Origin of the sequence: Streptomyces sp. NBC_00503, assembly GCF_036346895.1 — a bacterium.
In the GTDB taxonomy this organism is placed as follows: Bacteria; Actinomycetota; Actinomycetes; order Streptomycetales; family Streptomycetaceae; genus Streptomyces.
The window spans coordinates 1,761,879-1,817,654 of sequence record NZ_CP107855.1 but is presented as its reverse complement, the minus strand read 5'-3'; the positions used below and the strand labels follow the sequence as shown (position 1 = coordinate 1,817,654).

52 protein-coding genes (2 of these 52 running past the window's edge) are annotated in these 55,776 nt (G+C 72.4%); 28 read left to right on the top strand and 24 right to left on the bottom strand.

The window, feature by feature from the left end:
* The 7 genes from scpB to OG490_RS08470 all read left to right on the top strand — a co-directional run.
* A protein-coding gene (gene scpB, locus OG490_RS08500) for an SMC-Scp complex subunit ScpB (RefSeq protein ID WP_443065938.1) crosses the window boundary here: on the top strand, positions 1 to 416 show its 3' portion. 268 nt of this gene lie to the left of the window's left edge; the window shows 416 of its 684 coding nt (coding positions 269-684); its start codon lies off the left edge, out of view; it ends in the stop codon at positions 414 to 416.
* The gene (locus OG490_RS08495) at positions 416 to 1,993 is read left to right on the top strand and encodes a pseudouridine synthase (protein WP_330295665.1); all 1,578 of its coding nucleotides are present in this window, start codon (positions 416 to 418) and stop codon (positions 1,991 to 1,993) included. The genes scpB and OG490_RS08495 overlap by 1 nt, the downstream gene beginning before the upstream one ends.
* Before the next feature lie 164 nt (positions 1,994 to 2,157).
* Positions 2,158 to 2,772, top strand: a complete 615-nt coding sequence (gene pnuC, locus OG490_RS08490) for a nicotinamide riboside transporter PnuC (protein WP_330295664.1) — start codon at positions 2,158 to 2,160, stop codon at positions 2,770 to 2,772.
* Entirely contained in the window at positions 2,769 to 3,893 is a 1,125-nt protein-coding gene (locus tag OG490_RS08485) for an AAA family ATPase (RefSeq protein WP_330295663.1), read from the top strand. Before pnuC ends, OG490_RS08485 begins: the two co-directional genes overlap by 4 nt.
* Positions 3,890 to 4,681, top strand: a complete 792-nt coding sequence (locus OG490_RS08480; RefSeq protein ID WP_330295662.1) for an NUDIX hydrolase — start codon at positions 3,890 to 3,892, stop codon at positions 4,679 to 4,681. Before OG490_RS08485 ends, OG490_RS08480 begins: the two co-directional genes overlap by 4 nt.
* Positions 4,678 to 5,697 (top strand): ADP-ribosylglycohydrolase family protein, encoded by a 1,020-nt coding sequence (locus OG490_RS08475; RefSeq protein ID WP_330295661.1) that lies wholly within the window; start codon positions 4,678 to 4,680, stop codon positions 5,695 to 5,697. Before OG490_RS08480 ends, OG490_RS08475 begins: the two co-directional genes overlap by 4 nt.
* Before the next feature lie 3 nt (positions 5,698 to 5,700).
* Positions 5,701 to 6,477: a nucleotidyltransferase domain-containing protein gene (locus tag OG490_RS08470; protein ID WP_330295660.1), complete on the top strand. Its 777-nt coding sequence runs from the start codon at positions 5,701 to 5,703 to the stop codon at positions 6,475 to 6,477.
* Here OG490_RS08470 and OG490_RS08465 read toward each other — a convergent pair.
* From OG490_RS08465 to OG490_RS08455, 3 genes are all read right to left on the bottom strand, one after another.
* Entirely contained in the window at positions 6,474 to 7,187 is a 714-nt protein-coding gene (locus OG490_RS08465) for a nucleotidyltransferase domain-containing protein (RefSeq protein ID WP_330295659.1), read from the bottom strand. The genes OG490_RS08470 and OG490_RS08465 overlap by 4 nt on opposite strands.
* A gap of 28 nt (positions 7,188 to 7,215) precedes the next feature.
* Positions 7,216 to 7,692 carry a Rieske (2Fe-2S) protein gene (locus OG490_RS08460; protein WP_330295658.1) on the bottom strand — a complete coding sequence of 159 codons (477 nt, stop codon included), beginning with the start codon at positions 7,690 to 7,692 and terminating at the stop codon, positions 7,216 to 7,218.
* A gap of 86 nt (positions 7,693 to 7,778) precedes the next feature.
* Positions 7,779 to 8,120, bottom strand: coding sequence for a DUF952 domain-containing protein (locus tag OG490_RS08455; RefSeq protein WP_330295657.1), 342 nt, complete (start codon positions 8,118 to 8,120; stop codon positions 7,779 to 7,781).
* A 71-nt stretch (positions 8,121 to 8,191) separates the two neighbouring features.
* Here OG490_RS08455 and OG490_RS08450 point away from each other — a divergent pair, with 71 nt between their 5' ends.
* From OG490_RS08450 to der, 5 genes are all read left to right on the top strand, one after another.
* On the top strand, positions 8,192 to 8,698 hold the full coding sequence (locus OG490_RS08450) for a YidB family protein (RefSeq protein ID WP_443065937.1): 507 nt from the start codon (positions 8,192 to 8,194) through the stop codon (positions 8,696 to 8,698).
* Positions 8,699 to 8,836: 138 nt separating this feature from the next.
* Complete coding sequence (locus tag OG490_RS08445; protein ID WP_330300837.1) at positions 8,837 to 9,925, top strand: prephenate dehydrogenase; 1,089 nt, start codon at positions 8,837 to 8,839, stop codon at positions 9,923 to 9,925.
* 104 nt (positions 9,926 to 10,029) lie between these two features.
* Positions 10,030 to 10,737 carry a (d)CMP kinase gene (gene cmk / locus OG490_RS08440; protein WP_330295655.1) on the top strand — a complete coding sequence of 236 codons (708 nt, stop codon included), beginning with the start codon at positions 10,030 to 10,032 and terminating at the stop codon, positions 10,735 to 10,737.
* Positions 10,738 to 10,793: 56 nt separating this feature from the next.
* A complete protein-coding gene (locus OG490_RS08435) occupies positions 10,794 to 11,381 on the top strand; it encodes a lysophospholipid acyltransferase family protein (RefSeq protein WP_330300836.1) in 588 nt (195 codons plus the stop codon).
* Between the two features lie 75 nt (positions 11,382 to 11,456).
* Positions 11,457 to 12,917 (top strand): ribosome biogenesis GTPase Der, encoded by a 1,461-nt coding sequence (gene der / locus OG490_RS08430; protein WP_330295654.1) that lies wholly within the window; start codon positions 11,457 to 11,459, stop codon positions 12,915 to 12,917.
* Between the two features lie 37 nt (positions 12,918 to 12,954).
* On the opposite strand, the gene OG490_RS08425 is transcribed toward der, so the two are convergent.
* Both OG490_RS08425 and OG490_RS08420 read right to left on the bottom strand, forming a co-directional pair.
* On the bottom strand, positions 12,955 to 13,419 hold the full coding sequence (locus tag OG490_RS08425; RefSeq protein WP_330295653.1) for a hypothetical protein: 465 nt from the start codon (positions 13,417 to 13,419) through the stop codon (positions 12,955 to 12,957).
* A 206-nt stretch (positions 13,420 to 13,625) separates the two neighbouring features.
* Positions 13,626 to 14,414 (bottom strand): hypothetical protein, encoded by a 789-nt coding sequence (locus OG490_RS08420; protein ID WP_330295652.1) that lies wholly within the window; start codon positions 14,412 to 14,414, stop codon positions 13,626 to 13,628.
* 306 nt (positions 14,415 to 14,720) lie between these two features.
* On the opposite strand from OG490_RS08420, the gene OG490_RS08415 reads away from it, so the two are divergent.
* A complete protein-coding gene (locus OG490_RS08415) occupies positions 14,721 to 15,392 on the top strand; it encodes a LysM peptidoglycan-binding domain-containing protein (RefSeq protein ID WP_330295651.1) in 672 nt (223 codons plus the stop codon).
* A 52-nt stretch (positions 15,393 to 15,444) separates the two neighbouring features.
* Here OG490_RS08415 and OG490_RS08410 read toward each other — a convergent pair whose 3' ends face one another.
* Positions 15,445 to 17,157 (bottom strand): MFS transporter, encoded by a 1,713-nt coding sequence (locus OG490_RS08410; protein ID WP_330295650.1) that lies wholly within the window; start codon positions 17,155 to 17,157, stop codon positions 15,445 to 15,447.
* Positions 17,158 to 17,435: 278 nt separating this feature from the next.
* Between OG490_RS08410 and OG490_RS08405 the strand changes: the two genes are divergently transcribed.
* Together OG490_RS08405 and OG490_RS08400 are read left to right on the top strand one after the other, a co-directional pair.
* Complete coding sequence (locus OG490_RS08405) at positions 17,436 to 18,551, top strand: glycosyltransferase family 39 protein (RefSeq protein WP_330295649.1); 1,116 nt, start codon at positions 17,436 to 17,438, stop codon at positions 18,549 to 18,551.
* 261 nt (positions 18,552 to 18,812) lie between these two features.
* Positions 18,813 to 19,913, top strand: a complete 1,101-nt coding sequence (locus tag OG490_RS08400; RefSeq protein ID WP_330295648.1) for a phosphatase PAP2 family protein — start codon at positions 18,813 to 18,815, stop codon at positions 19,911 to 19,913.
* Between the two features lie 284 nt (positions 19,914 to 20,197).
* Here OG490_RS08400 and OG490_RS08395 read toward each other — a convergent pair whose 3' ends face one another.
* Positions 20,198 to 21,190 (bottom strand): helix-turn-helix transcriptional regulator, encoded by a 993-nt coding sequence (locus OG490_RS08395; protein WP_330295647.1) that lies wholly within the window; start codon positions 21,188 to 21,190, stop codon positions 20,198 to 20,200.
* 176 nt (positions 21,191 to 21,366) lie between these two features.
* On the opposite strand from OG490_RS08395, the gene OG490_RS08390 reads away from it, so the two are divergent.
* On the top strand, positions 21,367 to 22,536 hold the full coding sequence (locus OG490_RS08390) for an acyl-CoA dehydrogenase family protein (protein ID WP_330295646.1): 1,170 nt from the start codon (positions 21,367 to 21,369) through the stop codon (positions 22,534 to 22,536).
* A gap of 32 nt (positions 22,537 to 22,568) precedes the next feature.
* Here OG490_RS08390 and OG490_RS08385 read toward each other — a convergent pair whose 3' ends face one another.
* The gene (locus tag OG490_RS08385; RefSeq protein WP_330295645.1) at positions 22,569 to 23,021 is read right to left on the bottom strand and encodes a cell division protein SepF; all 453 of its coding nucleotides are present in this window, start codon (positions 23,019 to 23,021) and stop codon (positions 22,569 to 22,571) included.
* A gap of 283 nt (positions 23,022 to 23,304) precedes the next feature.
* Between OG490_RS08385 and OG490_RS08380 the strand changes: the two genes are divergently transcribed.
* From OG490_RS08380 to OG490_RS08365, 4 genes are all read left to right on the top strand, one after another.
* Entirely contained in the window at positions 23,305 to 24,450 is a 1,146-nt protein-coding gene (locus OG490_RS08380; protein WP_330295644.1) for a DUF5685 family protein, read from the top strand.
* A gap of 78 nt (positions 24,451 to 24,528) precedes the next feature.
* Complete coding sequence (locus OG490_RS08375; protein ID WP_330295643.1) at positions 24,529 to 25,353, top strand: DUF1684 domain-containing protein; 825 nt, start codon at positions 24,529 to 24,531, stop codon at positions 25,351 to 25,353.
* A 195-nt stretch (positions 25,354 to 25,548) separates the two neighbouring features.
* The gene (locus tag OG490_RS08370; RefSeq protein ID WP_330300835.1) at positions 25,549 to 26,373 is read left to right on the top strand and encodes a S1 family peptidase; all 825 of its coding nucleotides are present in this window, start codon (positions 25,549 to 25,551) and stop codon (positions 26,371 to 26,373) included.
* A 104-nt stretch (positions 26,374 to 26,477) separates the two neighbouring features.
* Entirely contained in the window at positions 26,478 to 26,957 is a 480-nt protein-coding gene (locus OG490_RS08365) for a hypothetical protein (protein WP_330295642.1), read from the top strand.
* A gap of 79 nt (positions 26,958 to 27,036) precedes the next feature.
* On the opposite strand, the gene OG490_RS08360 is transcribed toward OG490_RS08365, so the two are convergent.
* The 7 genes from OG490_RS08360 to OG490_RS08330 form a co-directional block, all read right to left on the bottom strand.
* Complete coding sequence (locus OG490_RS08360; RefSeq protein WP_330295641.1) at positions 27,037 to 27,933, bottom strand: DUF4231 domain-containing protein; 897 nt, start codon at positions 27,931 to 27,933, stop codon at positions 27,037 to 27,039.
* 132 nt (positions 27,934 to 28,065) lie between these two features.
* The gene (gene fxsT, locus OG490_RS08355; RefSeq protein WP_443065769.1) at positions 28,066 to 32,082 is read right to left on the bottom strand and encodes an FxSxx-COOH system tetratricopeptide repeat protein; all 4,017 of its coding nucleotides are present in this window, start codon (positions 32,080 to 32,082) and stop codon (positions 28,066 to 28,068) included.
* Positions 32,066 to 33,469, bottom strand: coding sequence for a TIR-like protein FxsC (locus OG490_RS08350; protein WP_330300833.1), 1,404 nt, complete (start codon positions 33,467 to 33,469; stop codon positions 32,066 to 32,068). Before OG490_RS08350 ends, fxsT begins: the two co-directional genes overlap by 17 nt.
* A gap of 43 nt (positions 33,470 to 33,512) precedes the next feature.
* The gene (locus OG490_RS08345; RefSeq protein WP_330295640.1) at positions 33,513 to 34,370 is read right to left on the bottom strand and encodes an aminoglycoside N(3)-acetyltransferase; all 858 of its coding nucleotides are present in this window, start codon (positions 34,368 to 34,370) and stop codon (positions 33,513 to 33,515) included.
* Complete coding sequence (gene fxsBH, locus OG490_RS08340) at positions 34,367 to 36,667, bottom strand: radical SAM/SPASM protein FxsBH, inactivated beta-hydroxylase extension form (RefSeq protein ID WP_330295639.1); 2,301 nt, start codon at positions 36,665 to 36,667, stop codon at positions 34,367 to 34,369. The genes OG490_RS08345 and fxsBH overlap by 4 nt, the downstream gene beginning before the upstream one ends.
* 29 nt (positions 36,668 to 36,696) lie before the next feature.
* Entirely contained in the window at positions 36,697 to 36,861 is a 165-nt protein-coding gene (gene fxsA, locus OG490_RS08335) for an FxSxx-COOH cyclophane-containing RiPP peptide (RefSeq protein WP_330295638.1), read from the bottom strand.
* Positions 36,862 to 37,138: 277 nt separating this feature from the next.
* Positions 37,139 to 38,041 (bottom strand): alpha/beta fold hydrolase, encoded by a 903-nt coding sequence (locus OG490_RS08330; RefSeq protein ID WP_330295637.1) that lies wholly within the window; start codon positions 38,039 to 38,041, stop codon positions 37,139 to 37,141.
* Positions 38,042 to 38,340: 299 nt separating this feature from the next.
* Here OG490_RS08330 and adhE point away from each other — a divergent pair, with 299 nt between their 5' ends.
* Complete coding sequence (gene adhE / locus OG490_RS08325) at positions 38,341 to 40,977, top strand: bifunctional acetaldehyde-CoA/alcohol dehydrogenase (protein ID WP_330295636.1); 2,637 nt, start codon at positions 38,341 to 38,343, stop codon at positions 40,975 to 40,977.
* Positions 40,978 to 41,094: 117 nt separating this feature from the next.
* On the opposite strand, the gene OG490_RS08320 is transcribed toward adhE, so the two are convergent.
* Complete coding sequence (locus OG490_RS08320; protein WP_330300832.1) at positions 41,095 to 41,652, bottom strand: TetR/AcrR family transcriptional regulator; 558 nt, start codon at positions 41,650 to 41,652, stop codon at positions 41,095 to 41,097.
* A gap of 225 nt (positions 41,653 to 41,877) precedes the next feature.
* Here OG490_RS08320 and OG490_RS08315 point away from each other — a divergent pair, with 225 nt between their 5' ends.
* From OG490_RS08315 to OG490_RS08300, 5 genes are all read left to right on the top strand, one after another.
* Entirely contained in the window at positions 41,878 to 43,275 is a 1,398-nt protein-coding gene (locus OG490_RS08315; RefSeq protein ID WP_330295635.1) for a purine-cytosine permease family protein, read from the top strand.
* 59 nt (positions 43,276 to 43,334) lie between these two features.
* Positions 43,335 to 44,987, top strand: a complete 1,653-nt coding sequence (locus OG490_RS08310; RefSeq protein ID WP_330295634.1) for an amidohydrolase — start codon at positions 43,335 to 43,337, stop codon at positions 44,985 to 44,987.
* Positions 44,988 to 45,121: 134 nt separating this feature from the next.
* Complete coding sequence (locus tag OG490_RS08305) at positions 45,122 to 45,478, top strand: hypothetical protein (protein ID WP_330295633.1); 357 nt, start codon at positions 45,122 to 45,124, stop codon at positions 45,476 to 45,478.
* A 118-nt stretch (positions 45,479 to 45,596) separates the two neighbouring features.
* Entirely contained in the window at positions 45,597 to 45,674 is a 78-nt protein-coding gene (locus OG490_RS39150) for a putative leader peptide (RefSeq protein WP_443065936.1), read from the top strand.
* Between the two features lie 67 nt (positions 45,675 to 45,741).
* Entirely contained in the window at positions 45,742 to 46,995 is a 1,254-nt protein-coding gene (locus OG490_RS08300; protein ID WP_330295632.1) for a vanadium-dependent haloperoxidase, read from the top strand.
* A 190-nt stretch (positions 46,996 to 47,185) separates the two neighbouring features.
* Here OG490_RS08300 and OG490_RS08295 read toward each other — a convergent pair whose 3' ends face one another.
* The 4 genes from OG490_RS08295 to OG490_RS08280 all read right to left on the bottom strand — a co-directional run bounded on the left by OG490_RS08295 (position 47,186) and on the right by OG490_RS08280 (position 50,940).
* Entirely contained in the window at positions 47,186 to 47,743 is a 558-nt protein-coding gene (locus OG490_RS08295; RefSeq protein WP_330295631.1) for a YcxB family protein, read from the bottom strand.
* Between the two features lie 230 nt (positions 47,744 to 47,973).
* On the bottom strand, positions 47,974 to 49,158 hold the full coding sequence (locus tag OG490_RS08290) for an AAA family ATPase (protein ID WP_330295630.1): 1,185 nt from the start codon (positions 49,156 to 49,158) through the stop codon (positions 47,974 to 47,976).
* A gap of 4 nt (positions 49,159 to 49,162) precedes the next feature.
* Positions 49,163 to 49,825, bottom strand: coding sequence for an acetate uptake transporter (locus OG490_RS08285; RefSeq protein WP_330295629.1), 663 nt, complete (start codon positions 49,823 to 49,825; stop codon positions 49,163 to 49,165).
* Entirely contained in the window at positions 49,822 to 50,940 is a 1,119-nt protein-coding gene (locus OG490_RS08280; RefSeq protein ID WP_330295628.1) for a DUF3533 domain-containing protein, read from the bottom strand. The genes OG490_RS08285 and OG490_RS08280 overlap by 4 nt, the downstream gene beginning before the upstream one ends.
* Positions 50,941 to 51,183: 243 nt before the next feature.
* Between OG490_RS08280 and OG490_RS08275 the strand changes: the two genes are divergently transcribed.
* Positions 51,184 to 52,044: an esterase/lipase family protein gene (locus OG490_RS08275; protein ID WP_330295627.1), complete on the top strand. Its 861-nt coding sequence runs from the start codon at positions 51,184 to 51,186 to the stop codon at positions 52,042 to 52,044.
* A 66-nt stretch (positions 52,045 to 52,110) separates the two neighbouring features.
* On the opposite strand, the gene OG490_RS08270 is transcribed toward OG490_RS08275, so the two are convergent.
* The 3 genes from OG490_RS08270 to OG490_RS08260 all read right to left on the bottom strand — a co-directional run bounded on the left by OG490_RS08270 (position 52,111) and on the right by OG490_RS08260 (position 54,893).
* Positions 52,111 to 53,229 (bottom strand): lytic polysaccharide monooxygenase, encoded by a 1,119-nt coding sequence (locus OG490_RS08270; protein ID WP_330295626.1) that lies wholly within the window; start codon positions 53,227 to 53,229, stop codon positions 52,111 to 52,113.
* A 240-nt stretch (positions 53,230 to 53,469) separates the two neighbouring features.
* Complete coding sequence (locus tag OG490_RS08265; RefSeq protein WP_330295625.1) at positions 53,470 to 53,952, bottom strand: DUF402 domain-containing protein; 483 nt, start codon at positions 53,950 to 53,952, stop codon at positions 53,470 to 53,472.
* Entirely contained in the window at positions 53,949 to 54,893 is a 945-nt protein-coding gene (locus OG490_RS08260) for a GNAT family N-acetyltransferase (RefSeq protein WP_330295624.1), read from the bottom strand. The genes OG490_RS08265 and OG490_RS08260 overlap by 4 nt, the downstream gene beginning before the upstream one ends.
* A gap of 115 nt (positions 54,894 to 55,008) precedes the next feature.
* Here OG490_RS08260 and OG490_RS08255 point away from each other — a divergent pair, with 115 nt between their 5' ends.
* Complete coding sequence (locus tag OG490_RS08255) at positions 55,009 to 55,401, top strand: GntR family transcriptional regulator (RefSeq protein ID WP_330295623.1); 393 nt, start codon at positions 55,009 to 55,011, stop codon at positions 55,399 to 55,401.
* A 55-nt stretch (positions 55,402 to 55,456) separates the two neighbouring features.
* On the opposite strand, the gene OG490_RS08250 is transcribed toward OG490_RS08255, so the two are convergent.
* On the bottom strand, positions 55,457 to 55,776 hold the 3' portion of the coding sequence (locus OG490_RS08250) for an FABP family protein (RefSeq protein WP_330295622.1). The gene runs 223 nt beyond the window's last position; 320 of the gene's 543 nt are visible here — the last part of the coding sequence; its start codon lies off the right edge, out of view; it ends in the stop codon at positions 55,457 to 55,459.

The following is a 55,776-nucleotide window of genomic DNA, read 5'->3' as shown; positions in this document are numbered from 1 at the left end:
TCTACAGCCGCGGGACCTACGCGCCGGCGGTCGAAGCCTTCGTACTGGACGGCCAGCAGGCCCGGCTCACCCAGGCGGCCCTGGAGACGATGGCCGTCGTCGCGTACCGCCAGCCGGTCAGCCGCTCGCGGGTCTCGGCGGTCCGCGGAGTCAACTGCGACGGGGTCATGCGCACCCTCCTCCAGCGGGGTCTGGTGGAGGAGGCGGGGACGGAACCCGAAACAGGTGCGATCCTGTACAGGACGACGAACTACTTTCTGGAGCGGATGGGCCTGCGTGGCCTGGACGAGCTCCCGGAGCTCGCGCCCTTCCTCCCCGAGGCGGACGCGATCGAAGCCGAGACGCAAGAGGGTGTTCCGTCGTTCGATCCGGACTCTCCGGATACCGATGAAGACGACAAGACGACGGAACTTTGATGCGAAGCAGCGGCAACGGCAACGGTGGCGGCAACAGGAACAGTGGCGGCGGTGGTGGCGGCGCGCGCGGTGGCTCCCGCGGCGGCAGCTCGGGCGGCAGCAGCGGCGGTGGCTACCGCGGTAGCGGCTCCGGCGGCGGCAGCGGCTCGGGCGGTGGCTCGCGCGGCGGCTCCTCCGGCGGCGGCTACCAGGGTGGCGGCTCGCGCGGCGGCAGCTCCGGCGGCGGTTACCAGGGCGGTGGCTCCCGTGGCGGCTCCTCCGGTGGCAGCTCCTCCGGCGGCTACCGCAGCGGCGGCAGCTCCAGCGGGGGCGGCTACCAGGGTGGCGGCTCGCGCGGCGGCAGCTCCGGCGGCGGCTACCAGGGCGGTGGCTCCCGTGGCGGCTCCTCCGGTGGCAGCTCCTCCGGCGGCTACCGCAGCGGCGGCAGCTCCTCCGGCGGCGGCTACCAGGGTGGCGGCTACCAGGGCGGCGGCTCCGACTCGCGTGACCGCGACCGCGAGCAGGCCCCCCGCATCCGCAACCCCCGCCCCGAGGAGCGTCGCTACGACGTAGGCCCCGAGGGCGAGCGCAACGGCCGCGGCGGAGCCAAGGCGGGCGGCGGCGGTGCCCGCGGCGCGGCCGACGGCAACCGCGGTGGCGGTGCGCGCGGCGCGGCGGCCCGTGGTGGCGCCAAGGGCGGCCCCAAGGTCTCCCGTACCCCCGGCATCGGCGGCGCGGGCGGCCCGCGCATCGGCCCCGGCTCCCGCAGCGGCCAGTCCAAGCCGCGCGAGCTGGAGGCGCGGATCGAGGAGCGCGTGCGCGACCGGTACGCCGACAAGCCCGTGATCAAGACCCCGAAGACCTTCCCGGGCGCCGAGGAGGAGGGGGAGCGCCTGCAGAAGGTGCTCGCCCGTGCCGGCATGGGCTCGCGCCGTGCGTGCGAGGAGCTCATCGAGCAGGCCCGCGTCGAGGTCAACGGCCAGATCGTGCTGGAGCAGGGCAAGCGCGTCCAGCCGTCGGACGAGATCAAGGTGGACGGCCTGACCGTCGCCACCCAGTCGTACCTGTTCTTCGCGCTGAACAAGCCGGCCGGCGTCGTCTCCACCATGGAGGACCCGGACGGCCGCCAGTGCCTCGGCGACTACGTCACCAACCGTGAGACGCGTCTCTTCCACGTCGGCCGGCTCGACACCGAGACCGAGGGCATCATCCTGCTCACCAACCACGGTGAACTGGCCCACCGCCTCACGCACCCGAAGTACGGCGTGAAGAAGACCTACGTCGCCGCGATCACCGGCCCGCTGCCGCGTGAGATCGGCAAGCGCCTCAAGGACGGCATCGAGCTGGAGGACGGGTACGCCCGCGCCGACCACTTCCGCGTCGTCGACCAGCTCGGCAAGAACTACCTGGTCGAGGTGACCCTCCACGAGGGCCGCAAGCACATCGTCCGCCGCATGATGGCGGAGGCCGGCTTCCCGGTCGAGAAGCTCGTCCGGACCGCCTTCGGCCCGATCGAGCTGGGCGACCAGAAGTCCGGCTGGCTGCGCCGCCTGACCAACACCGAGGTCGGCATGCTCATGCGCGAGGTCGGCCTGTAAGGCCCACCCCCCTGGGCCTGTAAGGCCCACCCCCTCGTCACCGGAAAACCCGCGACGCCTTCGGGCGCCGCGGGTTTTCCGCGTCCGCAGGGCCGTTTTTCAGCTTGTGCGGCGCCCCGGCCCTGTTTATAGTCAGTCTGACTATAAAGGGAGTGGGGGCCGTCATGGGGTGGCAAACGAACTGGACCGAGGTCCTCGGATTCGTCACAGGGGCCCTGTGCGTCTGGCTGGTCGCCCGGCAGCACATCGCCAACTGGCCGATCGGCATCGCCAACAACATCTTCTTCATCGTGCTCTTCGTCCAGCCCGAGACCGGCCTCTACGCCGACGCCGGGCTGCAGATCGTCTTCATCGCCCTCGCCGCGTACGGCTGGTGGTCCTGGACCCACGGGGGTGGACCAGGATCGTCCGAAGCCCTGCCGGTGCGCCGCACCACGGCCACCGAATGGGCCTGGCTGGCCGCGGCGGGGGCGGTGGGGGTGCTCGGGCTGACGCTCCTGCTGGGCCGCGCCACCGACTCCACCGTCCCGTTCTGGGACGCGCTCACCACCGGGCTCTCGCTCGCCGCCACCTACGGGCAGTGCCGCAAGCTCCTCGAATCCTGGTGGCTGTGGATCGCCGCCGACCTCGTCTACATCCCGCTGTACGTCTACAAGGGGCTCTACCTCACCTCGCTGCTCTACGTGGTCTTCCTCGCCCTGTGCGTGGCCGGACTGCTCGGCTGGCGCCGGGCGCTCCCCGCACGGGACGCCCGTAAGACCCTGGGGGCGACGGCATGAGGCGCCGCGACGAGCCCGTCCACGGCGAGCCCCGCCACAAGCGCGGCCTGGTGCTCGGCAAGTTCTATCCGCCGCACGCCGGCCACCACCACCTGGTGCGCACGGCCCAGGACCAGTGCGAGCGCCTGACCGTGCTCGTCTGCGCGGCCTCCGTGGAATCGGTGCCGCTCGCCGACCGCGTCGCATGGATGCGCGAGGCCCACCCGGGAGCCGAGGTCGTCGGCGCGGTCGACGACATCCCGGTCGACCTGCACGACCCGGAGGTCTGGGAGGCGCACATGGAGATCTTCCGGCGCGCGGTGGGCCACCGGATCGACGCCGTCTTCACCTCGGAGGAGTACGGGACCGAGCTCGCCCGGCGGTTCGGGGCCGAGGAGGTCTGCGTGGACCGGGACCGGACCCTCTTCCCGGTGTCCGGAACGGCGGTACGGGCGGACCCGGCCGGGAACTGGGAGTTCCTGGGACCCGCCGTACGGGCCGCCCTGACCCGGCGGATCGTCGTACTCGGCGCCGAGTCCACCGGTACGACCACCCTCTCGCGGGCGCTGGCGGAACACTGGCGGCGGCGCGGCGGAGTCTGGGCCAAGACGGGCTGGGTCGAGGAGTACGGCCGGCGCTACAGCGAGGAGCGGCTCGCCGCCGCCCGCGCGGCGGACCCGACGGCGACCTGGGCCGATGTGAGCTTCACCTCGGCGGAGTTCCCCCTGATCGCGCGACGCCAGGACGAGGAGGAGGAACGCGCGGCCCGGCTGGGATCGCCGGTCCTCTTCTGCGACACCGACTCCCTGGCCACCGGCATCTGGCACGAGCGCTACATGGGCGGGCGCAGCGAAGAGGTCCAGCGGATCGCCGCCGGGACCCGCCGGGACCTGTACCTGCTCACCGACCACGCCGACGTGCCCTTCGAGGACGACGGGCTGCGCGACGGACCGCAGCTGCGGCCCTGGATGACCGGACGGTTCCGCGAGGAACTGGAGCGGACCGGCCAGCGCTTCCTGGTGGTGAGCGGGGACCGCGAGACACGGCTGGCGACGGCCGTGGCCGCCGTGGACGAACTGCTCTCCGAGGGCTGGCACTTCGCCGACCCCCTGCCCGAGCGGGTACGGGAGGACAGTCGATGAGCAGGGCCGCCGGCCCCGGCTACGACCCGTACGCCTTCGAGCCGTTCGCGGTGACCGTGGACCTGGCGGTGTTCACCGTGCGCGGCGGACTCCTGCACGTCCTGCTGATCCGCCGCGGCCAGGAACCGTACGCGGGCGCCTGGGCCCTGCCCGGCGGCTTCGTCCTGCCCCGGGAATCCGCCGAGACGGCCGCCCGGCGCGAACTGGCCGAGGAGACCGGCCTGTCGGCGGAACTGGTCGCCGCGCTGCGCCTGGACCAGCTGCGCACCTACAGCGAACCCGACCGCGACCCCCGGATGCGGGTGGTCTCGGTGGCCTACACCGCCCTGGTCCCCGACCTGCCCGAACCGGCGGCCGGCGGAGGCGGGGACGCGGACCGCGCCCGCTGGGTTCCGGTGGGGGAGGCGTCCGGGGCGGGTCCGGGCGCGGGCTCCGCACCGGACCCGGGCGCGGGCTCCGCACTGGCCTTCGACCACGCCGAGATCCTGGCGGACGCCCGTTCCCGGGTGGGCTCGAAGCTGGAGTACAGCTGCCTGGCCACCGCCTTCTGCCCGCCCGAATTCACCCTCGGCGAGCTCCGTGCCGTCTACGAGACCGTCTGGGACACCGCCCTGGACCGGCCCAACTTCCGCCGCAAGGTGCTGGCCACGCCCGGCTTCGTCGAGGCCGTGCCCGGAGCCGCCCGGCTCACCGGGGGACGCGGCAAACCGGCCGCGCTGTACCGGCCCGGACCCGCGACCACCCTGCACCCGCCCCTGCTCCGCCCCACGGAAGGACCCACGCGATGACGAAGACCGCGAAGCGAGCGGCGACGGGCGCCATGATCGGCCTGGCCCTGGGGGACGCGCTCGGCTTCCCCACGGAGTTCAACGACGTACCCGGGATCCTGGCGAAGACCGGACCCTGGCGGCAGATGGCCCTGCCCCGCCCGGCCATCGTCACGGACGACACCCAGATGACCCTGGCCTTCGCCCGGGGCATACGGACCGCGACGGACCGCGGCCGGGTCGGACCGCTGCGCCTCGCCCGCCCGGTCCGGGAGGAGTTCGTGGACTGGTACCACTCCCCGGACAACAACAGGGCCCCGGGCAACACCTGCCTGAAGGCCTGCAGCCTCCTCAACCAGCCCGAGCGGGACTGGCGCGACGCCAGCCAGCTCGGCTCCAAGGGCTGCGGCGCGAACATGCGGGTGGCGCCGGCCGGGCTCGTGCCCGGCTGGACGGAGGAGGAGCGGGCCGGCGCGGCCCAGCTCCAGTCCGGCCTCACCCACGGCCACCCGACGGCGCTGGCCGCCTCCGACCTCACGGCGCGGGCCGTCCACCTGCTGGCGCAGGGCACCGAACCGACCGGCCTGGTCGGCCTGCTGCGCTCCTACGCGCTGGAGAACCGCACCCGCTACCACGAGCGCTGGCTCGGCGACCTCTGGACGCGCACCTCCTCCGACGCCTCGGCGGAGTCCTTCATCGCACGGGGCTGGGACGAGTGCCTGGGCGTCTTGGACCGGCTGGCCGCCGCCCTGCGGAACCCGTCCCCGGAGACGGACCCCTGCCTGACCACCGGCGCGGGCTGGATCGCCGAGGAGGCCCTGGCCACCGCCCTCCAGTGCTTCCTGCTCTTCCCGGAAGAACCCCTCCTGGCCCTGCGCCGCGCGGCCTGCACCTCGGGGGACTCCGACTCCATCGCCTGCCTGGCCGGCGCCTTCGCGGGCGCCCACCTGGGGGCCGACGTCTGGCCCCGCGACTGGGAGGGCCGCATCGAGTACCGGGACGAACTGCTGGCCTTCGGCGCACTCTGGGATGCTTGATCCATGCTGGATGCACTGAGTTTCGACCTGACGTCCGTCGTCGAGGAGCAGCCCGACCCGCTGCTCTTCGCGACGGTCTCGGGCGCCCACCTGTACGGATTCCCCTCCCGGGACTCCGACATCGACCTGCGCGGAGCCCACCTGCTGCCCGCGGCGGACCTGCTCGGCCTGCGCGAGCCCGAGGAGACCCGCAGCCGGATGTGGTTCCGCGACGGCACCGAGATGGACCTGGTCACGCACGACGTGCGCAAGTTCGCCCGGCTGATGCTCAACCGCAACGGGTACGTCCTGGAGCAGCTGCTGTCCCCGCTGGTGGCGCACACCACCCCGGCGCACCAGGAACTGGTCTCGCTGGCCCCCGGGGTCCTGACCTCGCACCACGCCCACCACTACCAGGGCTTCGCGAAGACCCAGTGGCGGCTCTTCGGCAGGACGGCCGAGCTCAAGCCGCTGCTGTACACGTTCCGGGCGCTGCTCACCGGAATCCACCTGATGCGTTCGGCGCAGGTCCAGGCGCACCTGCCGACGCTGCTGGACGAGGTCCCGGAGGCCCCCGGGTACCTGGCGGGGCTCATCGAGGCCAAGGTTGAGGCCGAGCACGGAGCGGCCGTGGGGCTCGAGGCCGGACGGGCGGAAAAGGACTTCGAGGCCCTGCAAGGGGTGCTGGCGCAGGCGCAGGAGCGCTCGGGGCTGCCGGAGTACGCGAGCGGGTTCGACGCGCTCGACGAGTTCGTCGTACGGCACCGGGCGCCGGGCGCGCTCGCAGCGGAGACGGCCTAGCCCTCGCCCAGCGCCGACGCGCGGCGGCTGCGCAGGAGGAAGTCCGCCACGCGGGGGAGGTCCGGGTCCTCGGGGAGCGGGGTCGTGGTGAGGGCGGACTCCGACTCCTCCACGAGGCGGGTCATCCAGGCGTCGACCTCGTCCCAGGTGAACTCGCCGCGCCGGACCGCGAGGAGGCGGTCTCGGTGGGGGCCCGCGTCGATCACCAGACGGCCCGTGCGCAGCAGGTCGCGGCAGGACAGGAGCAGGCGCAGCAGGTGCATGGCGTGCTTCCAGCGCGGGGCGCCCTGGTTGCGCAGGTCCGCGAGGAGTTTGCCGCGCTGGGTGGCCGCGTACCGGCTGAAGGTGGTGTGGGCCCGACGGGAGAGGAACGCCTCGCGCAGGGCGAGGAGTTCCTCTCCGATCGGGGTGAGCTCTTCGACGAGGGGGGAGTGGAGGCACTCCAGGATGTTCGGGTTGGCGCGCAGGGCGAGCTCGCAGAAGCGTTCCAGCTCCCAGGAGAACTCCTCGTCCCGCGGCCCCTCCACGTGCGTCGGCGGCTTCTCGAAGCGCCAGAAGAGCGGGGTCGGCGCGAGGTAGACGCCGCGCCGGTCGGTGTCGCTCGCCGCCGTCGCCAGGCCGAACGCCCTCGAACCCATCACGCAGGCGTAGACCGTGTGGTCCCTGACCAGGGTGAGTTCGAGCGGTTCGGGCGTCGGCTTGTCGTTCATCCATGGAGCCTAAAGCGGCAGGTCACCGCTAGGCGAGCGAGATTTCGCCCGCCGGGGAGACCACGATCTTCTGCTCCGCCAGCGGCCGGGTGGCCGGGCCGTGCGCCACGGCCCCGTCCGCGACCTGGAACTTGCTGCCGTGGCACGGGCAGTCGATGGTGCCGGCCTCCACCTTGTTCACGAGGCAGCCCTGGTGCGTGCACACCGCCGTGAAACAGCGGAAGGAACCGGCCGTCGGCTGGGTGACGACCAGCTTCTGGTCCTTGAGGACCGTGCCGCCGCCGACCGGTACGTCGGCGGCCTTGACCAGGGTCTTGCCCCCGCCGGCCGGAGCCGAGGCGGGCGCCGAGGCCTGCGGGGACTGCGCGACGGGCGAGCTGCCGCCCTCGGCCTCCGGCTTCTTCGTGTCGTCGCCGCCTGCGCACGCGGTGAGCACGCCGCCCGCCAGGACGGTCGCGCCGGCCGCCAGGACGGTGCGCCGGGCGGTGGAGTTGGGGTCGCTCATGGGTTCTCCTCGGGTGATCCACGGATGGCGAGAGGCATCCTGGCGTGTGAACGGGATTCGGGAAACCCCGCCGCGCTCCCGCCGGGTCAGTTCTCCGGCCGCCAGGGGGCGAGCTCGGCCGGGGAACCGGGTGTGCGTACGACCTCCCACACGTAGATCACGGCGTCCCGGTTCAGCGGACCGTGGACGTGCGGGTAGCGGGCCCCCGATTCACCCTCCCGGCGGACCTCCGAGGCCAGGGCGGACTCGTCGAGTTCCAGGGCCAGCAGGGTGCCCGGTACGTCCGCGTAGTGCGAGGAAGCGATCGCGAGCGCCGTCTGCGGGTCGGCCGAACAGTGCACGAACCCCTCGGAGCCGAGCGAGGCGGGGGCGTACGGGAGCGCGGGCTCGGCGGTCCAGTCGGCGAGCGGTACGAGGTGGAAGATCATGCCGATCGTTCTACCGCAGCGGCCGACCCCTTCCGTACGCCGTTCTGCTCCAAGTGGCGGACCCGCCCGGTCTGGGTGACATTGTCCGTATCTCGAAGCCGGGTACGCCCTCTTCCGCGTGCCCCGGTCCCTCTTCGAAAGGCAGCACCATGGCGGGTAATGACCTCGGTTCCCTTCTCGGCGGCCTCCTCGGTGGCGGCGGCAGCGGCGGCGGTGGCAACATCCTCGGCGCACTGCTCGGCGCGCTCATGGGCGGCGGTGGCGGAGCCCAGGCGGCCGGCGGAGGCGCGAACAACCCGCTCGGCGGCCTGATGGACATGCTGACCAAGTCGGGCCTGGTGGACCAGGCCCAGTCCTGGGTCGGCACGGGAGAGAACCAGCCGGTCAGCGGTGCGCAGATCGCCGAGGCGCTGCCGGGCGACACCCTGCAGAAGGTCGCCGAGCAGGCCGGCGTCAGCCAGGAGGACGCGGCCGCCCAGATCGCGCAGGCGCTGCCGGTGGCCGTCGACAAGCTGAGCCCGGAGGGCTCGCTGCCGACCGGCTCGCTGGCGGACATCATCAAGCAGCAGAACCTGTAAGGCAGTCGGCTGCGGCGAGGGCCCGGCACTCCGTCCCACCGGACGGACGGCCGGGCCCTTCCGCGTCCCGGCTGGCTACCCTGAGGAAGGCACCGCCGCCACCGTCCTGATCTTGGTCCTACCCTCTCTGGAGTGCCTGTGAGAACCGCCGTCGTCATCGGAACCGGACTGATCGGCACCTCCGCGGCCCTTGCCCTGTCGGCCCGCGGGATCGCCGTCCACCTGGTCGACCGCGACGCCGCGAACGTCCGGACGGCCGCCTCGCTCGGCGCCGGTTCGGAGGAGCCCTGCGAGGGCCGGGCCGACCTCGCGATCATCGCCGTACCGCCGGCCCACGTGGCCGCGGCCCTCGCCGACGCGATCGGCCGGGACCTGGCCCGCGCCTACGTGGACGTGGCCAGCGTCAAGGGCGGCCCCCGCCGGGAGCTGGACGCCCTGGGCGTGGACACGAAGACGTACATCGGTACGCACCCGATGGCGGGCAAGGAGCAGTCCGGGCCGCTCGCGGCGACGGCCGACCTCTTCGAAGGCCGCCCGTGGGTGCTGACCCCGGCCCGGGAGACCGACCACGAGGTGCTGAACCTGGCGCTGGAGCTGGTGGCGCTGTGCCGGGCCGTCCCGGTGGTCATGGACGCCGACGCGCACGACCGCGCCGTCGCACTGGTCTCGCACACCCCGCAGCTGGTCTCCAGCATGGTCGCGGCCCGGCTGGAGGAGGCCGACGAGACGGCCGTGCGCCTGTGCGGACAGGGCATACGGGACGTGACGCGGATCGCGGCCTCAGACCCGCGGATGTGGGTGGAGATCCTCTCGGCGAACCCGGGACCGGTGGCGGACGTCCTGGCCGGCATCGCCGCCGACCTGGAGGAGACCGTGGAAGCCCTACGGGGCCTGCAGTCGGCCGACGAGGACAAGCGGCGCGGCGGGGCGGCCGGCATCGAGGACGTGCTGCGGCGCGGCAACGCCGGGCGGGTCCGCGTGCCCGGCAAGCACGGTGCGGCTCCCGCGGCCTACGAGACGGTGGCCGTGTTCATCTCCGACCAGCCGGGCGAGCTGGCACGGATCTTCGCCGATGCCGGGCGGGCCGGGGTCAACATCGAGGACGTGCGGATCGAGCACGCGACGGGCCAGCAGGCGGGCCTGGTGCAGCTGATGGTGGAACCCAGGGCGGCCGCGGGCCTGGCAGCGGACCTGCGCGACCGCGGCTGGGCGCTGCGCCAGCAGTAGACAGATCCTGGTCCGGTGGGCGGCGGCGAAAAGCCCGGTAACCTGGAGGAGGGGCGCTATTGGCGCGCCCGGACACGTAGCGCAACCAGGAAGGTGCCCGCACCGTGGAAACCGTAGCTCCGTCCGCCGTGATCGTCGCCATCGACGGTCCCTCCGGCACGGGCAAGTCCAGCACTTCCAAGGCCGTGGCCGCCAAGCTCGGGCTGCGCTACCTGGACACCGGTGCCCAGTACCGGGCCATCACCTGGTGGATGATCACCAACGGTGTCGACACCGCCGACGCGCAGGCCGTCGCCATCGCGGCGGCCAAGCCCGTCATCGTGTCCGGCACGGACCCGTCCGCGCCCACCATCACGGTGGACGGCCTGGACGCCTCCGGCCCGATCCGCACCCAGGAGGTCACCTCGAAGGTCAGCGCCGTGAGCGCCGTCCCCGAGGTGCGCACCCTGATCACGGAACTCCAGCGGTCCATCGCCGCCCGGGCGGCCGAAGAGGCCGAGGGGATCGTCGTGGAAGGCCGGGACATCGGCACCACCGTGCTGCCCGCCGCCGACCTGAAGATCTTCCTCACCGCCTCGGCCGAGGCCCGCGCGGCCCGCCGCAGCGGGGAGCTGCGCGGCAAGGAGGCCTCGGACCTCGCGGCCACCAAGCAGGCGCTGCTCCAGCGCGACGCCGCGGACTCGGGCCGCAAGACCTCCCCGCTGGCCATGGCCGGCGACGCCGTCGAGGTGGACACCACCGAGCTCACGCTCGACCAGGTCATCGAGTGTGTGGTGACCTTGGTGGAGGAGAAGATGGCGGGGCGCAAGTGAGCGATACGCCCTCCCTCAAGGGTGCGGCGGTCGGCCGGCGGATCGGCATCGGTCTCATGTACGGCCTGTGGAAGCCGCGCGTGCTGGGTGCCTGGAAGGTCCCCGCATCCGGCCCCGTGATCCTGGCCGTGAACCACTCCCACAACATCGACGGGCCCATGGTCATGGGCACGGCCCCCCGGCCGCTGCACTTCCTGATCAAGAAGGAGGCGTACGTCGGCCCGCTCGGCCCCTTCCTCGAAGGGATCGGGCAGGTGAAGGTGGACCGCTCCGGCGCCGACCGGGGCGCGATCAGCCGCGCGCTGGGCGTACTGGAGAACGGCGGGGCCCTGGGGATCTTCCCCGAGGGCACCCGGGGCGAGGGAGACTTCGCCTCGCTGCGCGCGGGCCTCGCGTACTTCGCGGTCCGCGGCGGGGCACCCATCGTGCCGGTCGCCGTACTGGGCAGCACCGAGCGCCGCGGCCGCGTCGTCAAGGCGCTGCCGGCATTCAAGAGCAGGGTCGACATCGTCTTCGGCGATGCCTTCGACGCCGGGGACGGCAGTGGCCGCCGTACCCGTACCGCGCTGGACCAGGCCACCGTACGCATCCAGGACCGGCTGACCGCCCACCTGGCCGATGCCAAGCGCCTCACCGGGCGCTGAGCGAGACTTGACCTAGTAGTGGAACCGCGCTGCGCGGGCCCCACCGATCACCACGAACGACGAGGAACGGACTTCATGAACGACCAGCAAGACCACGGAGCACTTGGCGACGCCGAGTACGCGGAGTTCATGGAGCTCGCCGCGGAAGAGGGCTTCGACATCGAGGACGTCGAAGGCGCCCTTCAGGAAGCCGGCCACGGCCCGCTGCCCGTCCTCGCCGTCGTGGGCCGCCCGAACGTCGGCAAGTCGACCCTGGTGAACCGGATCATCGGCCGCCGCGAGGCGGTCGTCGAGGACAAGCCCGGCGTCACCCGCGACCGAGTCACCTACGAGGCCGAGTGGGCCGGCCGCCGCTTCAAGGTCGTCGACACCGGCGGCTGGGAGCAGGACGTCCTCGGCATCGACGCCTCCGTCGCCGCCCAGGCCGAGTACGCCATCGAGGCCGCCGACGCGGTCGTCTTCGTCGTGGACGCCAAGGTCGGCGCCACCGACACCGACGAGGCCGTCGTCCGGCTGCTGCGCAAGGCGGGCAAGCCCGTCGTCCTGTGCGCCAACAAGGTCGACGGTCAGAGCGGCGAGTCCGACGCGGCGTCCCTGTGGTCGCTCGGCCTCGGCTTCCCGCACCCCGTCTCCTCCCTGCACGGCCGCGGCACCGGCGACATGCTGGACGCCGTCCTGGAGGCCCTCCCGGAGGCGCCCGAGCAGAGCTTCGGCACCGCCGTCGGCGGCCCGCGCCGGATCGCCCTCATCGGCCGTCCGAACGTCGGCAAGTCCTCCCTCCTGAACAAGGTGGCCAAGGAGGACCGGGTCGTCGTCAACGAGATGGCCGGCACCACCCGCGACCCGGTCGACGAGCTGATCCAGCTCGGCGGGGTCACCTGGAAGTTCATCGACACCGCGGGCATCCGCAAGAAGGTCCACCTCCAGCAGGGCGCCGACTACTACGCCTCGCTGCGTACGGCCGCCGCCGTGGAGAAGGCGGAGGTCGCGGTCATCCTGATCGACACGACCGAGCAGATCTCCGTCCAGGACCAGCGCATCATCACCATGGCCGTCGAGGCCGGGCGCGCGATCGTGATCGCGTACAACAAGTGGGACAACCTCGACGAGGAGCGCCGCTACTACCTCGAGCGCGAGATCGAGACCGAGATGCAGCAGGTCGCCTGGGCGCCCCGGGTGAACGTCTCGGCGCTCACCGGCCGCCACATGGAGAAGCTGGTCCCGGCCATCGAGACCGCGCTCGCCGGCTGGGAGACCCGTATCCCCACCGGCCGTCTGAACGCCTTCCTCGGCGAGGTCGTCGCCGGCCACCCGCACCCGATCCGCGGTGGCAAGCAGCCGCGCATCCTGTTCGGCACCCAGGCGGGCAGCAAGCCGCCGCGGTTCGTCCTCTTCGCCTCGGGCTTCCTGGAGCACGGCTACCGCCGCTTCATCGAGCGCCGCCTGCGCGAGGAGTTCGGCTTCGAGGGAACCCCGATCCACATCTCGGTCCGGGTGCGCGAGAAGCGCGGCGCCCAGCACAAGCGCAAGATGTAGTGACGCGGCAGGGCCGCCGGGGCCGGGCGCTGTTCGCCTAGTAGCCCCGGCGAGGAGCGGGCGGCAGGGCCGCCGGGATGTGCTGCATCCCGGTCTGGTGCTGCCGCCCGCCCGCGTATCCGGAGCCCGAGCCGGCGTACGAGTACTGGGGCTGGGGCTGCTGCGGGGCGTGGGCGGGCTGCCAGGCGTCCGCCTGCTGCCATGAGGAACCGTTCCAGCCGCTGCCCTGGGCGGCGGCGTGGGAACCGCCGTACGCGCTGCCGTGGGAGCCGCCGTAGCCGCTCCCGTACGTGCCCGCGTACGTGCCTGCGCCGGGGTACGGGCCCGCGTGGCCGCCCGTGTACGAGCCGCCGTAGGAGAACGCCGTGAAGCCGAGGTCCTCCTCGCCCGTGCGGTCGCCCGGCAGGGCCCGGAAGGCGCGCAGGTACTCCGAGTACAGCAGGTCGTAGATCGGGGTGTGCGAGGCGGCCGGAGCGCTCTCCAGCTCCCGTGCGGGGCGCATCGGGGGGACGCTGCTCGGATAGGACGGGGCGCGGGAGACATCGTAGGAATGCACGTATCTGCCAACGAAACCGACGGCCCACGGATGCGGGGTCACGGGGCGGAAAACGCAGATCGCCGGGGGTGCGCGGGACGGACCGCGCACCCCCGGCGCATGCCGCCCGGCCCCCTGGGGGGCGGACGGCGGTTCGGGGGAGACCCTGCGGATCAGGCGCCCGGGGTGCCCGCCAGCGGCATCGAGGCGGCCACCAGCTTGCCGTTCGCGGCGGCCTTGTCCAGGGCGGCGCGGAGCAGGTCCTCGCGGGGCTGCTGGCCGATGGAGTCGACCGGGGCGGCGTAGACCAGGACGCGCTGGGTCTTGTTGACCGCGGCCCGCCAGCCGTCGGTGACCGACAGCGGCTTGTGCGCCTGCCACCAGGCGATCTGGCCGGGCTGGAGCACGGAGTGCAGCTGGCCGGCGGCGAGCAGGATCGACCAGCCGCTCAGCGCGGACGGGACCTCGTCGGTGTCGGTGACCGGGACGAAGCCCTGCTCGATGAGGAGCGGGAGGAAGTCGTCGCCGGGACCGGTGGTGCCGGGGCGGGCGATGGGGGCGGTGGGCTCCACGACCAGGGCGGGGTGCAGTTCCCCGTTGATCAGGATCAGTCCGCTGGTGATGCCGAGGACGGCCTGGCCGCCGGGTACGGACTGCGGTACGTCGCCGGCGGGGGAGGAGGGGCTGTCGCCGGTGATGGAGCGGACGGCGCCCTGGAGGTGGGCCTCGGGGACCGAGACCACCTGCGAGGGGATGCAGCCCGCGTGGGCGAAGGCGAGGACGGCGGTCTCGTCGCCGACGAACAGCACGGTGCTGGTCTGCTCGCGCTCGGAGTCGCCGGGGGTGCGGCAGGACGTGCAGTCGTAACTGCCCGGGGACCCGTCACCGGCGAGCAGCCGCTCGGCCTCCTCGTCGCCGATCTCGGCACGTACCTCATCACTGACTTCGAGCATGCGCGGCACGGGGTGGCTCCTCGGACTAGGCGTGCGGGGCCGGTGGGTTCCGGCTCGCCGGGCTCAACGGGGGAGTGGCGGCCGGGGTCACGCCGTTTGAGGGAACGGAATCGAACCGGACCCCCGAAGGAGTGAACGGTCTGACCGGGGCGTTGTTTTCGTGCCAACTGTTTTCCTGTTGTGCGCAGTTGGTGGCCGGTGCGGACCGTTTCGGCGATGGGTCGACCGGGCCCGGGCGGGGCCGAGCGGGTGGCGGCGGCCGGGGCGCGGTGTGGCGGGCCCGGGCCCCGGTACGGGGCTGCGTAGCGTGACGCGATGCGCAACTTGGGGTTCCCGGCCGCCGCCCGCGCCGCCGCGCTGGTGCTCGTGCTCGTTCCGGCGTTCTTCCCGCTGCCGCAGGCGGCCGCCGCGGCCGCGCCGCCGCCGCCCGCACCGGGTGCGCACGGCCGGTCGGTGGACTGCGGACCCGGCGGGAAGTGGCCGTGGGACTGCGTGGCCGACTGCGAGAGCGGGGGCCGGTGGGCGGTGAACACGGGGAACGGCTTCTACGGGGGACTGCAGTTCTGGCAGCCGACCTGGGAGGAGAACGGAGGGCTGCTGTTCGCCCCGAGGGCCGACCTGGCGACGCGGGAGCAGCAGATCCGCGTCGCGGAGGACCTGCTGGGGACCCAGGGCTGGGAGGCGTGGCCGGTGTGCGCCACGCGGTACGGGCTGGCGGGGCGGATGCACGTGGTGCGGAGCGGGGACACGCTGGCGGGGATCGCACGGCGGCACCGGGTGAAGGGCGGCTGGCAGGCGCTGTACGCGGCGAACCGGGCGGTGATCGGCCCGCGCCCGGAGGCCCTGCGGATCGGCATCCTCCTGACCCTTCCGCCGGCGACCCCGGCACCGGCCGCCCCGGCGGTGCCTTCGCAGGCTCCGGTCCAGGCTCCGGTTCAGGCCCCGGCTCCGGCCCGGACCCCCGTCCCGGCCGCGCCGAAGGCCTGACCCCGGCGGCCCGGTCCCGGCGGCTCAGGTCCGACGGCTCGGACCCGGCGGCTCAGGCCGGGCGGCCGACCGCCGGGTCGACGGTGCCCGAGGGCTGCGCCGGGATGCGGGCCCCGGAGGCCGGGGCCGGGACCTCGGGTCCCGGCTGCGCGGGGACCCGTACCGGGCCCCGGTCCTGCTCGGAGGCCTCGGGATCCGCGCACTCCATGGTGCGCGGGAGCTTCAGCGCCATCAGGGCTCCCGCGAGCAGCAGGGCGGCGCTGACCACCAGCGTCACGTGCAGTCCGTGGACGAACGAATGCCGGGCGGCCGCGTAGAGGGAGTCCCCCGCCGCTCCGCCGATCTGCCCCGCGATCTGGTAGGCCTCGCCCAGCGAGTGCGCCGCGTCGGCGGACTGCGCCGCGGAGACCCCCGGCACTCCGGTCAGCCCGGGTGCGTAGGCCGCGTTCATCACGCTGCCGAGCAGCGCGATGCCCATGCCCGCGCCCAGCTGGTACGAGGTCTCGCCGATCGAGGCCGCGCCGCCCGCGGTGGCCGCCGGGGCCTCGCTGAGCATCGACTCGTAGGCGGCGAAGAGGGTGGTCTGCAGGCCGAAGCCGAGCAGGATGAAGCCCACGGTGAGCAGCACCGGCCGGTCGTGCTGGCCCATGAGGGTCAGCAGCAGCACCGCGAAGGCGGTCAGGACGAAGCCCAGCGAGACCATCCGGCGCGGCCCGGTGCGGGCCAGCGTGTACGAGCCGGTCGCGCCCGCCGCCATCGCGGCGAAGGTGAGCGGCAGCAGGCGCAGCCCGGTCTCCAGCGGGCTCAGGTGCAGCACCAGCTGGAGGTACTGGACGGCGATCAGCTCGAGCCCGACCAGGGCGAGCATGGCCAGCACGATGCAGCCGACCGAGGTGGTGAAGGCGGGCCGGGAAAACATCCGCATGTCGATCAGCGGGTGCGCGCGCCGCTTCTGCCGGCGCACGAACAGCACCAGCAGGGCCGCGCCGAGCAGCAGTGGAACCAGGGCTTCGAGGTCGGCGACCTGCCGCTCCGCGCCGAACCGCTTGACCCCGAGGACCGCGCCGAGGACACCGCCGGCGGCCATCAGCGCGCCGAGCACGTCCCAGGGACCGTCGCAGGTGCCCTTCGACTCGGGCAGCAGCCACCGGCCCAGGGGCAGGAGCAGGATCATCAGCGGGATGTTGATGAGGAAGACCGAACCCCACCAGAAGTGCTGGACGAGGAAGCCGCCGAGGACCGGTCCGCTGGCCGCGCCGATGGCGGCGACGGCGGTCCATATGCCGATGGCCAGGGCCCGCTCGCGGCGGTCGGGGAAGACCTGGCGCAGGATCGACAGGGTGGCCGGCATGATCATCGCGCCGCCGACGCCGAGCAGGGCGCGGGCGCCGATGAGCACCTGGGCGTTGTCGGCGAGGGCGGCGACGGCCGAGGCCACGCCGAAGAGCCCGTAGCCGAGGAGGAGGACGCGGCGGCGGCCGATGCGGTCGCCGAGGGTGCCGAAGAGGATCAGCAGGGAGGCGCACACCAGCGGGTAGGCGTCGACGATCCACAGGAGCTCGATCGAGCCGGGCCGCAGGTCTTCGGTGACGGAGGGGACGGCCACGTGCAGGATCGTCGCGTCGAGCGCGACGAGGACCAGGCTGACGCACAGGACCGCGAGCACCGCCCAGCGGTTGGGCCCGCCGGAGGCCGCGCCGAGTCGCCGCAGTTGCTGCCGGAGGGAAGGGTTCCTGTCGCCGGTGGTCACGTTCGTCCCCGACATGCATGTACCTCCCAGGTGATCCCTCGCACTCGGCGGACCAGCGTCTTCTCAGAGCCACAGGGGGTGAAGGTGGCGTCCTACGGGGTCCGGCGTCGACACGCGAGTGAAGAGTCAGCGTACGCGAGTTCGGCTCTGGCACACGTGGTCAAGCTCTCATCCCGCCTCGGGCCGCCGTGTGGTGTGTGCCACTCGCGGCGCGCCGCCGCCCCCCTTCGCCCCGCGCCGCGCCCCGCGCCCGCGTGCACGCACGCCCGGGCCCGCTCGCGCCATCGATAATCATGCCCGTGAAGGATCTTGGATTTCGCCGGGCCGCGCCCGCCCTCGCCGTCTTTGCGGCGGTCCGGCTGCTGGGGCTGACGGTGCTCGCGGTGTGGGGGGCGGTGGCCGGCAGCAGTGCGCACACGCTGCTCTCGGCGCGCTGGGACTCCCTCTGGTACGCCCGGATCGCCGCCGAGGGGTACGGGTACGAGGTGGCCCTGCCCAACGGGGACGTCCACTCCAACCTGGCCTTCTTCCCCTTGCTGCCCTGGCTGGAGCGGCTGGTCTCGGCCGTCACCGGCCTCGGCTACGGGTCCGCGGGCCTGGTGGTCTCGGCGGTCGCCGGGCTCGCTGCCGCCTGGGGGATCTTCGCGGTGGCCGACCTGCTCCACGGCCGCCGGGCCGGGGTGCTCGCCGTCGGGCTCTGGGCCGCGCTGCCCGTGGGGATCGTGCAGTCGATGGCGTACAGCGAGTCGCTGTTCACCGCGCTGGCCGCCTGGAGCCTCTACGGGGCCCTGCGCGGCCGCTGGCTCACCGCCGGCCTGCTCGCGGCCGGGGCGGGGCTGACCCGGCCGGTCGGGGCCGCGGTGGTCGCGGCGGTCTGGGTGGCCGCGGCGCTGGCCCGGCGCCGCGGGGAGGGCTCCGGCCGTGCGGTGGCGGGGGCCCTGCTGGCTCCGCTGGGCGCGGCGGCGTACGTCCTGTGGGTCGGCGCGCGGACCGGCGGCGGCCTGACCGGATACCTGGACGTGCAGGGCGGCTGGGGCAACGGCTTCGACGGCGGCTGGGCCTTCGCCCGCTTCATCGGCGCCCGCCTGGCCTCCTCCGCCTTCCCCGCCGGGATCGGCCTGATCGCCGGGGTGGCGCTCGTGCTGTGGCTGTACGGGCTCTGCGTACGGCAGCGGCAGCCGCTCCCGCTGCTCGTGTACGGCGGGATCGTGGTCGCGCTGGCGCTGTGCGCCTCCGGCTACTTCGGCTCCAAGCCCCGGTTGCTGCTGCCCGCCTTCCCGCTGGTGTTCCCGCCGGCGGTGGCGCTGGCCGGGTGGCGGCCGGGCCGGGCGGCCGCGGTGCTGGGCGCGCTGGCGGTCGTTTCGGCCGGGTACGGGGCCTTCTGGCTGAACGGCTCGGGCCCTCCCTAGGCCGTCCGCAGACCCGCGGTACAGGCCCGACATCACGGAATGGAGCATTCCGTTCCATCTTTGAGCAAAGCGATTGAGCCTTGTCGATAAAGTCCGCCTAAGTGTGCGAGGAAATGGCCGGACCAAGGGACCGGCGGCGCTCCAACCAAAGGCCTATTGGCGGGAATTAAGTCCCGCGTGAGACCAACTCCACATCACATGGTCATCACAAAGCCCGCGATTCGACCGGGCCGCCCATCGACGCGCGGTAACGTCGATTGAGTGCGTACCGACCAAATCCTGCCCAGACTGGAGCGGGTGTTCGCCCGGCTGGACCGGGAACCAGAGCGACCGGCTCATCTGCAAACCCCGCAGATGAGCCGGCACCGCGTCGTGCTCCTCGGAGCGACACTCGCCTTCTACCTCGCGATCGTCGTGGCCGTCCTGACCACCTCCTGGCTCGTCCGCCTGGACTGGCAGGTCATGTTCTTCCGGCCCTACGAGCAGTGGCCGCAGCTCCACGCCTTCCTCGACTACCTCGTCGTCCTGGGCCAGCGCGGACCCACCGCCGTGATGGTCGCCGCCTGGCTCGGCTGGCGCTCCTGGCGGCAGCACACCCTGCGCCCGCTGATCACCCTCGGCGTGGCGCTGCTGCTCCTCAACATCACCGTCGGCGCCGTCAAGCTCGGCCTCGGCAGGCTCGGTCCGCACTACGCCACCCAGATCGGCTCCGCCGAGCTCTTCGCCGGCGGGGATATATTTCCTTCCGGCCACACCGCCAATGCCGTGGTGACCTGGGGAATCCTGGCCTACCTGGCCTCCACGGTGGTCACCCGCCGGGTGCTCTCCGTGGTGTCCGCGGTCGTCTCGCTGAGCGTCGGCGCCACCACCGTGTACCTGGGCACCCACTGGGTCAGCGACGTCCTGCTCGGCTGGTCCGCCGGTCTGCTCGTGCTGCTGGCGCTGCCGTGGTTCGAGCCCCTCATCGCCCACGCGGAGGCCTACGTGTTCGCCGTGCGCGCGCGGCTGCGCTCCCTCGTGGAAGCCGGCCGGGTGCCCGAGCCCCTCACGGGGGTGCTCGTCCCGCTGCTCTCCGCGGGCGGCAAGTGGCAACTCCAGCGCCCCGCCCGGCCCTCCGTCGCGGTGCCTTCGGAGCCCGCCGCGCCGCCGGCCGCGGTTCCGGTCGCGGCCCTGGCCGCGACCGCCCTGCCGGCCACGGCCGGGCACTACCCGGCCGCCCGGCCCGCCGGCCACCTCGCGGCCCGTCCGCACCTGGTCCGCTCCGAGCGGCCCCCGGCCATCCCGGTCGGCAGCCGCCGTCCGGCCCACGCCGACCGCACCCCGGCGCGCGGCACGGTGACCCGCCCGGCCGCCGGAGGCTGAACCGCGGACGGTACGCACACCCTTCCGCAGTGACGGCGGGCCCCGGTCGAGGACCGGGGCCCGCCGTCGTCGTAGGTCCGGCCCGGCCGTCAGCCGTGCGCCCGGACGTTCCTCCGTACCGGGTCACGCTTGTGTCACGGAATGTCGACAGTCCTGTGGCCGTCGAATTTGTCTGGACCATTCTTTTTGCGGCCCGCGACACGCCCGGCATGAATTCTCTTTCGAATTCCCCTGGAACTTCCCGGAATTCCCGCCGGAACCCACTCCGGACCCCCGCTGCTTCCTTACATCTCCTTCACTCCTGTGGGTACTTCGCGAGGTTCCAGAGACCTGCCGAGGAGATCTCGCAGAGCCCTGATCCGGTCCGTCAGCTCGACGGGCTCGACGACTTCGAACTCACAGCCGATCAGCATGATGTGAATCACCAGAACGTCCAGGTTCACGGCCCCCGTGCGCAGGATGCAGCTCCCCTCGTCGAGGGGCTCCAGGGTCCCGTCGGCCGGCCCGACGATCTGTGCGGCCCGCGCCATCGGCACCCGCAGCCGGACCACCGCCCGGACCGCGTAGGCCCCTTGGGAGATCCCCCGGGAGACGTACGCGGCGAGGTCGTCGGCGGGCGGCGGGCGCGGGGTGAAGCGCGGGCCGTGCGGGGGTCTGGGCTCGATCCGGTCGGCCCGGAAGGTCCGCCAGTCCTCCCGGTCGAGGTCCCAGGCGACCAGGTACCAGCGCCGCTCGGTGCACACCAGCCGGTGCGGTTCGACGGTGCGCCGGGTGACCGTGCCCCCGTGGTCGCGGTAGCCGAAGCGCAGCCGCTCGCCGTCGCGGCAGACCGTGGCCAGATCGGTCAGCACGGCCGGGTCGACGGTGGACGGGCCGTTCCCGCGCAGCATGGGCACGGTGAACCGGTTCAGCGCCGACACCCGGCCCCGCAGCCGGGACGGCAGCACCTGTTCCAGCTTGGCCAGGGCCCGGACGGAGGCCTCCCCGATCCCCTCGACGCCGTTGCCGGCGGCGGTCCGCAGCCCCACGGCCACCGCGACGGCCTCGTCGTCGTCGAGCAGCAGCGGCGGCAGCTCGGCCCCGGCCCCCAGCTGGTACCCGCCGCCGGTGCCGGGGCTGGCGTTCACGGGATATCCGAGCTCCCGCAGCCGGTCCACGTCACGCCGCACGGTGCGCGGGGTCACCCCGAGCCGGTCGGCGAGAGCGGATCCGGTCCATTCCCGGTGGGCCTGCAACAGGGACAACAGGCGCAGCAGCCGCGCGGAGGTCTCGAGCATCCCAGCAGTCTGCCCCCATCCGTGCGGGCTCCCGAACCGGACCGAACCGTACCCGGCTGTGCCCGGCCGCAGCGGGCCGAACCGGACCGGCACCCGGCGCGGGTGGACCGCGCGGGGGCGGAGCGACAAACTTGCACTGCTAGGTTTCCGCACACCCCGGCATGCCAGGAGGCTCCGTGTCCTTCGTTCCCACCGACCCGCTCGGGCTCGACGATCTCCTCACCCCCGAGGACCTCGCCATCCGGGACACCGTCCGCGGCTGGGCCGCGGACCGGGTGCTGCCCCACATCGCCGAGTGGTACGAGAGCGGCGAGCTGCCCGGGATCCGCGAGCTCGCGAAAGAACTGGGCGCGCTCGGGGCGCTCGGGATGTCCCTCGAGGGATACGGCTGCGCCGGGGCGAGCGCCGTCCAGTACGGGCTCGCCTGCCTGGAGCTGGAGGCCGCCGACTCCGGGATCCGCTCCCTGGTCTCCGTACAGGGCTCGCTGGCCATGTACGCGATCTGGAAGTACGGCTCCGAGGAGCAGAAGCAGCGCTGGCTGCCCGGCATGGCCGCCGGCGAGCTCATCGGATGCTTCGGGCTGACCGAGCCCGACGTGGGCTCCGACCCGGGCGCGATGCGCACGTACGCCAAGCGCGAGGGCACCGACTGGGTGCTCAACGGGCGCAAGATGTGGATCACCAACGGATCGGTGGCATCCGTGGCCGTCGTCTGGGCGCAGACCGACGAGGGGATCCGCGGGTTCGCCGTGCCCACGGACACCGCCGGGTTCTCCGCGCCCGAGATCAAGCACAAGTGGTCCCTGCGCGCCTCGGTCACCAGCGAGCTGGTCCTGGACGACGTACGGCTGCCCGCGGACGCGGTGCTTCCGGGAGTCACCGGGCTCAAGGGCCCGCTCGGCTGCCTCAGCCACGCGCGGTACGGGATCGTGTGGGGCTCCATGGGAGCGGCGCGCGCCAGCTTCGAGGCGGCGCTCGACTACGCGAAGACCCGCGAGCAGTTCGGCAGGCCCATCGGAGGGTTCCAGCTCACCCAGGCCAAGCTCGCGGACATGGCGCTGGAGCTCCACAAGGGGATCCTGCTCGCCCACCACCTGGGCCGGCGGATGGATGCGGGCACCCTGCGGCCCGAGCAGATCAGCTTCGGCAAGCTCAACAACGTCCGCGAGGCCATCGATATCTGCCGCACCGCGCGGACCATCCTGGGTGCCAACGGGATCTCCCTGGAGTACCCCGTCATGCGGCACGCCACCAACCTCGAATCGGTCCTCACCTACGAGGGCACCGTCGAGATGCACCAACTGGTGCTGGGCAAGGCACTCACCGGGCTCGACGCCTTCCGGTGAGCCGGCCGGCCTTCAGCCGGTGAGGGCCCCGCTCAGCTCTGGTTGAAGAAATCGCGCGAGCGGCCGCCGGCTTCGCCGCTCACGACCTGGGTGTCGGCCGGGGTCAGCAGGAAGACCCTGGTCGCCACCCGCTCGATCGAACCGCGCAGTCCGAAGGTCAGACCGGCCGCGAAGTCGACCACGCGCTTCGCGTCGCCCGGGTCCATCGACGACAGGTTCACGATGACCGGGACACCGTCGCGGAACAGCTCGCCGATGCCGCGCGCGTCACGGAAACCGTCGGGGGTGACCGTCGCGATGCGCCGGCCCTGCTCCACGGCGGACTCCGACGCGACCTTGACGCGCGGGTCGGTGACCCACTGCTCGCCGGGGCCGACCACCGAACCACCCTGCGGGGCCTCCGCGTAGTCGTCGTCGTAGTAACGCTCGTCGTCGCTGTCCTCTACGAGACCCAGCCAGGCACTCGCTTTGCGCACCGAACCCATGGACGCCTCCTTTCATCGCGGTCAGTCTGTCTTCTCTTCCGCGTCCCTATCGTCGTCCATGATGCTGACAACGCGCCAAGTGGATAGTCGCCGCGCAGGGGTTTCGTGACGGTACTGGTGCAGAACATCCGTTGCACGGTCAAGGATCCTGGCGGGTACCGCTGCTGTATGAGTGAAAATACGACCAGTGCCGCCGTACGGGTGACCGACGGGGACGTACGGGTGAAGGGCCGGGCTCGTTACGATGCCCGTCGAGCACGCGTATGACACACAGGGGAGCACCATGTTCGGCATCGTCAGACCTTGCACGCACAGACTGGGGGAGCGGTTCAAGGCGGAGTGGATGGCTCATCTGTGCGGTCTGTGCCTGGCACTTCGGGGGGACCACGGCCAGCTCGCGAGGATCGTGACCAACTACGACGGGCTGCTCGTCTCCGTTCTGACGGAGGCTCAGTCGGGTCCGGCACCCGGCGCCCGGCGCACCGCCGGTCCCTGTCCACTGCGCGGGATGCGCACCGCCCCGGTCGCCCAGGGCGAGGGGGCGAGGCTCGCGGCCGCCGTCTCGCTCGTCCTGGCCTCCGCGAAGGTACGCGACCACGTGGCCGACCGGGACGGGCTGTTGGCCCGCGCCCCCATCGCCCTGGCCGCGCGCCGGGTGGCCCGGGGCTGGGACCGCGCGGGCGCCCGCACCGGGGCCTCGCTCGGCTTCGACACGGCCGTGCTCGTCGACGCCGTGGACCGGCAGGCGGGCATCGAGACCCTGGCCGGCATCGGCACGCCGGTGCTCGTGGTCACCGAGCCGACCGAGACCGCCACGGCCGCCGCCTTCGCCCATACCGCAACCCTCGCCGGACGGCCGGGCAACGCCCCCGCGCTCGCCGAGGCGGGCCGCTACTTCGGGCGGCTCGCGCACCTGCTGGACGCCGTGGAGGACCAGGGCGCCGACGCCGCCGCCGGGGCCTGGAACCCCCTGACCGCCACCGGGACCTCCCGGGCCGAGGCCCGCAGGCTCTGCGACGACGCCCTCCACGGCATCCGGCTGGCACTGCGCGAAGCGGAGTTCGCGGACGCGGGCCTGGCCCACCGGCTGCTGGTGCACGAGCTGCGCACCTCCGTCGACCGGGCCTTCGGCACGGCCGGCTGCGGCCACACCGTGACGGACTCCGCCGGCCAGGGCGGCTTCGGTCCGCCGCCGATGGACTTCGGCCCGCCGCCGCCCCCGCGCAAGCCCCGCCGGGACCTCCTGTCGGGCTGCGCGGTGGCCCTCGGGCTGTTCTGCACCTGCCAGCTGTGCTGCACGGAGCACGAAGGGCCCTGGTCCCGCGAGAAGCGGCAGCCCTGGTGTGACAACTGCGACGGGGGCTGCGACGGCTGCGACTGCTGTTGTGACGGCTGCGACTGCTGCTGCTGTCCCTGCGACGGCTGCTGAGGCCGCGTCAGATCCGCGCAGGCCCGGACGGCGTACCTTGCGGTTCCCGCCCGGGCCGGTGTGGAAGGGTTGAGCGGCATGAGCGCTGACGCACTTTCCCCAGACGACCCGGCCACCGCCTGGAAGCAGTGGCACGAGCATCGGGTGGCCACCGTGTCGGCCCCCTACGGGCCGCTCTCGCTGACCGGAACCCACTGGCTCGCCGACTACCCGGAAGGTCGAATTCCGGCCGTTCCGGGGAACTGGCGCGTCACCGGCGGCGCGGTGACCCTGACCGCGGGTACGGAAGACGGGATCCTCCTGGACGGTGAGCCCTTCACCGGCGAGGCCGTCCTCGCCACCGACGACACCCCGCCCTCGCACTCCCGGGTCGCCGCCGGGGACGTACGGCTCGTCGTGATGCGGCGCGAAGGGGAGTGGGCGGTACGGGCCTTCGACCCCGCCGCGGCCGGCCGCACAGCCTTCACCGGGATCGAGGCCACCCCGTACGACCCGGCGTACGCGGTGGCGGGTCGGTTCAGCCCGTACGGGGAGGAGCGGACCGTCCAGGTCGAGAACGCCGACGGGCGCTCGCGCGGACTGGGCCTCGGCGGCGAGCTGAGCTTCGACTTCGAGGGCGCGCGCCACGCCCTCCAGGTCGCCGTGGACGAGGACGACGGCAGCCTCTGGGCGGTCATCGGGGACGCCACCGGCGGGCGTTCCAGCTACCGCTTCCGCTTTCTGAAGCCCGGCGTCCCGGCGGCCGACGGGTCGATCGCCGTGGACCTCAACCGGGTCCAGCTGCCGCCCTGCGCCTTCGCGGACCACTTCGTCTGCCCCTTCCCGCCGCCCGGGAACACGCTGCCCTTCGAGCTCGCGGCGGGCGAGCGGCGGCTGAAAGGCGCCCTTGCTCCCGCCATCTGACGCCAGCACACTCCCGACAGCGTCTCTCGAGGCTTGTCAGGGGCACGTCGAACGGCCTGGTGCCGCTCGTGCCCCCGGCCGCCCCCCACGGGCACCGGTACCCCACTCCGGCCGGGCCCCCGATCCCTTCCGGGAGGACGACAAGTGAGGATCACCCGCATCATCCGCTCCAGGCTCTTCGCCGTGGCCACCGGCATGGCCGCGGTGGCCGCCCTCGCCGCCCCCACCACCGCCCACGCCGACGGCGGCTTCAGCGCCGACCGGCTCGCCACGGCCGGCGCCTCGGTCCTGCGCGCCGACGTCGCCGGCACCGCCTGGCACACCGACCCCGCCACCGGAACCCTCGTGGTCACCGCCGACTCCACCGTCTCGGCCGCCGGGCTCGCCAGAATCCGCCGCGAGGCCGGGGCGGACGCCGCCGCCCTGCGGATCGAACGGATCCCCGGCAAGCTGACCAAGCTGCTCTCCGGCGGAGACGCCATCTACACCTCCGGCTGGCGGTGCTCGCTGGGCTTCAACGTGCGCAGCGGCAGCACCTACTACGTGCTCACCGCCGGCCACTGCACCGACGGCGCGGGCACCTGGTGGACCAGCTCCGCACACACCACGGTCATCGGGTCCACGGTCGGCTCCAGCTTCCCGACCAACGACTACGGCCTGATCAAGTACGCCAGCAACTCCCCGGTGCCGCCCGGCACCGTCGGCAGCCAGGACATCACCAGCGCCGTCAACGCCACCAACGGCATGTCCGTGACCCGGCGCGGCTCCACCACCGGCATCCACGGCGGCACGGTGACCGGCCTCAACGCCACCGTGAACTACGGCGGCGGCGACGTGGTCTACGGAATGATCAAGACCAACGTCTGCGCCGAGCCCGGTGACAGCGGCGGTCCGCTCTACTCCGGCACCCGCGCCGTCGGCCTCACCTCCGGCGGCAGCGGCAACTGCTCCTCGGGCGGCACCACGTTCTTCCAGCCCGTCGTCGAAGCCCTCAACGCGTACGGCGTCAGCGTGTATTAGAAGCGTCCATGGGAACTGTGCGCCCCGTCGGGCCCCTGGACGTCCTCCCGCCTTCTGGGAGGATGTCCAGGGCGTCCGTGTCCATGGGGGGAGCAGGTCTGCGAATGAAACGAATCGGCGTGACCGGCCACAGGTCGATCCCGGACGAGGTGCTCGGCCACGTGGAGGAGGGCCTGCGGGCCCTGCTGGGAAGCCACGAAGGGCCGCTGGAAGCCCTCTCCAGCCTCGCCGAGGGGGCGGACCAGCTGTTCGCCGCCATCGCGCTGGAATGCGGCGCGGACCTCACCGTGGTCATCCCCAGCGGGGACTACGAGGAGGGCTTCGAGGGCGCCGAGGCCCTGGAGCGCTTCCGGGGGCTCAAGGGCCGGGCCACCCAGGAGGTCCGCATGGACTTCGCCCGCTCCACCGACGAGGCCTACTACGCCGCCGGCACCTACATCGCCGACTCCTGCGACCGCCTCGTCGCCGTCTGGGACGGCCTGCCCGCCCGGGGGCACGGCGGCACCGCCGAGATCGTCGCCTACGCGCGCACGCTCGGCAAGCCCGTCACCGTGATCTGGCGCGAGGGCGTGACCCGGGACTGAGGCCACGCCCCGCACGACGAGGCGGGTCTCAACTGCTGTGCCGTCTCAACTGCTGGGCCGTCTCAACTACTGAGCTGTTTCAACTACTGTGCCGCGCCAGCCAGTCCGTGTGCTGCGGGGACACGTACCGCTCCGTCTCGTAGACCGCGGAGGGCCACTGCGTCTCGGTGATGGTCGTCTGCATCACGACCATCATCGCGGAGAGGTCCTGCTCGATCAGGGTGTGCGCCTCGATCAGCGGATGGTGGCGGCGCACCTCGTTCCAGGCGATGCCTGCCGTCGCGGCCGCGCTCAGCAGCCCCGTCAGCCTCGGCCCCGGACCCGAACCGAACGCCCCGAAGAGGGCGAACAGCAGCGCCAGCAGGGTCAGCAGCACGATCGACCACGACCACAGGGCCGTGGCCCGCCGGGACACCTCCGTCTTGCGCTGGTACCAGTTGCGCTGCTCGATCAGCCGGTCACGGACGTACGTCTCCCTGCGGACCTGGTAGTCCAGTCCCCGCAGCCTGAACATCGCACCGGTGATCTCGCCGCCCTCCGGCACCAGCCCGGCGGTCCGCGGATCCTCCCAGCCCATCTTCCGCAGCTCGTTCAGTCCCGCCTCCAGCCGGGTCCGGTACGTCTCCTCGACGCCGGGGGCATCGCCGCCGAAGGGCGCGCCGTGGACGGCGTACCGCCAGGCCAGCGATTTGATGAACTCCGCGGCGCTGCGGTTGAGCTGCCACTGCGGGCGGGCCCGGCGCCGGGTGGCCCGTACGCCCACGCCGAGCACCCCGGCGTACGCGAGCACGCTGAGGAGCCCGGACAGGTAGGCGGAGCCGAGCTTCGGCCCCTCGGGCAGGGCGGCGATCCCGGCGGCCAGGACGAGCAGCATCAGCTGGGCGCGGGTGGCCTGGGTGGACTCCCGCTGCCGGGTGATCGCCGCCTGGTCGGTGTGGTGGAAGAGGGCCGGCAGGTCCTCATTGCGAAAGGTCATGCTGTCAGTCACAGCGAACCCCCCAGTCTGCTGGTTCTGCGTTCGGCGTCTGTCGGGAGGGGAGGTGCGGGGGCGGCGCCCGGCGGGAGCCGCCCCCTGTCGGATCAAACCTGTCGGATCAAACCTGTCGGATCACACCGCCAGCGGCTCCAGGTCCCGGTGGACCCGCCGCTCGTCACGCGCGTACCGGGTCAGGCCGTGGTCCTCGCCCAGCAGCCGCGTCAGCTCGGCCACCGCCTCAGCCCGCACCCGGTTCGCCTCCTCCTTGCGTCCCATCATGTCCAGGCTGACCGCCATGTTCGACGAGCTCGCCAGGGTCTCCGGATGGTGCACGCCCAGGGCCTCGCGCAGCCGCATCACCGAGATCCGCTCCAGCTCCAGCGCCCCCTCCGGATCGCCCAGGTCCGCCCGGGCGTTGGCCAGGTTGAGGTTGGCGAAGATGGTGTGCGGGTGGTTGTCGCCCAGCACCTCGCGCATGTGGTGGATGGTCTGGCGCAGCATCGGCTCGGCGGTCTCCGCCGCCCCCGTGCCCCAGTGGAACACCGCGAGGTTGTTGACCGCGGCCAGGGTGTACGGGTGCCGCTCGCCCGGCACCTTGATGTACTCGTCCACCACCTCCTGGGCCAGGTCCCTGGCCCCGCCCGGGTCCCCGGTCGCGAACATGTCGGCCGCCAGGTTCAGTTCGCAGGCCAGCAGGTCCGGGTTGACCGAGGTGTACTTGGCCCGGTAGCGGTTGCGGGTCGCGGTCGTCAGCCGCAGCGCGTCCTCCACGTCTCCCGCCCGGCGCAGCGACACCGCCAGGTTCTTGGCCGCCGACAGGGTGCCCGGGAAGGCCCGGCCCAGCGTCCGCTTGTAGATCTCGTACGTACGGCTCAGCAGTTGCACCGAGTCGTCGTACCGGCCCACCTCGCGCAGGTCGCGCGCCAGGTTCTGCGCCGAGGACAGGGTGTACGGGTGGTCCGTGCCCAGGACTTCGGTGCGCCGGTCGAAGACCTCCTGGTCGATCTCCCTGGCCCGCGCGTACTGACCGATCATGCGCAGGTTGAGCGCCAGGTTGTTCGCGGCGGCCAGGGTGCGCGGGTGCGCCTCGTGGAAGATCTGCCCGAAGCCCTCGTGCGCGGCCGTGGCCAGTTCCATCGCCTCGCCGTACCGGCCGAGCGCGCCCAGGTCCATCGCCAGGCCGCTGGTGGTCATGTAGGTGTGCGGGTGCGAGGCGCCCAGGGCCGCCTGCTGGCGCTCCAGCGTGCCCTCGTCGAGCTCCATCGCCTCCACGAACCGGCCCTGCGAGCGCAGGATGTTGGAGAGGTGGAACCGCAGGTACAGGTACTGGAGGTCGTCGCCGCCCAGGGTTTCGCGCCAGGTCTCGCGCAGCTCCTCGCCCAGGCTGTACGCGGCCTTGAAGTCACCGCGCTTCCACAGGTACCGGACGCGGTCGATCAGCAGCCGGCGGGTCTCCGGCTCCTTGCAGAACCGGGCCTCCGACGGGGTCAGGTGCGGCCAGATGGTGTTGAACCGCGGCCAGGTCTCCGGGTTGTCTATCGGCTCGTCGTCGTCCGGCCGCGCACCCGCCAGGATCCGGTGCACCGCGTGCCGGGCCTCGCGCTGCTCCTCCTCGGACAGCTGCGCCCGGATCACCGCCTGGACCAGGCGGTGCACCTGGATGCTGTTGCTGACCTGGTCGACCTTGGCCAGGGCGAACCGGCCGATCTCCCGGATGACGCGGCCGAGCACGAGCTTCTCCTGGAGGGAGGAGTCGTACGGCTTGAGCGCGTCGATCATCTCCTTGCTGTAGAGCAGGTTCGCCGAGATCGGCTCGGGCGCGAAGAAGGCGCACAGCTGGAGCAGCCGTACGGCGGCGGGGGACCGGGACTGGAGCCGCTCGATGGAGACGTTCCAGGTGGCGGCCACCGGCTCCGGGTACCCGGGCGGCTGGTTCAGCGCCAGCACCCGGGCGGCCTGCTGGGCCAGCTGCTCGATGTACGCGGACACCGGGGTCGCGGTCTCCGCGATCCAGGCGCCCGCCTGCTCCACCGCGAGCGGCAGGTCCCCGACGGCGACGGCCACCTGCTCGGCGTCGTCCTTGCTGAGCCCGGGGGCCCGGCGCTGGAGGTGCTCGATGGACTCCTCGCGCAGGAACACGTCCACGGGCAGCGCGTCGCCGTACTGCGACCAGGACTGGTTGCGGGAGGTGACGAGCACGTGCCCGGGGCCGCCCGGCGGGAAGAACCGCTTGAGCGTCTCGGGATCGTCGGCGTTGTCGAAGACCAGTAGCCACCGCGAGGAGGGAACTCCGCGCCGCAGCAGGTCGATCGCCTCCTGGGAGGCGGCCGAGATGTCCTCGCCCGTCTGCGCGCCGAGGCGTACGGCCAGCTCGGCGAGGGCGGCGACCACGTCCTCGGTCTGCTCCGAGGAGATCCACCAGACCAGGTCGTAGTCGGCCATGAACCGGTGCACGTACTCCAGAGCCACCTGCGTCTTGCCGACGCCGCCGAGCCCGTACAGGGTCTGCGGCTGCGGCAGCACCACGGCCATGCCGCCGCCGAGCTGGTCGCGCATCCGCTCCAGCACGATGGAGCGGCCGGTGAAACCGGGGTTGCGGGGCGGCGCGTTCCAGATCTTGGGAACCGTCCCGGGGAAGCGGGGGCCGGGCGCGGAGGCGCTGGCCACGCTGTCGGGCAGCGCCATCGGCCGCTCCACCGCGCGCAGCAGGGCGGTGGTGGCGTGCACCTCGTCGAGGCGGAAGAGGTCCACCGGATTGCGGTCGATGTACGGGGTGGACAGGCGTACGTCGCCCACCCTCAGCGGCACCAGCTGGCGCCGGCCCCCCGTCGGGTCCTCGGCGGCGGCCCGCTCCCAGACGTCCACGGCGCGGGCGGACTTGAGGTAGGCGCTGGAGAGCAGCACCACGGTCCGCGCGGCGGTGTCCACGGTGAGACCGGCCCCGCCCAGGGTGTCCCCGGCGGCCGTGTTCGGAACCCGCTCGGCGGAGACGTCCTTGGGCACGACCCGGAACCCGGCCCGGGTGAGCACCGATTCGATCCAGTCGGCCCACATGCGGTTCTCGGCGACGTAGGAGAGGAAGAGGTCGGCGGGCAGGGCGGGGCGGCGCCGGGTGAAGGCGTCGCGGATGCGCAGGCGGACCTCCTCGCCGATGGCGGGCATGGAGGTGACGTCGCCCTCGGTGACGACGGTGGTGAGCCGTTCGAAGGCGGAGAGCAGGGAGTTGGTCAGCCCGGCCTCGTCCCCGAAGGTGGCCAGGGTCTCCTCGTAGGCGTAGTAGGGGCGGTACGGGATCTCCACCGCGCCCCAGTAGGAGGTGAGTTCGTCCCCGACCAGGCCGTTGGGGAAGCGGTCGAACTTGATCCGGGCCAGCGCGCGGCCGGCGTCGGCCTTCTCCTTCTCGCCCTCGTCGATGCGCATCGGGACCGGGTAGATCTTGATGCCGCGGTCGTTGAACCGCTCGTCGATCTGCCGGGCCACGGAGGCGGCGCCGTCGATGGACTGGTCGGAGAGGGTGAAGCAGTCGACCAGGACGTCGGGGAGGTGGACGGTGCAGATGTCGGCTATGTCGGAGAGGCCGGTGCGGCTGTCGATCAGGACGTAGTCGTAGTTGTGCTTCATGTCGGCCCGCAGGGCGTCGAAGAAGAGGCCGCCGCCGAGCCGGTCGTAGAAGTTGTCCCAGTCGAAGGTGGAGACGGTCGCCGAGTACTCGCGGTTCTGCCGGCCCGCCGAGACGAAGTCGAGGGTGCCGCCGTCGGGGAACTCCCAGCCGAGGGTCTCGGGGGTGAGCGAGACGGCGTGCGGCTGGATCCGCGCGTAGTCCTTGTGCCAGTCGTCGGCGCGCTGCACCGGGCTGGTGGCCGCCCATGCGTACTCGCTGATCAGGTCGATGACCCCGGTGGTGGCGCCGAGGGTGGAGGGGTCCAGGAAGGGGTGGAAGAACCGGTGCAGGCCGGGAGCCTCCAGGTCCCAGTCCACGGCGAGGACCCGCTTGCCGTTGGCGGCGAGGATCCAGGCGGTATTGGCCAGCGCCATCGTGCGGCCGGTGCCGCCCTTGTACGAGTAGAAGGTGACGATCCGCCCCTCGCGGTGTCCGTCACGGCCGCTGTGCTGGCTGTCATGGCTCTGGCTGTCACGACTCGCTGTCATCCGCGTCCCCCCGGTCGTTGTCGTTGGTGTGCTCCGGCGTCCCGGTCCTGCCGCTTCCCTGGGCCGTGTTCGGCGGGAAGGGTGCGACGGGCGGTGGCGCCGGGGGTCCGTTCATCCCCATCGGCCCCAGGAGCCGGGGCCGTTCGGAGCCGCCGGCGGGGCTGCCCGCCGGCGGATAGACCTGGGCGTGTCTGAGGAACTGCTGGGCGGCCGCCTCCACCACCTGCGGCAGGATCTGCCCGAGCGTCTCCATGTTGGCCACGCCGTTGGCGGCGGCCCGGCAGGCGGCCCGGCCCTGGCTCATCTTGATGGGCATGGTGTCCTCGAGCCGGTGGGCCAACTCGCCCTCCTTCGCGCGGCTCTGGTGGTCGTAGCGGTTCCACGGCACGACCACGTTGATCCACGGCCGGGACTCCTGGTCGAAGGCGGCCAGGCGCTGGCGACGCTGTTCGTCCTCCACCGCCCACCGGTCGACGATCAGGATCTCGGGCCGGGTCGGCGGCTGTTTGGAGTCGAAGTGCCCGGCCTCGTCGTCGAAGGACCCCACGCTCGTCTGGTAGTTGAGGTTGCGGACCAGGTCCTCGGCCACGTAGGCGATGGGCCGCTGGGACACCGGGTGGTACGGGTTCCACTCCAGGGCGCTGTCCCCGTAGTACTCGGGGCTGCGGCCCTCCGGCAGATCGTGCCGCGAGGCGGCGGCCACCGTGACGTGGAGGGTGCGGGCGGTGCTGCTAGGGGAGCCGAAGGCGCTCGGCACCAGCCGGTAGTCCAGCGGACGGATCGGCCCGAGCCGGACGGTCTCGGCGACCCGGACGATCCGCTTGGCGAGCTCGTACACGGCGCTCTCGTACTGCTCGGCGTAGCCGCGCAGTTTGATCAGGCCGTACAGCCCGTCGGTGACGTAGCGTTCGCCGAAGGTGTTGTGGTTGAACTGCAACCGCTCTGCGGGGAGCGGCAGTTGGGAGGGCGGAACCGGTACCCACAGGGCGGGCACGATGGCTTCGGCGGGCTGGTTGCTCAGCGCCTCGTGCTGGATGGCGCGCTGCGCGAAGGCGAACCACTCCTTCCCGCACATCTCGCTGGCGAAGTAGCGCGGCGAGAACAGGGGGACGAAGACCCGGCAGGTGGCGAGCGCCGCACCGAGCCGTTCCGACCAGCCCTCACCGCTGCGTATCTCCCGGTCCATGAAGCCCGCCTCGGCTCCCGCCGGCAGATTCGTCAGCGCCATGACATGGCTGCAGAGATCGCGGAAAAGGCGCTCCACCCACATGTCCGGATCGGGTCCCCCCGCTCCGAACCTCGGTGTATGCGCATAACTGAGAAAAAAGTACGGCTGCACTGATGCGGGCACACGACCCCCGTCCCGAAGATACGAGCGAAGAAACATCATTCCGGAGCTTCTCCGCCGCTTCCCCTCATCGTTCAGTCAATCAGCGTCTGTTTTCAGTCATCCATTTCTGCGCGTGATCGACGGCATCCGGAAGGGAGAAGAGCATGGCCGATGCTCCTCCCACCCGCCCCCGGTGCACCCGGTCTTCCGGGAAAGAACTGCCGATCTCGGCGAAATCGCTGTCGTCCAGCGAGATGTCCTCGTACGCGGTCCACCCTTCCCCCCACGGAGCCCCGTCGCGGCGACGGGGCTGCCCCCCCGGAAGCCCCGGAAGGTTCACCTTCACCACACACTCGTACATGCGCAAGAGGGGCTTCGGAATTCGATACTCCGCGAGATGGAATGCGGTGCAGACCGAAAATCCCACATTGATCATCAGCACCTGCCATCCCTCCCCGCACATTTTTCCCAGGGGTGATTCCTCACCCAAATGGCTGGTCAGCGGGTGTCCGGCGCACAGCTTTTGGGCGCCCGCGCCGACCGCCGCGAAAGAGGTCTGCGGATGCGCGCTGCGCACGGCCCCCGGGGCGGTGCGGACGGACTCGGCGAAGGCGCCCATGCCGTGGCTCGGGGTGCGCGCCGGGTCGAAGGCGGGCATCCGCGCGCGGAACGCCCGTACCTCCTCCCCGGAGAGGCCCGCGATCCGCTCCAGATGGGCGCTGGAGGTCTTGGAGTTCTCCGGGGTGAAGGCGGGGACCGCCAGGGTGCCGCGCGGGCCCAGGAGGCCGAGGAGGGCGTCGCGCAGGGCCTCGGCGCGCAGCCCCGTACCGCCGAGGGAGGCGTGTGCCATCAGGCGGGCGCCGGGGCGCACGCCCAAACGGCGTAAGCCTCCCTCGGGTTCGGCGCCGGGGTCGGCTTCGGGGGCGCGGGCGGCCGCGGCCGCAGGGGCCGGGTTCATGCGTCGACCGCCTTGAGCTCCCAGCGCATCTCCTCCACGAGCCGCTTCCCGGTGCTCGTCAGCTCCGCCGCCTCCGCCAGGCGGTCCAGCGCCCGGCCGATCCGGTCCGCCCCGCCCGGCTCGGCGCTCGCCGTCGCCCGCCGGTAGGCCTCCACGGCCACCCGCTCGTGCACGTCGGCCAGCAGCCGGGACACCGGCACCGGGCGCTCCCGCCACGGGGAGGGGTGCTGCCACTCCCCGTCCAGCGCGTACAGGTCGCTCACCTCGGTCAGCGCCTGCAGCCGGGCCCGCCGCCACCCGGTCAGCAGCGCCAGCGCGGTCTCCCGCACCCCCGCCGCGTACGGGACCCCGAGCGCGCCCGGCCCGTGCCGCCCGGCCTCGCCCCAGCCCGCCGTCCGGGGGCCTCCGGCCAGCGGGGTCAGCGTGGTCAGCCCGGCCCGGGCGGCCCGGGCGGACTCCGGGACGGCCTCGTGCAGCAGCGCCCAGGCCGCGCGCAGCCGCTCCCGCCACTCCTCGGCCTCCCCGGCGCCCAGGCGCAGCCGGGGCGGGCGGGCGAAGCAGTTGCGGTGCGGGTCCAGGTCCTCCAGGGCCACCGGGGCCTCGTCCGGCCCGGGGGACCAGGTCCGTACGGGCTGCCAGCGGGCGTCGCCCGCCGTAGGGCCGAAGCGGTGCTCGCGGCGGCCCCCCTCGCGGACGGCGTACCCCTCGTCGGTGGCGTGCAGGGCGGCCCGGCCGTCGGTGCCGGGCTCGCCCAGGCGCAGCAGCCCGAGCGTCGGCAGGTACACCTCGCCGTCCCGGTAGGCGACCTCGGCGGGCAGGTCGAGCCCGCCGCGCAGGACGGCGGCCGCCGCCAGCGCGGTCAGCCTGCGGGCCGCGTCCGGCCCGTCGCCGCGGCCCTGCCGCTCGGCCTCGATCGAGGCCATCACCCACGTCCGGGTGAACGGGTGGGCCAGTACGGCGTCCAGCGCGTCCTCGCCCGCGTCCCCGGCCCGCTCCACGGCGCCCAGCAGCTCCCAGGCGCGCGCCCAGTCGGGATCACCCGTCCGGCCGTCGTTCAGGAGGGCGAGCAGGTTGCGGGTGAGCTGCTCCTGGGAGCAGGCGAGTTCGGCCGGGTCGGAGAGTTCGGGAGCGCTCGCGAGGGCCCCCGTACGGCCTTCGACCCCGTCGACGAGCTCGCGCAGATCGGTGCAGTAGACGGAGGGGTTGTCGAAGCCCCCGCGGTCGCTCCCGCCGTCGCTCCCGCCGTCCGGGGAGTCGGTTGCGGCGGCCTTGTAGCGGTGCGTGTAGAGACCGCCCCCGCACGAACGTACGACGGGGCACCGGCGGCACGTATCGCTGACGCCGGCCAGGCCCAGCTGCCGGGCGCGGACCCCGGGATGGGCTGCGACCTGGTCAAATGCGTGGTCGAAGACGTTGAACCCGGTGGCGGCGGCCCCCTCGAAGGCGCTCTTGAGGGAGTCGACCTGCTCGAGGTTCCCGTCGGTCTCCACGACGACCAGGTCGGTGGGCGCCAGGCCCAGGGCCTCGGTGAGGCTGGGCCCGCCGCGCAGGGTGGAGAACAGGGACTCGAAGATCCGTACCGGGACCGGGCGCCCGAGGCGCTCCCAGTGGTCGAAGACCCGCAGCAGCCAGCGCGCGTAGGTGTCGGGCGCGCCGTCGGGCCTGACCGGAGGCGTCTGCCAGGTGGCGTGCGGGAGGAGGAAGTCCACGCGCGGGGGAGCCAGTTCGACGAGGGCGTCGAGGACGGCCACGGGGTCGTTGGCCACGTCGATGGTGCAGAGCAGGCCCTGGTAGAGGTGGCGGTAGGGCTCGGTGCGCAGGAGCTCCACGGCGGCCAGGACGAGCGGGTGGCTGGTGCGTCCGTCGGCGAAGCGGCGGTGGCGGTCGTTGGCCGCGCGGTCCCCGTCGAGGGAGACGCTGACCTTGACGCCGAATTCGGTGAAGAGGTCCAGGCAACGGCGGCCCAGCTGGAGCCCGTTGGTGTGGATGCGCAGGTCGAGGGCGGCGATGCCGTCGAGGGCGCGGGTGAATTCCTCGCACACGAGCCGCAGGCGTGCCGTGCCGGCCAGAAGCGGTTCCCCTCCGTGAAGGATGACCGTGACGGAGGGGAGTTCGTGTGACTGTGCGTGTTCGGCGAGCCGTGATGCGGTGCGGGAAATGACCTCGGGGGAGATCACTTTCGGCCGGCCTCGCCAGCTCTGGTCTGCGTGTTCATAGACATAGCAATGATCACAAGCAAGATCGCATCTGCTGTGAACCTTCAGGACGATCTCGCGAAAAGCGATCAGGCCGGTCATTCCACCAGTCTAGAGCGCGGACTTCCGGGTCAGAGTGCAGAGTTGAAGATCGGCGCCTGAACCTGTCGACCGGATTCCGTCGAGAGGACGCGACCGAGGGTCGCGGCCGCGCGCGCACCGCGGACGTCGATCCGGTCGAGCGGGACGCGGCGGGACTTGACCGTGCTGGTCGGGGGGGTTGCGGAGGTGTTCATGACGCCGTCCTCGGGGAGGTCATGGGGAATGGGAAGGGTTGACACCGGCGAGTAAGCCGGTGCCTGGCGCGGACTTTACCCTCCCGGGTGCCCATCGGCGTGCTAAACGACCAAGGGGTTGCCTATAACGTGACCTCTCGTACGCCCGGATGTGACGAGTGGTCACCCACCCCTGGAAAACATGACCGAATTCCCCGGTGCTCCGTATTCGGCCGTTTGCCTGACGGCAAGATCCTTTTCTTTTCCGGGGAGCTCCGCGCCCGTTCCCCGGCCCGTCCTATGCGGGCTGCTGCTCGTTCACGGGAGGCGCGGGCACCTCCCTGAGCAGCCACGTCAGTACGTCGGGCAGCGCGTGCAGCGCTCCGAAGTGCGCGGCGGCCGGGTCGATGGTGGTGGTGGCGCCGGGGATGCGGCGGCCCAGCCAGCGGGAGTGGCCCACGGGGGAGAACTCGTCGAGGCCCCCGTGCCAGATCAGCACCGGGCAGCGGATGTCGGCGGGGTCGAAGCCCCAGGGGCTGCTGAAGGCGATCATGTCGTCGATCCAGCCGTAGGCGGAGGTGCGGACCCCCTCCCGGTAGTTCCGCAGCAGCATCGAGCGCAGGCCGGCGTCCGCGACGACCATCCGGTCGCTCTCGGTGAGCTCGCGGCGCAGTTCGTCCAGGAGCCGGCCGGGGTCCGCTGCGATGCCCGCGGCGCGCGGGATCATCCCGGCGGCCAGCTCCTCCGGATCCCGGCCGGCCGTGGAGTACGCCGTGACGTTCGAGGCGGTCATCCCCTCGAACCAGTCGAGGTCCTCCGCGTCCCGGGGGGCGAGGGGAACCAGGGCGGCCGTCCGGGTGACCCGCTCCGGGAGGAGGGCCGCGCAGGCCAGCGCGCCGGGGGCGCCGCCGGAACGGCCGGCCACGGCGAAGGTGTCCAGGCCCAGGGAGTCGGCGACCGCGGCCACCTCCTGGGCCACGTCGGCGACGGTGCGGCCCGGGTGGCGGTCGGAGCCCCCGTAGCCGGGTCTGTCGTAGGCGATGAGCTGCATCCGGCGCTGGTAGAGCACCATGCCCCGCGGGGCGGGCCCCAGCCTGCTGCCCGGCATGCCGTGGAGCAGGAAAACGGGTCGGCCGTCCGGGTCGCCCCAGCGCTCCACCGTCAGATTCCGTCCGTCCGCGACGCGCACCTGACTGCGCACGCGCTCCCTCCCTCACGGTCGACGCGACTCGTCACGGTGATTGTGCTCGCTGGGGGAGGAGCGCGGTAGGGCGCACTCCGCTCGAAATTCTTGTGAAAGTTTTCACAAGCGCACAGGGGTCTTAAGTCCCTCGGTGTATGTGCAGGTCAGGAGCATGATCCAGGAGATGTGAACGGGTGTGAACGGCCCTTCGGCCCGGCGGGAAAGGGCTTTTTCGGCACCACTGCTTCCGCTTTTGGGTGTCGAATTGAGTCATCAGGAAAGCGGTTCGAGTTGAGTCGAAATGAAGGAGTCCTGCCATGCAGGCCAACGAGATGGTGGATGGACTGGTCCAGGGGGCGCTCAAGGCGCTCGACCAGTTCGCGTCGTTCAACCAGGAGCAGGTCGACCACATCGTCAAGAAGGCCTCGCTGGCTGCGCTGAGCCAGCACGGTGAGCTCGCGCAGCTCGCCGTCGAGGAGACCGGCCGCGGACTCTTCGAGGACAAGGCCGTCAAGAACCTCTTCGCCTGCGAGCACGTCGTGAACTCGATGCGCGGGCTCAAGACCGCCGGCGTCATCCGCCGCGACGAACTCAACGGCATCACGGAGATCGCCGAGCCGGTCGGCGTCGTCTGCGCGATGACCCCGGTCACCAACCCGACCTCCACCACGATCTTCAAGGCGCTGATCGCGCTGAAGACCCGCAACCCGATCATCTTCGCCTTCCACCCCTCCGCGCAGAACTGCTCGGCCGAGGCCGCCCGCATCGTCCGCGACGCCGCCGTCGCCGCCGGCGCCCCCGAGAACTGTGTCCAGTGGGTGACCGCCCCCTCCATGGAGGCCACCGGCGCCCTCATGAACCACCCGGGCGTCTCCACCATCCTCGCGACCGGCGGAAACGCCATGGTCAAGGCCGCGTACTCGTGCGGCAAGCCGGCCCTGGGCGTCGGCGCGGGCAACGTCCCGGCGTACGTCCACAAGAGCGCCAAGCTCGGCCGCGCGATCCACGACATCGTGCTCTCCAAGGCCTTCGACAACGGCATGATCTGCGCCTCCGAGCAGGCCGTCATCCTCGACGCCGAGATCTACGAGAAGGGCCTCGCCGAGTTCAAGCGGCTCGGCGCCCACGTGGTCTCCGCCGCCGAGAAGACCAAGCTGGAGCAGTTCGTCTTCGGTACCACCGCCTACGCGGCCGACGCCAACGGCGCAAAGCTGAACCCGGCGGTCGTCGGCAAGTCCCCGCAGTGGATCGCCGAGCAGGCCGGCTTCACCGTCCCCGCCGACGCTTCGATCCTCCTCGCCGAGTGCAACGAGGTCGGCGAGAACGAGCCGCTGACCCGCGAGAAGCTCTCCCCGATCCTGGCCGCCCTGAAGGCCTCCGACACCGAGCACGGCCTCGAACTGGCCGCCGCGATGGTCGAGTTCCACGGTCTGGGTCACAGCGCCGCCATCCACGCCGAGGACGAGGCCCTCGTCGAGGAGTTCGGCAAGAAGGTCAAGGCGATCCGCGTCATCGCCAACTCGCCCTCCACCTTCGGCGGCATCGGCGACGTCTACAACGCCTTCCTCCCCTCGCTCACCCTCGGCTGCGGCTCCTACGGACACAACTCGGTGTCCAACAACGTCACCGCGGTCAACCTGATCAACGTCAAGCGGATCGGACGGCGCAACACCAACATGCAGTGGTTCAAGGTCCCGCCGAAGATCTACTTCGAGCGCAACTCCATCCGGTACCTCGGTGAGATGGACGGCATCAGCCGCGTCTCGATCGTCACCGACAAGACGATGGTCGCCATCGGCTTCGTGCAGAAGGTCGTCGACATCCTGCAGGCCCGCGAGGGCGCGGTGTCGATCCAGATCATCGACAACGTCGAGCCCAACCCGGAGCTCGCCACCGTCCAGGCCGGCGCCGCGATGATGCGCGACTTCAAGCCCGACACGATCATCGGCCTCGGCGGCGGCTCGCCGATGGACGCCGCGAAGATCATGTGGCTGATGTACGAGCGCCCGGAGGTCGAGTTCGGGGACACGAAGGAGAAGTTCTTCGACGTCCGCAAGCGCGCCTACAAGTTCCCCTCGCTCGGCGAGAAGGCCAAGATGGTCGCCATCCCGACCACCTCGGGCACCGGCTCCGAAGTCACCCCGTTCGCCGTCATCTCCGACCCGGCCGCGGCCCAGAAGTACCCGCTCGCCGACTACGCGCTGACCCCCAACGTCGCCATCGTCGACCCGATGCTGCCGATGGGCCTCCCGCCCAAGGTGACCGCCGACTCCGGCTTCGACGCCCTGACGCACGCCACCGAGGCCTACGTCTCCGCCTACTCGAACGACTACACCGACGGCCTGTGCCTCCAGGCCATCAAGCTCATCTTCGAAAACCTGCAGCGCTGCGTGGTCGACGGTCCCAACGACCCCGAGGCCCGCGAGAAGATGCACAACGCCTCCACGGTGGCGGGCATGGCCTTCGCCAACGCCTTCCTGGGCATGGTCCACGCCATGGCGCACACCCTGGGCAACACCTTCCACGTCGCCCACGGCCGCACCAACGCACTGCTCCTGCCGCACGTGATCCGCCACAACGGCACCGTCACGCACAAGGCCACCCCGTGGCCGAAGGCCGAGGTCTACCGGGCGCCGGAGCGCTTCCAGGAGATCGCGAAGATGCTGGGCCTGCCGGCCGCCACGGCCGCCGAGGGCGTCGAGTCCTACGCCAAGGCCGTCGAGGAGCTGCGCGCCAAGTGCGGCATCACCGCCTCCTTCGCCGAGGAGGGCGTGGACGAGCAGGCCTTCATCGAGGCCCTGCCCACCCAGGCCATGAACGCCTACGCCGACCAGTGCGCCCCCGCCAACCCGCGGATGCCGATGATCGACGACCTGAAGCAGCTCATGCTCCAGGCGTACTACGGCAACGCCGAGGGCGCCCCGGCCAAGAAGGCCGCCGCCAAGAAGAAGTAGGACCCCTCCCATGATCGTCCGCTAAGGACAGGAAGAGCCCGCCCGGGGCGCTAAGACCCGGGCGGGCTTTCCACATGTCCGAGCCGGCTGTTTGCGGCTGCCGTGCGCCGTACGGGCCTACGTGTGCGGGACCAGCAGGGCCGCCGCCGAGTGCGCGCGCTCCAGGGACGTGGCCCGGTCGGCGCCGCGCTGGCCCAGCACCACCCGGGTGCTCAGCCCGTCCAGCAGGGCCAGCAGCTCCGAGGCGCGGGCGGGGACGTCCAGGCCGGCGGCGAAGCGGCCCTGGTCCACGCCCTTGGCGAGCAGCGACTCCAGGTCCTGCTGCCAGCCGTCGTCGATCTCCTGCTGCGCGGTGCGCAGCTGCTCGTTCGAGGGGGTACGGGCCCACAGCTCGATCCAGAGCGTCCAGCGCGGGTCGCGGGGGCCGCGCGGCAGGTACAGCTCAAGGAAGAGCGCGAGCTTGCGGTGGGCGGTGACCCGGCGGCCCAGCAATTCGGTCCGCTCGACGGCCAGTTGCTGTTCGCTCCAGCGCAGTGCGGCCAGCAGCAGCCGGTCCTTGCTGCCGAAGTAGTAGAGGATGTGGCCGCCGCTGGTGCCGAGCCGCTCGGCGAGCGCGGACATGGTGAGCGTGGCCAGTCCGTCCTCGGCGATGGCCGTCATGGCCTCTTCCAGCATCCGCTCCTGGGCGATCTGCCCGTCGCGCCGCCGGGCCCCTCCCGCCGCGCCCGCTGCTCCTGCCACCCCGTGCCACCTTCCCGATCTTCGTGGGCCGACCTTATCCCGGACAGGGTCTTGACGCGGCCCCGGTCGGCAGCGCATCTTGAATGCCATTCAAGAACTTAGAACGCCATTCAAGGTCAGGCGTGGCGGTTCACCGGGTCGAAGGTCAGGGACGCACACATGACGCAGCAGGAGACGACGGCCGACGTCGACGAGGTCTTCAGAGTCGAGACGCACGGCATCGACCCCATCCCCGACGCCGAGCGCCACGGCGACGCCAAAGACCTCTTCTGGCTCTGGTTCGGCTCCAACCTCACCTTCACCTACGTGATCAACGGCGCCCTCGCCGTCGCCTTCGGCCTCTCCTTCTGGCAGGCCACCGCCGTGGTCGTGGCCAGCGGGCTCTCCTTCTTCGCGGTCAGCGCCGCCGGACTCAGCGGCATCCGCACCGGAACCGCCACCCTGGTCATCTCCCGCGCCGCCTTCGGCGTACGGGGCAACTGGCCCGCCGGCGTCCTCAACTGGGTGGTGAGCATCGGCTACACCATCGTCAACACCGTGGTCGGAACACTGGCTTTGGAAGTCTTCTTCGAAGAAGTCGGCCTGGGCAGCGGCACCTTGGTACGGGCCCTCGCGCTCGGAGTCACCCTCGCGCTCACCTTCGCCGTCGCCATGTGGGGCCACGCCACCGTCCAGTTCGCCGAACGCTGGATGGCGTACGTCCTCGCCGTCGGCTTCGCGGCCCTGCTCGTCTTCGTCCTGCCCGGCACCGTGACCACCCCTGCCGCCGACGCCGTGGCTCCCGGCCTGTCCGGCTGGAGCCTGGCCTTCGTGGTGATGCTCGCGGGGCCGTTCTCGTACCTGCCCATGCCCGCGGACTACACCCGCTACCTGCCCCGCACCACCTCGCTGAAGTCGATCACCTGGATGGGCGCGCTCGGCGGGTTCGTCTCCTCCGTAGCCCTCGGGATCGCGGGCGTCGCCGCTGCCACCCAGACCGATATGACCGACGCCGTCGCCGGGGCCGAGAGCCTGCTGCCGGGCTGGTTCAAGCCGCTGTTCCTGGCCCTGGTGCTGGGCGGCTCCGTCACCAACTCGATCATCACCCTCTACTCCTCCAGCCTGAACCTCCAGGTCCTCGGCATCCCCTGGAGCCGGGCCCGGGCCATCGTGATCAGCGCCGCCGTCACCGCCGCCGGATCGCTCGCCGCGCTCTTCCTCACCGACTTCACCACCTCCCTGCTCTCCTTCCTCTCCCTCCTGATCATCGTGTTCGCCCCCTGGGGCGGGGTCTTCCTCGCCGACATGCTGATGCGCCGCTGCCGCTACGACTCCGAAGCGCTGCACGCCGGGATCCGGGGCGCCTACTGGTACCGCTCCGGTTACCACCCCGCCGGAATGACCGCCCTCCTCGCCGGCATGGCCTTCGCCGCCCTGACCTGCGACTCCGAACTGTGGACCGGACCGCTCGTGGCCCCGCTCGGCGGCGCCGACCTCACCCTGCTCGGCTCGGTGGTCTCCGGGCTCACGTACTGGGTGCTGGCCCGGCGGGTGCCCGCGTACGCACCGGCCGCCTGAGCCCGCCCCCTTACGCACCTCCTCCCACGTACCCCTCTGCTGCACAGGAGCACCACCCCATGACGCACCCCGTCCCCGCCGATCTGCTGCTCACCGGAGCCCGCATCCACACCGTGGACCCCGCGCTTCCCGAGGCCGAGGCCCTGGCCGTACGCGACGGGCGGATCGTCTGGGTCGGCCCGGACACGGAGGCCGCCGCCTGGTCGGGCCCCGGCACCGAGCGGATCGACGCGGGCGGCCGGCTGGTGCTCCCCGGGTTCATCGACGCCCACAACCACGTCCGCCTCGGCTCCGACGCCGCGTGCGTACAGCTCGCCGGGGTGCGGACCCTCGACGCCATCCTCGAGCGGATCCGCACCTGGCGGGAGGCCAACCCGGACGCCGAATGGATCGAGGCCGAGGCCTTCGACTACTCCGCCATCCCCGGCGGGCGCATGCCCACCGCCGCAGACCTGGACCCCGTCACCGGGGACGTCCCGGCGATCGTGCTCTCCTACGACGTGCACACGGCCTGGCTGAACACGGCCGCCATGCGCCGCCTCGGAGTCGCGAAGGACCGTACCGACCTGCCCTTCGGTACCGCCGCGGTGGACCCGCAGACCGGCGAACCCACCGGATTCGTCAAGGACTTCGCCATCAAGGGCCTCTCTCGCGACGGCCACCGCGCCCTGCGCGACCTGGGCGTGCCGTGGGCCTCGCCCGACCGCCAGTACGGGCGCCTCGCCAAGAGCCTCGACGACGCCATCGGCTTCGGCATCACCACCGTCGTGGAACCCCAGAACTCCCTGGACGACCTCGAACTGTACGAGCGGGCCCGCGCCGAGGGCCGGCTGCGCTCGCGGATCGTGGCCGCCCTGTTCCACCCGCGCGGCACCACCGAGGAGGACCTCGACCTCTTCGCGGCGGCCGCCCGCATGCACGCCGGGGACCGCTTCCGGGTGGGCCCCCTCAAGCTCTACATCGACGACGTGGTGGAGCCGCGCACGGCCGCGCTGCTGGAACCGTACGCCGGCTGCGGCTCGCACCGCGGCGAGACCTTCTACCCGGCCGAGGAGTTCGCCGAGCTGCTCGCCGCCCTGGACGCGCGCGGATTCCAGTGCTTCGTCCACGCCACCGGCGACCGGGGCATCCGCACGGTCCTCGACGCCGTCGAGCACGCGCGGACGGTGAACGGCCCGCGCGACGCCCGCCACCAGGTGGTGCACGTGGAATGCCTGGACCCCCAGGACGTGCCGCGCTTCGAGCAGCTCGGGGTCGTGGCCTGCATGCAGCCCCGGCACTGCGCCCCGGAGATCGCGGGCCCCGGCCAGGACTGGGCGCGCAACGTGGGGGAGGAGCGCTGGCACAAGGCGTGGCCGATGCGCAGCCTCTCCGAGGCCGGGGCGGTGCTGGCCTTCTCCAGCGACTGGAACGTCGCCGAGATGGACCCGATGATCGGCATCTACACGGCGCTGACCCGGCGTTCGCTGGACGGCGGCGAGCCGTGGCAGCCGGAGGAGACGGTGGACATCGAGACGGCGGTGTACGGCTACACGATGGGCTCGGCGTACGCCAACTTCCTCGACCAGGACCGGGGTTCACTGACCCCGGGCAAGGCCGCGGACTTCGTGATCCTGTCCCGGGACATCTTCGCGGTGACCCCGGACCGGATCCCGGGCACGGTGGCCGAGACGGTGGTCGTCGCCGGCGAGGTGGTCCATCGGGCGGGATAGGTTGGCGGCACTTTTGGCCTGAGCTTCTGGGGGACCGTATGGACGCTTTGCTCGACCTGCTGGTTCAGCTCCTTCTCCTGGTCCTGGCCCTGGCACCGGCCAGATGGTTGATACGGAGGTCCAGGAGGCGTGCAGTGGACCGGCGGGCGGCGGATGCCGTCATCGCCGCCGCAGTGGGCGTGCCCTGCCAGGCGCGCTGGCGGCAGGGGGCGCGGCGTCGGTTCTTCGGATACGGGAGGCTCGGCGCCGACGCGAGCTTCAAAGCGCCACTGCGCTCCGCGGTGGCCCTGCCCGTCGGTGGTCGAGCGAACCTCCGGGAGAGCTGGCGGCCGGGGATGCGGGTTCTGGAGTACCGAGCCCCCGACGGGCAGCGGATCGACTTCCAGGTGTACGCCGGCGAAGTCGGGCTCGCGGGCCGTTTCCTGCGGGTTCCGGACTCGGACTGGGTCAGGCCCTTCGGGAATGTGGACGGCCGCTCCAAGTGGTTCTGACGTCCGGGGGCGCTGGATGTAACGCGGTCGTGGCCGGCGGACGACAGGTGCGTGGTCGAACGGACCTGACAGGAAAGGGCCGTTGCGCCACGTGATGGCGGATGGCTAGCTTCGGCGCATGGTGACGAGATCTCCAGGTCTGACCAAGCGGCGCGCGATCGACTTCATGCGCGTCGCCGGTGCGCTGTGTTGGTGAGGGTTCCGCCCGGCCCGTCCGGGCTGTCCGATCCTTCCGCCCCGAAGTCCACCCGCCAGGAGTATCCGTGAAGCCGCCCCGTTCCGCCCTGCTCGCCCTGGGCGCCGCCTTGGTGCTGTCCGCCACGGCCCTCGCCCTCCCGTCCGCCGCCCAGGCCGCGCCCGCCGCCGACGGCGGGGCCGTCGTCCGCGAGTGGTACGACACCACCGCGCAGACCGTCGGCGCCGCCGGTGCGCCCACCCAGGTCACCAACAGCCGGACCTGGGCCATCAGTTGGCTCGCCGCCGCCCGCGCCGCCGGGGAGGCACCCGGCGGGCGGGATCGGGCCGCCTTCCAGGACGCGGCCGTCGCCTCCGCCGTCCACGACGCGCTGGCCGACCTCGCACCCACCCGCAGGGCGGAGCTCGACTCCGCGCTCGCCGCCACCCTCGGCCGGATCCCCGACGGCCGCGCCGAGGACCGGGGCGTCGCCGCCGGGGCCCGGCAGGCGAAGCTCGCGCTCGCCTCCCGCCAGGGCGACGGCCTCGACCCCGCCTCCGTGAACGCGCCGTACGCCGTGGAACCCGCCGCGCCCGGCGTCTGGCAGCCGACGCCCGACGGCTACGCCCCCGCCGCGCAGTACGGCAACCGGGTGGCCAGGCCGTTCCTGCTCGACTCCCCGGACCAGTACCGGATCGGCCCGCCGCCCGCGCTGGACTCCCGCCGCTACCGGGACGACCTCGCCGAGGTGCGCGCGTACGGAGCCGCCGGCTCCACCGTCCGCAGCGCCCGCCAGACCGAGACCGCCACCTTCTGGTACGGCTCCTCGCTGACCCTGTACACCGAGCCGCTGCGCGTCGCCGTGACCCGCTCGCACGGCTCCACCGCCGAACGGGCCGGGCTGATCGGGCTGTTCCACGCCGCCCTGGTCGACACGCAGATCGCCACCTCCGACAGCAAGTACGCGTACACCCGCTGGCGTCCGGTCACCGCGATCCGGACCGGGGACATCGACCCCGACCCGGCCTGGACCCCGCTCCACCAGACCCCGGCCCACCCCGACTACCCCAGCGGCCACACCACCTACGCCGGAGCGGCCGAGGTGATCCTGGACGCCCTCGCGGGACCCCGTACCGCCCCGTTCGCCGTGACCAGCCCGACGGCGCCCGGCGTACGGCGCACGTACACGAGCTGGGAGCAGCTGACCCGCGACAACGTCGACGCGCGGATCCTCTCCGGCATCCACACCCGCTCCGCCGACGAGGCGGGGGCCACCCTCGGCAAGGCCGTGGCCCGCCACACCCTGCGCGGCGCCGACCGACTGCTCGCACCCCTCGGCTAGGCCGTCTCTTTCGGATCTTGTCGGGTCCGCGCCGCCCGGCACCGCACCTCGGCACGCTGCCGGGTCACCCGAGTACGTCCAGTACGCGGGAGCCCCGGCAGCGTGCCGAGGTACGGCACCGGACGACGCGGACCTGACCGACAAGATCCGAAAGAGACGGCCTTGCCGGCCCGGTCCGGCGGGCCCGTGCTCAGATGCGCCGCAGGTGCTCCGTGAACAGGGCGCGGGCCCGGTCGAGGTCGGCGGGGGAGGCCGCTCCGCGCTTGGGCAGCACGAGGAAGTGCTCCAGGCTGCCGGTGAGGACGAACAGCTCGGGGGTCTCGAACCACCAGGGGTAGCCGCTCCAGTCGACGTGCTCGTCCCGCCCGGCGGTGCCGGTGGTGGTCAGGCCGTCCCCGGTGAGCGTGGTGCTCCAGGTGCCGCGGGCCGCGTCGGCCTCGTACTGGCGGCGCATCCGCGACCTGCGGACTTTTTGGCGCACCCAGAACAGCGCCACGACGCCGGCCACGACCGAGATGACGACCGCGTCCGCCCCGAGGCCCCACATCTTGATCCGGATGTACGCGGCCGCGGCCGCGAGCGCGGCCGCCAACGCGACCGTCAGCAGCTGCGTGCCGACGATTCCGGGCCTGGTCCCGCGGCTGTACCGCCGCAGGGCCTCGTCGTAGTCGGCGGCGGCCGGAGCGAACTCGAACCGGGCGGTGCGCAGGGTGTCGGCCTCGGCCCGCCCGGCTTGATCCATGTCCATGACAGCGGAGCGTACGACACCGCCCGCGCGGGCCCGCGGCCAGGTGGAAGGGTCCCCGGAAGGGGCGGCCTAGTGCTGTGGCCGGAAAGGTTCACCGGGGCGCGGCGCCCGGCACGGCACCTCGCCGCGTTGTCGGACCGCGGCGGTACGTCCAGTACGAGCCGCGGTCCTCCGCCTTGCGATGCACCGCACCGGACGCCGCGACCCGGCAAACCTTTCCGGCCACAGCACTAGCGCTTCGGCCAGTACCAGAGGGGCTCGTCCAGCGGGCCTTCGCGACCCTCGACCTCGGTCTGGCCGAAGTCCTTGAGCAGGGTGATCGTCCGCAGGTCCACCCGGTGGCGGCGGGTGCCCGCCGCAAGGGCGTCGGCCAGCGGGGCGGCGTGCGTGACCACCACCGTCTGGGTGTCCCGGGCCACCGTCAGGATCAGGTCGGACAGGGGGCCCAGCAGATCCGGATGGAGGCTGGTCTCCGGCTCGTTGAGCACCATCAGGGCGGGCGGGCGCGGGGTCAGCAGGGCCGCCGTCCACAGCAGATAACGCAGTGTCCCGTCGGAGAGTTCCGCCGCGCCCAGCGGGCGCAGCAGCCCGTGCTGGTGCAGCTCCAGCTCGAAGCGGCCGTCGCGCTCCGCGATCGCGACGCGGCTGCCCGGGAAGGCCGCCTCGACGGCGGTGTCCAGGGCCTCGTGGTCGCCGATCTCCCGGATCGTCTGGAGCGCGGCCGGCAGGTCGGAGCCGTCCGCGGCGAGTACGGGCGTACGGGTCCCCACGCGCGGGCTGCGGGCCGGGGCGTCGGCGTCGGTGCGCACGTGGTCGTAGAACCGCCAGGACCGGATCAGCTCGCGCAGGTGCAGGAGGTCGGGGGCCAGCTGGGGGTCGGCGAGCTCGCTGAGCATGGAGTCGTACGGGCGCAGGGCGCCCTGGGTACGGTGCCAGCCCCCGTCGGCCGTCCGGGTCCGCACGGCGGGCCCCGCCCGGTCCGAGAGGAGGGCGGCCGGGCGCAGGACCGGACCGGTCCAGGTGCACTCCCGCTTGATCTCGGGGTCCAGGGCGAAGAGGGAGCCGGGCACTGGCGCCGGATGGCCGAAGTCCACGGCGTACCCGAACTCGTCCCCGGAGAAGCCGAGCCGCAGGCCCACCGGTTCGGAGCGGACCGTGGGCTGGACGGCGTACCGCCCCTCCCGCACCCCGCGCCCGGTCTTCTCCGGCCCGGCCCACAGCGTGGAGGGCAGCCCGCCCTCCCGGGCCAGCGCGGCGATCGCGCCGCCCCGCGCGGAGTCGGCGAGCAGCCGCAGCGACCGGTAGAGGCTGGACTTGCCCGTGCCGTTGGCGCCCGTCACCACGGTGAGCCGGCCGAGGTCGACGATCAGCCTGCGAAGGGAGCGGTAGTTCTCGACCGCGAGCGTCGTGATCACGCGGTCAGGTCTCCGGGTGTTCCTCGGGGGCCAGGAAGCGGCCCATCGGAAGCACCTGGCGGCCCCAGGTGCTCGCCATGATCTGGCCGGCGAGGAGGTACGTGGCCCCGAGCGCGGCCAGCAGCCCGCTCCAGCCGGTGATCCGGTTCCAGATCACCGAGCCGGTGAACCCGCTGACCGTCATGGCGACGAAGACCACCAGCACGCACGTGAACGTGGACAGCAGCACCAGGTGGATCCGCCAGCTGCCGATCCACAGCACGAACACCACGAACACCCACGGCAGCGTGAACAGGCCGCTGACGTCCCCGCGCAGGGCCGGATCGGTGGCGGGCAGCACCCACTGGAGCAGGCAGGCCTTCGCCATCCAGAAGAGTCCGAAGCCGCCGAACACGGTCGCGTGCCAGGTGTCGCCGCGCTGCGCCTGGAAGAGCCCGGCCAGCAGCTGGGCGAGCCCGCCGATGAAGAAGCCGACCAGCGGGAGCACCGAGTGGCCGAGCTTCTCGGGGAAGACGCCCGCGTCGATCCCGGTGGCGATGGTCGTGACGACGATGAAGCCGGTCAGGCCGAGCGCGCCCAGCTGCGCCTGCGCGCTCGGCTCCATCCGCTTGACGGAGACGGCCTGTTCGGCCGGACCCTGACGGTTGAGGTGGAGGGGATTGTTCATCGGCCCGCGGCCTTCGCGGTCGGGTCGGAGACGTCCAGGTCATCGGGCCCGTCGGGGAGCCCGCTGCCCACGGCCGCCCCGGCCCTGCCCCGGCGGGACACCGCGCAGGCCATGGTGACGGCCGAACCGAGCACCGCCCAGCCGCTGAGCACCAGCAGTGGGCCGGTGATGTCGTTGCCCTTGAAGTACGCGATCGAGCGCGCGGCATAGGTGCCCGCGCCCGGCGGCAGCCACGGGCCGATGGCCTTCCAGAACGGCGGCAGCAGCGGGTACGGGTAGGCGCCGCCCGCGCTCGGGTTGCCGAAGACCACCACCAGCAGGATCGCCAGGCCGATGCCGACCACCCCCGCGAGCCCCTGGAAGGCCAGGGTGATCGCTCCGACCGCGAAGACCACCAGGGTGCCGAGTCCCCACAGGGCTGGGATGCTGCCGGACAGGGCGCCCAGCACCGGTCCGGCGATGACCGCGCCGAGGAGCCCGGCCGCGACGGCGTATACGAACAGCGCGCCGAGCCGGACGACGGCGCGGGCCGCGTTCGCGGGCCGGGCGCCGGCGCTGATCGCGAGGATCGCGGCGCAGAGGTAGCCGCCCACGCACCAGCCGATGACCAGGTAGAAGGAGCTCAGACCCCGCCCGTCACCGGCGGCGGCCGGAGCCACGTCGACGATGGTGAAGGTGCGGCCCTGGGCCTGCTCGACGCGGCCCACCACCTCTTCGACGGCCTGCGACAGCGAGGCTCCGGCGCCGCTCGCGACCAGGAGTTTGTCGGTCTTGCCGGCCGGGTCGATGATCAGCGCGCCGTCCACGTCCCGGTTCTTGATCTGCCGGGCCGCGGTGGCCTCGTCCTTGACGGCGCGCGGGTCGAGCGGTTTGCCGGGCAGGGCGGCGAGCTGCTTCGCCGACTGCTCCGCGACCGGTGCCACGGGCGCCGACACGGCGATCGGGATCTCGCTGGGCTTCGGGTGGTGGAAGGCCCCGACGTAGGACGTGATGAAGGCGAGCTGGAGCGCGAGCACGCCGAGGACCAGCAGGGCGGCCCGGGTGGTCACCGCGTCCTTGATCTCGGCGAGGAACCCGCCGGACTGCCCTGGATCTGCGTTGGTGGGCTGGGTCATGTCTCACACGCTCGGCGTACCGGCGGCGGCGCGCAGCAGGGGTGGGCCGAATGGATGAATCCCGCCCGGCGGGTCGCCGTCGAACCCGGCTCATCTTTTACCGACGCGTAACTTCCCAGTCTTGCTACTCGCCCGTAATTTAGCGGCAGCAGCACCCCTTGTGATCCGGATCACGGGATGAACCCCCACGTAATTCCCGAGCCGTCCCCGCGTTGTCCCCCTCGAACGCAAGGAGATCACACGATGCTGCCCTGGAGACGCCTGCTCCGCCCGCTGGCCGTCCTCACCCTGACCACCGCCGCACTCGTCGCCCCCACCGGCGCGGCCCAGGCCGCCTCGGCGCCGAGCAGCGGCTGGAACAACTGGTCCTGCAAACCGTCCGCCGCCCACCCGCGCCCCGTCGTCCTGGTCCACGGAACCTTCGGGAACTCCGTCGACAACTGGCTCGGCTTCGCCCCGTACCTCGTCCACCGGGGCTACTGCGTCTACTCCCTGGACTACGGACAACTCCCCGGGGTGCCCCTCTTCAACGGGCTCGGCCCCATCGACAAGTCCGCCGGCCAGCTCGACACCTTCGTGGACAAGGTCCTCGCCTCCACCGGGGCGGCCAAGACCGACATCGTCGGCCACTCCCAGGGCGGCATGATGCCGAACTACTACCTGAAGTTCCTCGGCGGAGCCGCCAAGGTCAACGCCCTGGTCGGGCTCGCCCCCGACAACCACGGGACCACACTGGACGGGCTCACCCAGCTCCTCCCGTACTTCCCCGGCGCCGAGGACCTGATCAGCACGGCCACCCCCGGACTCGCCGACCAGATCGCCGGATCCGCCTTCCAGAAGAAGCTGAACGCCGGCGGGGACACCGTCCCCGGAGTCAAGTACACGGTGATCGCCACCCGCTACGACGAGGTGGTCACCCCGTACCGGAGCCAGTTCCTCGACGGGCCGAACGTCCGCAACGTGCTGCTCCAGGACCTGTGCGCGCTGGACCTGTCGGAGCACGTGGCCATCGGCCTCACCGACCGGATCGCCTGGCACGAGGCGGCCAACGCCCTCGACCCGGCACACGCCGAACGGACCACCTGCGCGTCGGTCTTCGACTGACCGGCCGGCTGACAGCACAGTGGCAGGCGGTCCGCCCCCCGGCGGACCGTCCGCCGCTGTCGGTCGTCAGCGGCCGTGGCGGCCCGGCGTCGCACGGCGGCGGGCCAGCCCGAACAGCACGGCCGCGCCGACGGCCAGGGTGCCCGCCCCGGCGATCGCGATCGCCGGGGTGGCACTGCTGGCACCCGTCTCCGCGAGGTCGGTCCCGCTCTGCGAGGGGATCGGCGACGGGGAGCCGTTGGAGTTGGTCTTCGGGTCGTTGTCCCCGTGCCCGCTGTGCTCCACCGTGGACTTGCTCGCGCCGTCCGCGATCTGCTGGTCGGAGGGGGCCTTGGCCAGCGGGCAGTCCTCGTCGGTGCCGGGGACCCCGGTGCCGGGCTTGCCGCCGGGGGCGGAGGGCTGGTTCGAGGGCTTGGAACCGGGCTTCGAGCTGGGCTTGCCGCCCGTGGAACCCGTACCGCCGGTGGAGCCCGTACCGCCGGTGGAGCCCGTACCGCCCGTGGAGCCCGTACCGGCCGTGCCGCCCGTGCTGCTGCCGCTCCCGCCGTTGTCCTTGCCGAAGACCACGTCCGAGCAGGAGTAGAAGGCCTCCGGGCTGTCCGAGCGCTGCCAGATGCTGTAGATCAGGTGCCGGCCGGTCTTGTTCGGGACGGTGCCGGAGAAGACGTAGTCGCCGCTCTGCATCCCCGGATCGGAGACCTTCACGAACGGCGCCGGCTCCAGGTCGGACCACTTCAGCGGCTTCGTCGGGTCGTAGCCGTCCTTCGTCACGTACAGCTCGAAGGAACCCTTGTGCGGGGCGGTCCCCTTGTAGCGGAAGGTGTGGGCGCCCGAAGCCATCGGGCTCGCGGGCCAGTCCGCGCGCGCCAGGTCCAGGCCCTTGTACTTGTCGTTGCCCGCCGAGCACAGCTGCCCGTCCGGGATCAGGGACTTGCTCTGACCGGCCGCGTTGGCGATGTTCACCGCGTTCCAGTCGTAGAACGCCTGGGCCCCGCTCGCCGCGACCGCCGCCTTGCAGGCCGCCGACTTCGGGGCCTCGGGTCCCTCCGCGTAGCACGCCGCCACCCGGCTGACCGGGTCCGTCATCGAACCGTGGGCGGCCGCGGGCGAGGTGGCGTACGCGGCCACCGCGAGCGGAGCGAGGCCGACGGCGGCGATACGGGCGGCGGTACGGCGTGCGGACATGGTGGATCTCCTCTGGGGCACGGCAGGGGGCGGCGCGAGTCGTGGACGGGCCAGTGGTCCGGGGCTGTGCGGCGCCGCCCCTCACGGGTGTGCGGCGCCGCCTCCGGCCCTCCCTGGCTCAGCCAAACTAACCGCCCGCACGCCGCGTTCGCCCGGCTTGGGGCCCCGCAAGGCGATCCTTAGGGTCCGCTTAAGGAGCCGCTAAGCGGGCCCACAGAAAACCCGTGGTCCGGGAACGGATCAGGCCAGGAGCGCGGCGATCCCGGCCGTGGAGCGGGCCTGGGCGTCCAGGGCGTCGAGGGCCCGGACGGCCTCGGCGGCCGCTTCGGGGTCGGTGGCGGACAGGCCGCTCCCGGCGAACTCGTCCTCGTCGAGGCGCAGTACCTCGCTGCCGTCCGCCGACACCCACAGGTCGAGGTCCAGGTCCTCCACCAGGATGGCGCTGCCCGTCACCACCGCCGGGCGGGTCACGTCGCAGTACCAGCCCTTGAGGACGCCCTCGCCGGTGCGGACCTCCTTGACCGCGTACCAGCGGTCGCGCCAGAAGTGCTCGGTGAACACGTCGCCCGGCTCGAAGCGCACGAACCCGAAGTCCCGTACCCCTTCGGCCGCCCAGGGGGCCCGTACGGTGATTCGCGTGCCGGTGTCGGCCACCGGCTCGGCGGGGTAGCTGATCTTGGTGCGGCCCGCTTTGGTGAGGGTGACGGTCAGTCTGTCGGTCATCGCAGGGTCTCCAGTCGTTTCGTGAAGCGGGTCTCGGTCGCGCAGACCTCGTACCCGAACCAGGTGTTGACGGCGAGCATCGGGCCGTTGCCGGTGTCGTTGCCCGTGAAGGCCTGCGTGTAGCCGGCCGCGCGGGCCCGCAGCAGCGAGTCGTTCTTCGCGAGCTTGGCCATGCCCAGGCCGCGGAAGCCCCGCAGGGTGCCGGTCATGGCCGAGGAGTAGCGGGTGGCCCCGTCGGTGTGGGCGGCGGTGAAGGCGGCGACCTCGCCGTCCACCAGGACCACGGTGGTCAGCGATCGGTCCAGGTAGGGGTTGTTCCAGGTGTGCCGCAGCCAGTCCTCGTAGTCCTCGAACTCGACCGCCACGTCGCCCGGTTCGTCGAGGGACGTCGCCGCGTCGGCCTCGAAGAGCGGCCGCGGATCGGCGGCGAAGGCCGAGGCGGGGCGCAGTTCGACACCGGCGGGCAGGTTCCGGGGGAGCGCGGGCAGGGCCGCCGAGGTCAGGTCCAGGCGCAGGAAGTGGGCGGAGCGGGAGGGCCGGTACCCGTGGCGCCCGGCGAACGCGCGGTGGGACGGCTCGTCGAGCACCCAGGCGTACGAGTCCTTCGCGCCCTCGGCGGCGAGGTGCTCCTCCGCCGCGCGCAGCAGGGCGCTCCCGGCGCCGAGCCCGCGCCGCGCGGGGTCCACGTAGGCGTTGACGAAGCCCTGGCCGGGCTCGGGGCTGTCGTAGACGATCCCGACCTGCGCGGTGCCGATGACCTGCCCGTCGGCGGATTCGGCGACGAGGAGCCGGTAGCGCTTGGCGGGGTGGGCGACGGCCAGTTCGAAGGCCACCCCGCGGGCCGTGCCGATCATGAAGGGGAGTGCCGCGCGGCGCACCCGTACGACGGACTCGGCGTCGGCGGGGTCGTTCGGGCGCAGGTCGCGGATGGTGGTGGGCATGGTGGTGACCGTACGGGCGGCCGAGGGGCGCGCGCCCGCGAATTTCGGGGCCGCGAGCCCGGCCTGACCGGCAAGACACCCCCTGGGGCCGGGCCGATGGGGGACAATCGGCCCTGTGACCTCGACTTCCCCGCACCTGAAGATCCGCATCGACGGCGCCGCCGGCGCGGCCGCCCCGTACGAGCAGCTGCGCGCCCAGATCGCGGAGGGGGCGCGGGCGGGCCGGTTGCCGGCCGGGTTCAAGCTGCCGACGGTACGCGGCCTCGCGGAGGAACTGGGACTGGCCGCGAACACGGTCGCCAAGGCCTACCGGGCGCTGGAGTCGGACGGGGTCATCGAGACGCGCGGCCGCAACGGCACCTTCGTCGCGGCGGCGGGTGACGGGGCCGCCCGGGAGGCGGCCACCGCCGCGCAGGCCTATGCGGAGCGGGCGCGGCGGCTGGGGCTGACCTTCGAAGAGGCGACGGCGGCGGCACTGGACGCGCTGCGCGCACGGTACGGGGCCTGAGCCCGGTCCTGACTCCGGTTCTGAACCCCGCTCCTGACCCTGCTCCTCATGCTGGTCAGTCCTTGCGCGGGCGCAGCTGCGCCCGGAGGTGGTGCTGCATGGGCTGTCCCACCGCGGCCATCTCCTGCACGATCGTCAGCTCGCCGTCCTGGAGCGTGTACCGGCGCTTCATGCCGGTCACTTCCTTGGCCCGGGGCGTCAGGCCCACGGTGTCCGTGGCCATCTCGATCTCCGTACCGGACACCCGGCCGACGTACGTCTCCACGATGCCCGTCGGGTGCGCGAGCGTGACCTCGATCGAGGCGTCCGGCAGGATCCGCCACCAGCCGGTCTCCCGGCCCGCGGGGCGCAGGGCCGTCCCGGAGGTGTCGATCA

Excerpts from the sequence above, each read along its gene's own strand:
- OG490_RS08475 (WP_330295661.1), top strand. The coding sequence starts at position 4,678 with ATGACGAAGACCGCGAAGCGAGCGGCGACGGGCGCCATGATCGGCCTG.
- fxsT (WP_443065769.1), bottom strand. The coding sequence starts at position 32,082 with ATGACAGCGAGTCGTGACAGCCAGAGCCATGACAGCCAGCACAGCGGC.
- OG490_RS08360 (WP_330295641.1), bottom strand. The coding sequence starts at position 27,933 with ATGACCTTTCGCAATGAGGACCTGCCGGCCCTCTTCCACCACACCGAC.
- OG490_RS08350 (WP_330300833.1), bottom strand. The coding sequence starts at position 33,469 with ATGTTTCTTCGCTCGTATCTTCGGGACGGGGGTCGTGTGCCCGCATCA.
- OG490_RS08345 (WP_330295640.1), bottom strand. The coding sequence starts at position 34,370 with ATGAACCCGGCCCCTGCGGCCGCGGCCGCCCGCGCCCCCGAAGCCGAC.
- OG490_RS08285 (WP_330295629.1), bottom strand. The coding sequence starts at position 49,825 with ATGAACAATCCCCTCCACCTCAACCGTCAGGGTCCGGCCGAACAGGCC.
- der (WP_330295654.1), top strand. The coding sequence starts at position 11,457 with ATGAACGACCAGCAAGACCACGGAGCACTTGGCGACGCCGAGTACGCG.
- OG490_RS08295 (WP_330295631.1), bottom strand. The coding sequence starts at position 47,743 with ATGGACATGGATCAAGCCGGGCGGGCCGAGGCCGACACCCTGCGCACC.
- OG490_RS08465 (WP_330295659.1), bottom strand. The coding sequence starts at position 7,187 with ATGAACGACAAGCCGACGCCCGAACCGCTCGAACTCACCCTGGTCAGG.
- OG490_RS08275 (WP_330295627.1), top strand. The coding sequence starts at position 51,184 with ATGCTGCCCTGGAGACGCCTGCTCCGCCCGCTGGCCGTCCTCACCCTG.
- OG490_RS08425 (WP_330295653.1), bottom strand. The coding sequence starts at position 13,419 with ATGCGCCCCGCACGGGAGCTGGAGAGCGCTCCGGCCGCCTCGCACACC.
- OG490_RS08280 (WP_330295628.1), bottom strand. The coding sequence starts at position 50,940 with ATGACCCAGCCCACCAACGCAGATCCAGGGCAGTCCGGCGGGTTCCTC.
- OG490_RS08310 (WP_330295634.1), top strand. The coding sequence starts at position 43,335 with ATGACGCACCCCGTCCCCGCCGATCTGCTGCTCACCGGAGCCCGCATC.
- OG490_RS08435 (WP_330300836.1), top strand. The coding sequence starts at position 10,794 with ATGTACGGCCTGTGGAAGCCGCGCGTGCTGGGTGCCTGGAAGGTCCCC.
- OG490_RS08470 (WP_330295660.1), top strand. The coding sequence starts at position 5,701 with ATGCTGGATGCACTGAGTTTCGACCTGACGTCCGTCGTCGAGGAGCAG.
- OG490_RS08405 (WP_330295649.1), top strand. The coding sequence starts at position 17,436 with ATGCCCGTGAAGGATCTTGGATTTCGCCGGGCCGCGCCCGCCCTCGCC.
- OG490_RS08315 (WP_330295635.1), top strand. The coding sequence starts at position 41,878 with ATGACGCAGCAGGAGACGACGGCCGACGTCGACGAGGTCTTCAGAGTC.
- OG490_RS08495 (WP_330295665.1), top strand. The coding sequence starts at position 416 with ATGCGAAGCAGCGGCAACGGCAACGGTGGCGGCAACAGGAACAGTGGC.
- OG490_RS08460 (WP_330295658.1), bottom strand. The coding sequence starts at position 7,692 with ATGAGCGACCCCAACTCCACCGCCCGGCGCACCGTCCTGGCGGCCGGC.
- OG490_RS08395 (WP_330295647.1), bottom strand. The coding sequence starts at position 21,190 with ATGCTCGAGACCTCCGCGCGGCTGCTGCGCCTGTTGTCCCTGTTGCAG.
- OG490_RS08485 (WP_330295663.1), top strand. The coding sequence starts at position 2,769 with ATGAGGCGCCGCGACGAGCCCGTCCACGGCGAGCCCCGCCACAAGCGC.
- OG490_RS08385 (WP_330295645.1), bottom strand. The coding sequence starts at position 23,021 with ATGGGTTCGGTGCGCAAAGCGAGTGCCTGGCTGGGTCTCGTAGAGGAC.
- OG490_RS08380 (WP_330295644.1), top strand. The coding sequence starts at position 23,305 with ATGTTCGGCATCGTCAGACCTTGCACGCACAGACTGGGGGAGCGGTTC.
- OG490_RS39150 (WP_443065936.1), top strand. The coding sequence starts at position 45,597 with ATGGTGACGAGATCTCCAGGTCTGACCAAGCGGCGCGCGATCGACTTC.
- OG490_RS08480 (WP_330295662.1), top strand. The coding sequence starts at position 3,890 with ATGAGCAGGGCCGCCGGCCCCGGCTACGACCCGTACGCCTTCGAGCCG.
- OG490_RS08265 (WP_330295625.1), bottom strand. The coding sequence starts at position 53,952 with ATGACCGACAGACTGACCGTCACCCTCACCAAAGCGGGCCGCACCAAG.
- OG490_RS08365 (WP_330295642.1), top strand. The coding sequence starts at position 26,478 with ATGAAACGAATCGGCGTGACCGGCCACAGGTCGATCCCGGACGAGGTG.
- adhE (WP_330295636.1), top strand. The coding sequence starts at position 38,341 with ATGCAGGCCAACGAGATGGTGGATGGACTGGTCCAGGGGGCGCTCAAG.
- OG490_RS08455 (WP_330295657.1), bottom strand. The coding sequence starts at position 8,120 with ATGATCTTCCACCTCGTACCGCTCGCCGACTGGACCGCCGAGCCCGCG.
- OG490_RS08370 (WP_330300835.1), top strand. The coding sequence starts at position 25,549 with ATGGCCGCGGTGGCCGCCCTCGCCGCCCCCACCACCGCCCACGCCGAC.
- OG490_RS08270 (WP_330295626.1), bottom strand. The coding sequence starts at position 53,229 with ATGTCCGCACGCCGTACCGCCGCCCGTATCGCCGCCGTCGGCCTCGCT.
- fxsBH (WP_330295639.1), bottom strand. The coding sequence starts at position 36,667 with ATGACCGGCCTGATCGCTTTTCGCGAGATCGTCCTGAAGGTTCACAGC.
- OG490_RS08415 (WP_330295651.1), top strand. The coding sequence starts at position 14,721 with ATGCGCAACTTGGGGTTCCCGGCCGCCGCCCGCGCCGCCGCGCTGGTG.
- pnuC (WP_330295664.1), top strand. The coding sequence starts at position 2,158 with ATGGGGTGGCAAACGAACTGGACCGAGGTCCTCGGATTCGTCACAGGG.
- OG490_RS08260 (WP_330295624.1), bottom strand. The coding sequence starts at position 54,893 with ATGCCCACCACCATCCGCGACCTGCGCCCGAACGACCCCGCCGACGCC.
- OG490_RS08320 (WP_330300832.1), bottom strand. The coding sequence starts at position 41,652 with ATGCTGGAAGAGGCCATGACGGCCATCGCCGAGGACGGACTGGCCACG.
- fxsA (WP_330295638.1), bottom strand. The coding sequence starts at position 36,861 with ATGAACACCTCCGCAACCCCCCCGACCAGCACGGTCAAGTCCCGCCGC.
- OG490_RS08375 (WP_330295643.1), top strand. The coding sequence starts at position 24,529 with ATGAGCGCTGACGCACTTTCCCCAGACGACCCGGCCACCGCCTGGAAG.
- OG490_RS08410 (WP_330295650.1), bottom strand. The coding sequence starts at position 17,157 with ATGTCGGGGACGAACGTGACCACCGGCGACAGGAACCCTTCCCTCCGG.